53 protein-coding genes and 1 tRNA gene (2 of these 54 only partly in view) are annotated in these 56,741 nt (G+C 74.4%); 39 read left to right on the forward strand and 15 right to left on the reverse strand.

Features of this window, described 5'->3' with window-relative positions:
* The 6 genes from mtrB to secA all read left to right on the forward strand — a co-directional run.
* Window positions 1-339: the end of an MtrAB system histidine kinase MtrB gene (gene mtrB / locus ACFTZA_RS09070; RefSeq protein ID WP_378193044.1), read on the forward strand. Its footprint begins 1,518 nt before the window's first position; 339 of the gene's 1,857 nt are visible here — the last part of the coding sequence; its start codon lies beyond the left edge, outside the window; the stop codon is at window positions 337-339.
* Window positions 336-2,048 (forward strand): LpqB family beta-propeller domain-containing protein, encoded by a 1,713-nt coding sequence (locus tag ACFTZA_RS09075; protein ID WP_378193047.1) that lies wholly within the window; start codon window positions 336-338, stop codon window positions 2,046-2,048. The genes mtrB and ACFTZA_RS09075 overlap by 4 nt, the downstream gene beginning before the upstream one ends.
* Window positions 2,049-2,155: 107 nt before the next feature.
* The gene (locus ACFTZA_RS09080; protein ID WP_378193050.1) at window positions 2,156-2,956 is read left to right on the forward strand and encodes a ComF family protein; all 801 of its coding nucleotides are present in this window, start codon (window positions 2,156-2,158) and stop codon (window positions 2,954-2,956) included.
* Between the two features lie 283 nt (window positions 2,957-3,239).
* Window positions 3,240-3,908: a ribosome hibernation-promoting factor, HPF/YfiA family gene (gene hpf, locus ACFTZA_RS09085; protein WP_378193051.1), complete on the forward strand. Its 669-nt coding sequence runs from the start codon at window positions 3,240-3,242 to the stop codon at window positions 3,906-3,908.
* 101 nt (window positions 3,909-4,009) lie between these two features.
* Window positions 4,010-5,275, forward strand: coding sequence for a winged helix-turn-helix domain-containing protein (locus ACFTZA_RS09090; RefSeq protein ID WP_378193054.1), 1,266 nt, complete (start codon window positions 4,010-4,012; stop codon window positions 5,273-5,275).
* Window positions 5,276-5,468: 193 nt separating this feature from the next.
* On the forward strand, window positions 5,469-8,546 hold the full coding sequence (gene secA, locus ACFTZA_RS09095; RefSeq protein WP_378193057.1) for a preprotein translocase subunit SecA: 3,078 nt from the start codon (window positions 5,469-5,471) through the stop codon (window positions 8,544-8,546).
* A gap of 112 nt (window positions 8,547-8,658) precedes the next feature.
* On the opposite strand, the gene ACFTZA_RS09100 is transcribed toward secA, so the two are convergent.
* Window positions 8,659-9,192 (reverse strand): Rv3235 family protein, encoded by a 534-nt coding sequence (locus ACFTZA_RS09100; protein ID WP_378193060.1) that lies wholly within the window; start codon window positions 9,190-9,192, stop codon window positions 8,659-8,661.
* A 32-nt stretch (window positions 9,193-9,224) separates the two neighbouring features.
* Window positions 9,225-10,286, reverse strand: coding sequence for a LysM peptidoglycan-binding domain-containing protein (locus tag ACFTZA_RS09105; RefSeq protein WP_378193063.1), 1,062 nt, complete (start codon window positions 10,284-10,286; stop codon window positions 9,225-9,227).
* Window positions 10,287-10,526: 240 nt separating this feature from the next.
* Here ACFTZA_RS09105 and ACFTZA_RS09110 point away from each other — a divergent pair, with 240 nt between their 5' ends.
* A complete protein-coding gene (locus ACFTZA_RS09110) occupies window positions 10,527-11,066 on the forward strand; it encodes a hypothetical protein (RefSeq protein WP_378193066.1) in 540 nt (179 codons plus the stop codon).
* A 30-nt stretch (window positions 11,067-11,096) separates the two neighbouring features.
* Here the strand turns inward: ACFTZA_RS09110 and ACFTZA_RS09115 are convergent, their stop codons facing one another.
* Window positions 11,097-11,312, reverse strand: coding sequence for a helix-turn-helix domain-containing protein (locus ACFTZA_RS09115; RefSeq protein WP_378193069.1), 216 nt, complete (start codon window positions 11,310-11,312; stop codon window positions 11,097-11,099).
* Window positions 11,313-11,526: 214 nt separating this feature from the next.
* Between ACFTZA_RS09115 and ACFTZA_RS09120 the strand changes: the two genes are divergently transcribed.
* From ACFTZA_RS09120 to ACFTZA_RS09130, 3 genes are read left to right on the forward strand one after another with little or no spacing between them, the layout of a single operon-like run.
* A complete protein-coding gene (locus ACFTZA_RS09120; RefSeq protein ID WP_378193073.1) occupies window positions 11,527-12,225 on the forward strand; it encodes a hypothetical protein in 699 nt (232 codons plus the stop codon).
* Window positions 12,222-13,601, forward strand: coding sequence for a hypothetical protein (locus tag ACFTZA_RS09125; RefSeq protein ID WP_378193076.1), 1,380 nt, complete (start codon window positions 12,222-12,224; stop codon window positions 13,599-13,601). The genes ACFTZA_RS09120 and ACFTZA_RS09125 overlap by 4 nt, the downstream gene beginning before the upstream one ends.
* A 4-nt stretch (window positions 13,602-13,605) precedes the next feature.
* On the forward strand, window positions 13,606-14,139 hold the full coding sequence (locus tag ACFTZA_RS09130; protein ID WP_378193079.1) for a DUF6912 family protein: 534 nt from the start codon (window positions 13,606-13,608) through the stop codon (window positions 14,137-14,139).
* A 40-nt stretch (window positions 14,140-14,179) separates the two neighbouring features.
* Here the strand turns inward: ACFTZA_RS09130 and hisN are convergent, their stop codons facing one another.
* From hisN to ACFTZA_RS09150, 4 genes are all read right to left on the reverse strand, one after another.
* The gene (gene hisN, locus ACFTZA_RS09135) at window positions 14,180-14,977 is read right to left on the reverse strand and encodes a histidinol-phosphatase (RefSeq protein WP_378193083.1); all 798 of its coding nucleotides are present in this window, start codon (window positions 14,975-14,977) and stop codon (window positions 14,180-14,182) included.
* Between the two features lie 37 nt (window positions 14,978-15,014).
* Entirely contained in the window at window positions 15,015-16,064 is a 1,050-nt protein-coding gene (gene rsgA / locus ACFTZA_RS09140; protein WP_378193087.1) for a ribosome small subunit-dependent GTPase A, read from the reverse strand.
* Window positions 16,064-17,431, reverse strand: a complete 1,368-nt coding sequence (gene aroA, locus ACFTZA_RS09145; protein WP_378193090.1) for a 3-phosphoshikimate 1-carboxyvinyltransferase — start codon at window positions 17,429-17,431, stop codon at window positions 16,064-16,066. The genes rsgA and aroA overlap by 1 nt, the downstream gene beginning before the upstream one ends.
* 69 nt (window positions 17,432-17,500) lie before the next feature.
* Entirely contained in the window at window positions 17,501-18,193 is a 693-nt protein-coding gene (locus tag ACFTZA_RS09150; RefSeq protein ID WP_378193093.1) for a DoxX family protein, read from the reverse strand.
* Window positions 18,194-18,481: 288 nt separating this feature from the next.
* Here ACFTZA_RS09150 and ACFTZA_RS09155 point away from each other — a divergent pair, with 288 nt between their 5' ends.
* Window positions 18,482-19,198, forward strand: a complete 717-nt coding sequence (locus ACFTZA_RS09155) for a sigma-70 family RNA polymerase sigma factor (RefSeq protein WP_378193096.1) — start codon at window positions 18,482-18,484, stop codon at window positions 19,196-19,198.
* Window positions 19,195-19,581, forward strand: a complete 387-nt coding sequence (gene rsrA / locus ACFTZA_RS09160; protein ID WP_378193099.1) for a mycothiol system anti-sigma-R factor — start codon at window positions 19,195-19,197, stop codon at window positions 19,579-19,581. The genes ACFTZA_RS09155 and rsrA overlap by 4 nt, the downstream gene beginning before the upstream one ends.
* A gap of 96 nt (window positions 19,582-19,677) precedes the next feature.
* Here rsrA and ACFTZA_RS09165 read toward each other — a convergent pair whose 3' ends face one another.
* Entirely contained in the window at window positions 19,678-19,752 is a 75-nt protein-coding gene (locus tag ACFTZA_RS09165; protein ID WP_099052597.1) for a 50S ribosomal protein bL37, read from the reverse strand.
* Between the two features lie 254 nt (window positions 19,753-20,006).
* Here ACFTZA_RS09165 and ACFTZA_RS09170 point away from each other — a divergent pair, with 254 nt between their 5' ends.
* Window positions 20,007-20,603, forward strand: coding sequence for a PadR family transcriptional regulator (locus ACFTZA_RS09170; RefSeq protein WP_378193103.1), 597 nt, complete (start codon window positions 20,007-20,009; stop codon window positions 20,601-20,603).
* 29 nt (window positions 20,604-20,632) lie between these two features.
* Entirely contained in the window at window positions 20,633-21,448 is an 816-nt protein-coding gene (locus ACFTZA_RS09175) for a DUF4097 family beta strand repeat-containing protein (protein ID WP_378193107.1), read from the forward strand.
* A gap of 10 nt (window positions 21,449-21,458) precedes the next feature.
* Here the strand turns inward: ACFTZA_RS09175 and ACFTZA_RS09180 are convergent, their stop codons facing one another.
* Both ACFTZA_RS09180 and ACFTZA_RS09185 read right to left on the reverse strand, forming a co-directional pair.
* A complete protein-coding gene (locus ACFTZA_RS09180; RefSeq protein ID WP_378193110.1) occupies window positions 21,459-22,082 on the reverse strand; it encodes a GDSL-type esterase/lipase family protein in 624 nt (207 codons plus the stop codon).
* A gap of 55 nt (window positions 22,083-22,137) precedes the next feature.
* Window positions 22,138-23,058 carry an aldose 1-epimerase family protein gene (locus ACFTZA_RS09185; protein WP_378193114.1) on the reverse strand — a complete coding sequence of 307 codons (921 nt, stop codon included), beginning with the start codon at window positions 23,056-23,058 and terminating at the stop codon, window positions 22,138-22,140.
* Window positions 23,059-23,166: 108 nt separating this feature from the next.
* Here ACFTZA_RS09185 and ACFTZA_RS09190 point away from each other — a divergent pair, with 108 nt between their 5' ends.
* Window positions 23,167-24,162, forward strand: a complete 996-nt coding sequence (locus tag ACFTZA_RS09190) for an aldo/keto reductase (RefSeq protein ID WP_378193117.1) — start codon at window positions 23,167-23,169, stop codon at window positions 24,160-24,162.
* A 65-nt stretch (window positions 24,163-24,227) separates the two neighbouring features.
* On the opposite strand, the gene ACFTZA_RS09195 is transcribed toward ACFTZA_RS09190, so the two are convergent.
* The 3 genes from ACFTZA_RS09195 to ACFTZA_RS09205 all read right to left on the reverse strand — a co-directional run bounded on the left by ACFTZA_RS09195 (window position 24,228) and on the right by ACFTZA_RS09205 (window position 30,312).
* A complete protein-coding gene (locus ACFTZA_RS09195) occupies window positions 24,228-28,052 on the reverse strand; it encodes a multifunctional oxoglutarate decarboxylase/oxoglutarate dehydrogenase thiamine pyrophosphate-binding subunit/dihydrolipoyllysine-residue succinyltransferase subunit (protein WP_378193282.1) in 3,825 nt (1,274 codons plus the stop codon).
* Window positions 28,053-28,381: 329 nt separating this feature from the next.
* The gene (locus tag ACFTZA_RS09200) at window positions 28,382-29,524 is read right to left on the reverse strand and encodes a sensor histidine kinase (RefSeq protein WP_378193120.1); all 1,143 of its coding nucleotides are present in this window, start codon (window positions 29,522-29,524) and stop codon (window positions 28,382-28,384) included.
* The gene (locus tag ACFTZA_RS09205; RefSeq protein WP_378193123.1) at window positions 29,521-30,312 is read right to left on the reverse strand and encodes a response regulator transcription factor; all 792 of its coding nucleotides are present in this window, start codon (window positions 30,310-30,312) and stop codon (window positions 29,521-29,523) included. The genes ACFTZA_RS09200 and ACFTZA_RS09205 overlap by 4 nt, the downstream gene beginning before the upstream one ends.
* Before the next feature lie 128 nt (window positions 30,313-30,440).
* On the opposite strand from ACFTZA_RS09205, the gene ACFTZA_RS09210 reads away from it, so the two are divergent.
* The 3 genes from ACFTZA_RS09210 to ACFTZA_RS09220 all read left to right on the forward strand — a co-directional run bounded on the left by ACFTZA_RS09210 (window position 30,441) and on the right by ACFTZA_RS09220 (window position 33,772).
* Window positions 30,441-31,790: a hemolysin family protein gene (locus tag ACFTZA_RS09210; RefSeq protein WP_378193127.1), complete on the forward strand. Its 1,350-nt coding sequence runs from the start codon at window positions 30,441-30,443 to the stop codon at window positions 31,788-31,790.
* Window positions 31,787-32,827 (forward strand): hemolysin family protein, encoded by a 1,041-nt coding sequence (locus ACFTZA_RS09215; protein ID WP_378193130.1) that lies wholly within the window; start codon window positions 31,787-31,789, stop codon window positions 32,825-32,827. Before ACFTZA_RS09210 ends, ACFTZA_RS09215 begins: the two co-directional genes overlap by 4 nt.
* A gap of 135 nt (window positions 32,828-32,962) precedes the next feature.
* Window positions 32,963-33,772 carry a D-alanyl-D-alanine carboxypeptidase family protein gene (locus ACFTZA_RS09220; protein ID WP_378193133.1) on the forward strand — a complete coding sequence of 270 codons (810 nt, stop codon included), beginning with the start codon at window positions 32,963-32,965 and terminating at the stop codon, window positions 33,770-33,772.
* 47 nt (window positions 33,773-33,819) lie between these two features.
* Here ACFTZA_RS09220 and ACFTZA_RS09225 read toward each other — a convergent pair whose 3' ends face one another.
* Complete coding sequence (locus ACFTZA_RS09225) at window positions 33,820-34,452, reverse strand: hypothetical protein (protein ID WP_378193136.1); 633 nt, start codon at window positions 34,450-34,452, stop codon at window positions 33,820-33,822.
* A 95-nt stretch (window positions 34,453-34,547) separates the two neighbouring features.
* Window positions 34,548-34,620: transfer RNA gene (locus ACFTZA_RS09230), tRNA-Arg, on the reverse strand.
* Between the two features lie 121 nt (window positions 34,621-34,741).
* Between ACFTZA_RS09230 and argS the strand changes: the two genes are divergently transcribed.
* The 21 genes from argS to ACFTZA_RS09335 all read left to right on the forward strand — a co-directional run.
* Complete coding sequence (gene argS / locus ACFTZA_RS09235; RefSeq protein WP_378193139.1) at window positions 34,742-36,427, forward strand: arginine--tRNA ligase; 1,686 nt, start codon at window positions 34,742-34,744, stop codon at window positions 36,425-36,427.
* Window positions 36,424-37,815: a diaminopimelate decarboxylase gene (gene lysA / locus ACFTZA_RS09240; RefSeq protein ID WP_378193143.1), complete on the forward strand. Its 1,392-nt coding sequence runs from the start codon at window positions 36,424-36,426 to the stop codon at window positions 37,813-37,815. The genes argS and lysA overlap by 4 nt, the downstream gene beginning before the upstream one ends.
* 127 nt (window positions 37,816-37,942) lie before the next feature.
* Entirely contained in the window at window positions 37,943-39,298 is a 1,356-nt protein-coding gene (locus ACFTZA_RS09245) for a homoserine dehydrogenase (protein WP_378193146.1), read from the forward strand.
* Between the two features lie 13 nt (window positions 39,299-39,311).
* Complete coding sequence (gene thrC / locus ACFTZA_RS09250) at window positions 39,312-40,415, forward strand: threonine synthase (protein ID WP_378193285.1); 1,104 nt, start codon at window positions 39,312-39,314, stop codon at window positions 40,413-40,415.
* A complete protein-coding gene (gene thrB / locus ACFTZA_RS09255) occupies window positions 40,415-41,353 on the forward strand; it encodes a homoserine kinase (protein ID WP_378193149.1) in 939 nt (312 codons plus the stop codon). Before thrC ends, thrB begins: the two co-directional genes overlap by 1 nt.
* A 266-nt stretch (window positions 41,354-41,619) precedes the next feature.
* Complete coding sequence (gene rho / locus ACFTZA_RS09260) at window positions 41,620-43,686, forward strand: transcription termination factor Rho (RefSeq protein WP_378193153.1); 2,067 nt, start codon at window positions 41,620-41,622, stop codon at window positions 43,684-43,686.
* A gap of 174 nt (window positions 43,687-43,860) precedes the next feature.
* Window positions 43,861-44,079 carry a 50S ribosomal protein L31 gene (gene rpmE, locus ACFTZA_RS09265; RefSeq protein ID WP_378193156.1) on the forward strand — a complete coding sequence of 73 codons (219 nt, stop codon included), beginning with the start codon at window positions 43,861-43,863 and terminating at the stop codon, window positions 44,077-44,079.
* Window positions 44,080-44,235: 156 nt separating this feature from the next.
* Entirely contained in the window at window positions 44,236-45,327 is a 1,092-nt protein-coding gene (prfA, locus tag ACFTZA_RS09270) for a peptide chain release factor 1 (RefSeq protein ID WP_378193159.1), read from the forward strand.
* 151 nt (window positions 45,328-45,478) lie between these two features.
* Entirely contained in the window at window positions 45,479-46,420 is a 942-nt protein-coding gene (prmC, locus tag ACFTZA_RS09275; RefSeq protein WP_378193162.1) for a peptide chain release factor N(5)-glutamine methyltransferase, read from the forward strand.
* Window positions 46,417-47,136 (forward strand): L-threonylcarbamoyladenylate synthase, encoded by a 720-nt coding sequence (locus ACFTZA_RS09280; RefSeq protein WP_378193165.1) that lies wholly within the window; start codon window positions 46,417-46,419, stop codon window positions 47,134-47,136. Before prmC ends, ACFTZA_RS09280 begins: the two co-directional genes overlap by 4 nt.
* On the forward strand, window positions 47,133-48,389 hold the full coding sequence (locus ACFTZA_RS09285) for a glycosyltransferase family 4 protein (RefSeq protein ID WP_378193168.1): 1,257 nt from the start codon (window positions 47,133-47,135) through the stop codon (window positions 48,387-48,389). Before ACFTZA_RS09280 ends, ACFTZA_RS09285 begins: the two co-directional genes overlap by 4 nt.
* A gap of 1 nt (window position 48,390) precedes the next feature.
* Window positions 48,391-48,891, forward strand: a complete 501-nt coding sequence (locus tag ACFTZA_RS09290) for a hypothetical protein (RefSeq protein WP_378193171.1) — start codon at window positions 48,391-48,393, stop codon at window positions 48,889-48,891.
* 219 nt (window positions 48,892-49,110) lie between these two features.
* Entirely contained in the window at window positions 49,111-49,902 is a 792-nt protein-coding gene (gene atpB / locus ACFTZA_RS09295) for a F0F1 ATP synthase subunit A (RefSeq protein ID WP_378193174.1), read from the forward strand.
* A gap of 113 nt (window positions 49,903-50,015) precedes the next feature.
* Entirely contained in the window at window positions 50,016-50,249 is a 234-nt protein-coding gene (locus tag ACFTZA_RS09300; protein ID WP_069386955.1) for an ATP synthase F0 subunit C, read from the forward strand.
* A complete protein-coding gene (locus tag ACFTZA_RS09305; RefSeq protein WP_378193288.1) occupies window positions 50,249-50,854 on the forward strand; it encodes a F0F1 ATP synthase subunit B in 606 nt (201 codons plus the stop codon). The genes ACFTZA_RS09300 and ACFTZA_RS09305 overlap by 1 nt, the downstream gene beginning before the upstream one ends.
* Window positions 50,854-51,669, forward strand: a complete 816-nt coding sequence (locus tag ACFTZA_RS09310; protein ID WP_378193177.1) for a F0F1 ATP synthase subunit delta — start codon at window positions 50,854-50,856, stop codon at window positions 51,667-51,669. Before ACFTZA_RS09305 ends, ACFTZA_RS09310 begins: the two co-directional genes overlap by 1 nt.
* A gap of 123 nt (window positions 51,670-51,792) precedes the next feature.
* A complete protein-coding gene (gene atpA, locus ACFTZA_RS09315; protein WP_378193180.1) occupies window positions 51,793-53,424 on the forward strand; it encodes a F0F1 ATP synthase subunit alpha in 1,632 nt (543 codons plus the stop codon).
* A 2-nt stretch (window positions 53,425-53,426) separates the two neighbouring features.
* The gene (locus ACFTZA_RS09320) at window positions 53,427-54,323 is read left to right on the forward strand and encodes a F0F1 ATP synthase subunit gamma (protein ID WP_378193183.1); all 897 of its coding nucleotides are present in this window, start codon (window positions 53,427-53,429) and stop codon (window positions 54,321-54,323) included.
* 100 nt (window positions 54,324-54,423) lie between these two features.
* Window positions 54,424-55,908 (forward strand): F0F1 ATP synthase subunit beta, encoded by a 1,485-nt coding sequence (atpD, locus tag ACFTZA_RS09325; protein WP_378193186.1) that lies wholly within the window; start codon window positions 54,424-54,426, stop codon window positions 55,906-55,908.
* Between the two features lie 166 nt (window positions 55,909-56,074).
* Complete coding sequence (locus tag ACFTZA_RS09330) at window positions 56,075-56,344, forward strand: F0F1 ATP synthase subunit epsilon (RefSeq protein ID WP_378193190.1); 270 nt, start codon at window positions 56,075-56,077, stop codon at window positions 56,342-56,344.
* A gap of 19 nt (window positions 56,345-56,363) precedes the next feature.
* Window positions 56,364-56,741, forward strand: the 5' portion of a protein-coding gene (locus tag ACFTZA_RS09335; RefSeq protein WP_378193193.1) for a DUF2550 domain-containing protein. 45 nt of this gene lie beyond the right edge of the window; the window shows 378 of its 423 coding nt (coding positions 1-378); its start codon is at window positions 56,364-56,366; its stop codon lies beyond the right edge, outside the window.

Raw genomic sequence — 56,741 nt, forward strand, 5'->3', positions numbered from 1 at the left:
GCCCACCTGCACGGCGGCTGGCTCGAGGCGTGGGGCCGTCCCGCGCGCGGCGCGAGCTTCCGCCTCACGCTGCCGCGCCGTGCCGGGATCCGGCTGCAGTCCTCACCGCTGCCGCTCGTCAGCGACCCGACGCCCGACCGCGGGCTGGGGGAGGCGTGGAGCGCGAGCGCTCCCGTCGTCGAGGACGTGGACGGGACGATCGGTCCCGCCGACCTGCCGTCCGTCACCGGCGGCATCCCCGTCGTGGTGGTGCCGACGGAGAACCTGCCCGCCGGCGGCGCCGGACGCCGCGGGGCCGGACAGGGCGGCACGCGGCTCGGAGCGAGGGAGGCACGATGACCCGGAGCCTGCGCGGCCGTCTCGCGGCGCTCGCGGCGGCGGTCGTCGTCGCGCCGCTCGCCGCGTGCGCGTCCATCCCCACCTCGGGGCCCGTCATGGAGGGCGAGGCCGTCGTGTCGCAGCCCGGACCGGTCTTCGTCCGCGCGGACGCGCCGCGCGAGGGCGCGCCGCCCGACCAGATCGTGCGCGGCTTCCTCGCGGCGCAGGCGCAGGGCGCCTCCAGCTCGTTCGACGTCGCCACGCAGTTCCTCACGACGGCGACCGCGTCGACCTGGCAGCCTCTCGCGCAGGTCGCCGTGCTCGCGGCCGAGCCGGACCTCGTCGTCGACGACACGACGATCGACCAGGGCGCCGTCACCGTGCGCGCCACGGCCGACGTCGTGGGCGTCGTCGACGAGCGCGGCGTCTACACGGAACAGGTCCCCGGTGCGCGGACGGAGCTCGTGTACGGGCTCGTGCGCGACGACGACGGCCAGTGGCGCATCGAGTCGACGGACGACGGTCTCGCCATCTCGGCGACCAACTTCGACCTGACCTACCGCGCGACGAACCTGTACTTCCCGACGGTCGACCGCCGCTACCTCGTCCCCGACCAGCGCTGGTTCCCCAAGCGCAACTGGCAGACCCTCGCGGTCCGCGAGACCCTCGCGGGCCCGGCTCCGTGGCTGAGCGGCGCCGTCACCACGGTCGCGCCAGAGGGCACCGCCCTGAGCATCGACTCGGTCACGGTCGAGAGCGGGTCGAGCCGGCCCGTCGAGGTGCGGCTCACCGAGCCGGCCGCAGAGACGTCGCCCGAGGACCGCGGGATGCTCCTGGCGCAGCTCGAGGCGTCCCTGGGGGACCCGTCGCCGCGCCCGGTGGAGATCTCCGTCGGCGGCACGGTGCTCGCCCCGGGCGACCCGGTGACCGCGCGCGCCGCGGCGACGCCGAACGAGCCCGTCGTGCTGGCCGACGACCAGGTGCTGACCCTCGTCGGCCGCGAGACGCAGCCGGTCGAGCAGGTCGCGCCGCTCACCGGTCTGCAGCCGACGGCGCTCGCGTTCACGGGAGCGTCGGCGGACGCGACGTTCGTCGTGCGCGACGGTTCCGGCCGGCTCGTGACGGCCCCCACCGCCGAGGAGCCGTCCACGACGCTCCTGACGGGCGAGAACCTGCTCGCACCGAGCGTGGACCGGTTCGGCCTCGTGTGGAGCGGTCCGCAGGTGCAGGACGGGTCTCTGCAGGTCACCGACCTCGACGGCACGGTGACGGAGGTGGCGGCGCCGTGGCTCGACGGCCGGACCGTCATGTCGCTGCGCGTCGCGCCCGACGGCGCGCGGATCGCGGTGGTGAGCGCGACGGCGTCCGGCGTGCAGGTGCACGTCTCCGGGATCGTGCGCGGCGAGGGCAACCGCCCCACCGAGCTCTCCGCGCCGCTGCGCGTCGGCCAGCCGCTCGTCGCCGCGACGCAGGTGACGTGGGTCGACGGCACGCTGCTCGGCGTCCTCGGTCGGTCGGCGGGCGACACCGCGCCGATCGTCCACCTCGTGCCCGTCGGCGGACCCACGCGCAAGGCGTCGCTGCTGGAGGGCGCCGTGTCGCTCGCCGCGGGGACGGGCATCGGCTCCATGCTCGTCGGGACCAGCGACGGCAGCCTGTACTCGGCGAGCTCGTCCTCCCTGTGGACCCGTGTCGCGACCGAGGTGCGGCTGCCCACGTACCCGGGCTGAGCGCTCCCGCCTCCACGGGGCGTGCACAGGTCGTACCCGGAGGCCGTGCGTCCACAGGGCGGACCGCGGCCCCGGCGTGCCGTCGGGCGGCCGGGCAGCCTGGGCCGGTGACCGCACGAGCCCCCGGCCCCGCCCCGCGCCCGCAGGCGCCGCCGCCTCCGGCCGTCGCGGTGCGCGCGGTCCTGCGGCGCGCCCTGCGCGACGTCGCGCACCTCGTCCTGCCCGTGGCGTGCCCCGGCTGCAGCGCGCCCGACGTCCGCTGGTGCCCGCGCTGCCTCGGTGTGCTGGACGCGCCGCCCCGGCGGTGCGAGAGCGGCGCGCCGCGCCTCGACCGGCTCGACGACGTGGCCCCGCTGCCCGTGTGGTCCCTCGCCGACTACACGGGCGGTCTGCGGGACGTCGTCGTGGCCTGGAAGGACCGCGGTCGCGCGGACCTCGACGCGCCGCTGGCCGCGGCCGCGCGCACGGCGGGCGCGTCCCTGCGGGCCCGGCTCGTCGGTCCCGGCGGTGCGCCGGGTCTCCTCGTCGCAGGGGCGCCCACGTCACGCGCCGCGCGCCGTGCGCGAGGACGCGATCCCGTGACCGTGCTCGCCGGGGCCTTCGCCGCCGGGCTCGGCGGCGGAGCGCGCACCGCGCCCGTGCTCGTGCAGCGCGGGCGCGCCCGCGACCAGGTCGGCCTCGGCGCGCGGGCCCGCGGTGCCCGGCTCGGTGCGGTCGCCGTCGCGCCGGGACCTCGCACCCGGCGGGCGCTCGCCGGCGGAGCGGGCGTCGTCCTCGTCGACGACGTGCTCACGACCGGCGCGACCCTGGCCGCGTGCGAGACGGCTCTCGCCGGCGCCGGGGTGCCCGTCCTCGGCGCGTTCGTCCTCGCGGCGACCCCGTCGCCCACGTCCGCGGCAGGGCCGTGACGCGGCGGTCCGAGGGCGGGCGGACGGAGGTCCGAGGTCCTCAGGTTCACCTGCCGTTGAGACTGCCTGGACCGGAGGGGCGGGGTTAGTCTGAGGGCCAGTCGCCGCGGACGTCCGGGCCTCCAGGACACCTGTGCCCGTCGCCGCGCGAGCGAACCGAGGCCGCGACGCGGTGGCGCGTCGCAGGGAGGTGGTAGGCCCCGCTGGCACCCTGACGGGTGCCGCTCTGACCCGGAACGGCGCTCGGGCACCGGGCGCCATCGAGACCCTCGTGGAGGCTCACATGGAGATCGTCGTCGTCGGCAGGCACACCGAGGTGGCCGAGCGCTTCCGCCGGCACGCGGAGGACAAGCTCGCCAAGGTCCAGCAGCTCGCACCCACCGTGCAGCGGGTGGACGTCGAGGTCACCCACGAGAACAACCCACGGCTCTCCGAGGTCCGCGAACGTGTCGAGCTCACCGTGCGCGCCAAGGGCCCCGTGGTCCGTGCCGAGGCCGCCGCCGACGACCGGTTCGGTGCGCTCGACCTCGCGATGGACAAGCTCGCGCACCGCCTGCGCCGCGCGCGCGACCGTCGCAAGGACCACCGCAACCACACCGTCGTGCCTCCCGTCGACGTCCGTCCCTTCGACCCCCTGGCCCACGCCGCGCCGGAGCCCGCCGAGCAGGCCCCGCCGACCGCCCCGACCACGCCCGGGGAGGCGGTCGAGACCCCGCTCGGGGACGGCGACTCGCCCGTGGTCATCCGGAAGAAGCTCCACACCGCCGAGCCCATGACGGTGGACGACGCGCTCTACGAGATGGAGATGGTCGGGCACGACTTCTTCCTCTTCGTCGACGTCGAGACCGCCCGCCCGTCGGTCGCCTACCGGCGGCGCGGCTGGACCTACGGTGTCGTGGCGCTCGACACCTCGTGCGCCGGCGCCGAGGCGGTGGTCGAGAAGTCCGCGTAGCGCGCGGCAGGCGTCCCGGCGAGGGCGGGCACGGTCGTCACCGCCCGCCCTCGCCCACGCCGCACGTCAGCCGTGTGGGCGGCTCGAGACAGGATCCGGGTATGGCAGCCGTCGAGTCGATGTCCCGCCCGCAGGCCCGCCGCGTCGCGCTCGCCGCCCAGGGTCTGCACCGGCCCCGACCGTTCGGCGGGGCAGGCGGCGCCGGGCGGTCCGGTGCGCCGACCATGCGGCACGTGCAGGGCGTGATCGACCGGCTCGGTCTCCTGCAGATCGACTCGGTGAACGTGCTCGCCAGGGCCCACCTCATGCCGTTGTACGCACGGCTGGGCCCCTACGACACCGCGCTGCTCGACCGCGCCGCCGGCCGGGCACCGCGGCGGCTCGTCGAGACGTGGGCGCACGTCGCGTCCTACGTGCCGCCGAGCACCTGGCCCCTGCTCGAGTGGCGGCGACGCCGCTACCGGACGGAGGCGTGGGGCACCATCAGCGCGGTCGAGATGACGCACTCCGAGGCGGTCGAGGACGTGCGGCGCCTCGTCACGGAGCGGGGACCGATCACCGCCAGCGAGGTGCACGCCCTCCTCGAGGCACAGGGGCGGGCCCACCCGCGCGACCGGTCGGAGTGGGGGTGGAACTGGACCGTCGCCAAGCGTGCGCTCGAGTTCCTGTTCTTCACGGGCGAGATCACCTCCGCCCGCCGCAACGCCGCGTTCGAGCGCTGCTACGACCTCACCGAGCGGGTCCTGCCGTCCTCGGTGCTCGCCGCGCCGCCCGTCACCGACGCCGACGCCGTGCGCGCCCTGCTCGAGATCGGGGCGCGCGCCCACGGCGTCGGGACCCTGCGGTGCTTCAAGGACTACTTCCGCCTCGCCGGGCCGGCGGTCACCACGGCGCTGGCGGAGCTCGTCGAGGCGGGGACGCTGCGACCCGTGACGGTGCGCGGCTGGGAGGAGACCACCTACCTGCACGCCGACGCGGCCCTGCCGCGGCGCGCGACGGCGGCGACGCTGCTCAACCCGTTCGACCCGCTCGTCTTCGAGCGCACGCGCCTCGAACGGCTCTTCGACGTGCGCTACCGCATCGAGATCTACGTCCCGGCGTCCAAGCGCGTCCACGGGTACTACGTGCTGCCGTTCCTCGAGGGGGAGGACCTCACGGCGCGCGTCGACCTCAAGGCGGACCGGCGCGCGGGGGTGCTGCGCGTGCTCTCGGCGCACCGGGAGCAGGCCGCCGGGCCGCAGACGGCGGCACGCCTCGCCGCGGAGCTCCGCGTGCTGGGCGGCTGGCTCGGCGTGCCGGACGTCGACGTCGCGCCGGCGGGGGACCTCGCGCCGGCGCTGTCCGCGGAGGTCGCGGCCGCGGCCTGAGCGCGGCCCCGCCCGGGTCCGCCGCCGGGTTCGTCGTCGGCGAAACGGGCACGGGTCCGTGAGCGCCCCGACTCGCCTACGATGTTGTACGACGTCGCCGTCGTCCGCCGCCGCGCGCCAGCCGCGCGGAGGAGGGCGGTGGCCCTTCTCCCGGGCCGTCCGGCCCGGGACGCGATCGATACGGGAGTCCTGCGTGCCTGCGATCCTCGATAAGGTCCTGCGCTTCGGCGAGGGCCGGATCCTCAAGAAGCTGTCCGGCCTGGCCGACCAGATCAACAAGCTGGAGCCGAGCTTCGAGGACCTCACCGACGAGGAGCTCCGCGAGGAGACCGACCGCTTCAAGGCGCGGCTCGAGGGCGGCGCCACGCTCGACGAGCTGCTGCCCGAGGCGTTCGCCGCCGTGCGCGAGGCGGCGCGGCGCACGCTCGGTCAGCGGCACTTCGACGTCCAGCTCATGGGCGGCGCGGCGCTGCACCTCGGGAACATCGCCGAGATGAAGACCGGTGAGGGCAAGACGCTCGTCGCGACGACGGCCGCCTACCTCAACGCGCTCGAGGGCAAGGGCGTGCACGTCGTCACGGTCAACGACTACCTGGCGAAGTACCAGAGCGAGCTCATGGGACGCGTGTACCGCTTCCTCGGGCTGACGACGGGCGTGATCCTCTCGGGCCAGACGCCCGCGCAGCGCCGCCAGGAGTACGCCGCGGACATCACGTACGGCACGAACAACGAGTTCGGCTTCGACTACCTGCGCGACAACATGGCGTGGTCCACGGACGACCTCGTCCAGCGCGGCCACCACTTCGCCATCGTCGACGAGGTCGACTCGATCCTCATCGACGAGGCGCGCACGCCGCTCATCATCTCCGGCCCGGCCTCCGGCGACGCGAACCGCTGGTACGGCGAGTTCGCGAAGGTCGTGCGACGCCTGAACGACGGCTCCGACTACGAGGTCGACGAGAAGAAGCGCACCGTCGGCGTGCTCGAGCCCGGCATCGAGAAGATCGAGGACTACCTCGGCATCGACAACCTCTACGAGTCGCTCAACACGCCGCTCATCGGGTTCCTCAACAACGCCATCAAGGCCAAGGAGCTCTTCAAGCGCGACAAGGACTACGTCGTGCTCAACGGCGAGGTCATGATCGTCGACGAGCACACCGGCCGCATCCTTCCCGGTCGCCGCTACAACGAGGGCATGCACCAGGCCATCGAGGCGAAGGAGGGCGTGCAGATCAAGGCGGAGAACCAGACGCTCGCCACGATCACGCTCCAGAACTACTTCCGCCTGTACTCCAAGCTCTCGGGCATGACCGGTACGGCCGACACCGAGGCCGCGGAGTTCCAGGGCACGTACACGCTCGGCGTGGTGCCGATCCCGACGAACCGCCCGATGCAGCGCATCGACCAGCCGGACCTCGTCTACAAGAACGAGGACGGCAAGTTCGACGCCGTCGTCGCCGACATCGTCGAGCGCCACGCCAAGGGCCAGCCCGTCCTCGTCGGCACGACGAGCGTCGAGAAGTCGGAGCTGCTCTCCTCCAAGCTCAAGAAGCAGGGCGTCCCGCACGAGGTGCTCAACGCGAAGCAGCACGCGCGCGAGGCGGCGATCGTCGCGCAGGCGGGCCGCAAGGGTGCCGTCACGGTCGCGACGAACATGGCCGGTCGCGGTACCGACATCATGCTCGGCGGCAACGCGGAGTTCATGGCCGTCGCGGACCTGGCGGCGCGCGGGCTCGACGCCGCGGAGAACGCGGAGGAGTACGAGGCCGCGTGGCCGGACGCGCTGGAGAAGGCGAAGTCCGCCGTCGCCGCAGAGCACGACGAGGTCAAGGAGCTCGGCGGGCTGTACGTGCTCGGGACCGAGCGCCACGAGTCGCGGCGCATCGACAACCAGCTGCGCGGGCGCTCCGGTCGTCAGGGCGACCCGGGGGAGTCCCGGTTCTACCTGTCGATGCAGGACGACCTCATGCGCCTGTTCAACTCGGGCCTCGCCGAGTCGATGATGAACCGCGCGGGCTTCCCGGACGACGTGCCGCTCGAGTCGAAGATGGTCACGCGCGGCATCGCCAGCGCGCAGGGCCAGGTCGAGTCGCGCAACTTCGAGATCCGCAAGAACGTGCTCAAGTACGACGACGTGCTCTCGCGCCAGCGCACCGTCATCTACGACGAGCGCCGTCGCGTGCTCGAGGGCGAGGACCTGCACGAGCAGGTGCAGCACTTCCTCGGCGACGTGATCCGCGCGTACGTCGAGGGCGCGACGGCCGAGGGCAACCCGGAGCACTGGGACCTCGACGCGCTCTGGACGGCGCTCAAGGCCGTCTACCCGGTCTCGATCGAGGTCGACGAGGTCGTCGAGCAGGCGGGCGGTGTCACGCGCCTGTCCCACGAGCTCCTGCTCGAGGAGATCCTCTCCGACGCGCGCATCGCATACCAGAACCGTGAGGAGCAGCTCGGCTCGGCGAACATGCGCCAGCTCGAGCGCCGGGTCACGCTCTCCGTGCTGGACCGCAAGTGGCGCGAGCACCTCTACGAGATGGACTACCTCAAGGAGGGCATCGGCCTGCGGGCGATGGCCCAGCGCGACCCGCTCGTCGAGTACCAGCGCGAGGGCTACCAGCTCTTCCAGGCGATGACCGAGGCGATCAAGGAGGAGACCGTCGGGTTCCTCTTCAACCTCGAGGTCAAGGTCGCCGAGCCCGACGCCGCCCAGGCCGGCTCGCCCGCCGTCGTCGACGCCGCCCAGGCGGCGCGCGCTGCGCAGTCCGCGGCCGGGCAGGCCCTCGGTGGCGCCTCGGGCGCGGTGACGGCGGGTACCACGCCGGCCGTCGCGGACGCCGCGGCGCAGGCGGCCACGGGCAGCGCGCCCGTCGAGGACGCGCCGGTGGACGACGTGGAGGACGCGCCCGCCGAGGAGCCGACGGTCGAGAAGTCGTCGGTGGAGCAGACGCCCGTCGAGGCGGCCGCGGCGGAAGGGGCTCCGGTCGCCGCCGCGCCGGCAGGAGCGGGCGAGCGCGTCGGGACGCTCGTGGCGAAGGGTCTGGACGGCCCGGACCAGCAGGTGCCGCTGTCGTACAGCGCGCCGAGCGAGGACGGGACCGGCCGTGCCGTCGTCTCCGGCGACGCGAGCCGCCGTGCTCGTCGCGCGCTGCACGGCGAGGCGACCGCCGCGGACGCCGACGGGCGGACGTTCCCGGGCACCCCCCGCAACGCGCAGTGCCCGTGCGGCTCGGGCAAGAAGTACAAGGTGTGCCACGGCAAGAACGAGGAGTGACCGCGGGCGGGTCCGGCCCGCCGCGGTGCGAGGGGCGGTCGACGGTGTCGGCCGCCCCTCGGCGTCTCCCGGGGGAGGGTCCCGATGCGACGCCACGGACGAGGCGGGGACGTCACCCGATCTCGAGCGCGACGACCCGCCACGCCCCGCGCCGCGCCTCGAGGCGGGCGGCGGCCGCGCGGACCCGTCCACCGTCGTCCACGACGACCGTCGCCTCGGCCACCTCCGCGCCGAGCCGCATCACCCGCGCGCGACGGATCGTCACCGGGCGGGCCGCCGTCTCCGCGGGTCCAGGTGCCTCGAGGACGAGCCGCGCGCGGCGCGCGAGCGCGTCGTAGATCTGCGGCGTGACCCAGCGGGTGAGCTGCTGGACCGTGCGCTCGCCACGCAGCACCTCGATCGCGGCACGCACCACGGCGCAGCACAGCGACGTCGGGTCGGGGAGCGGCACCGGGGCGGCAGGGCTGAGCGGCCGGGCCCCGGCGAGGTGGCGCGGCACGCGCGGACGAGCGTCCCTGTCGCGCACGTCGACCGCGGTCACGGGGCGTTCGCCGACGCAGCGCAGCAGCCGGCCCGTGGGGGCGGCGGGGACGCTCGTGGAGCGCAGGGCGGTAGGGGCGGGGGCCGTGAGGCTGGTGGTTGCCATCGTGTGTTCCTTCGTGCGTCTCGGTCGGTGGCTCACGCCGACGGTGCGACCAGAACCTGGCCGGGGCGGATGAGGTCGGGGTCGGCGCCGATCACGTCGACGTTCGCGGCGTGCCAGCGCTCCACGGCGGCGGCGACGTCGGCGTCGGAGGCGTCGGCGGGCAGGGCCCGTGCGGCGATCGCCCACAGGGTGTCGCCGCGCAGCACGACGACCTCTCCCGTCGACGTGGGGGCGTCCCGTGTCACCGTGAGGGCGGCGTCCCGCTCGACGGCGGACGACGGGTCCGTGGCGCCACGGGCGACGGCGCCCCGGGCCCCAGCGGCCGCGCCCTCGGTGTCGACGCCGGGTGCGGCCACCACGGCCGGTGCCGCAGGCTGCGCGGTCGGTGCCGTGGCCGGTGCCGCAGGCTGCGCGGCCGGTGCCGTGGTCGGTGCCTCCGTGGTGGAGCCGGGGGCCGGGTCCTCGTCGTGGGACGCCGCGCCGGTCGACGTCTGCCAGGCGGGCGGCACGCCGGTGGGCACGCCGCTGGCGCTGGTGTCGCCGACGGGATCGTCGGTGCCCGGCTCCTCGGTGCCCGGCTCCTCGGTGTCGAGGTCGTCCGTGCCCAGGTCGTCCGTGCCGGGGCTGCCGGCCGTCCCGAGCGCGCCGTCGGCGGCCGGTGCGGTCGTCGGCATGCCCGCGGGCACCGGGGCGGACGGTCGCCACCCGAGGTCGACCACCACCGCGGTGGACGGCGTGTCCGTGGCGTCGGGTTCCGCGGCGTAGGCCGTGCCGCCGCCGAGCACGAGCCCGGTGCCGACGGAGACGCTCACGCCGATGCGCGCCGCGCGCCGCACCAGGGCGGGGGCGTGGTGCGCGACGAGCCGCTCGCCCCGCGACCACGTGCGGCCGACGGACCTGGCGGCGAGGCAGAGGAGGGCGACGAGCGCGCTGAGCCCGACCCAGGCGGCGGCGAGGACGCCGCCCGCGAGGACGACGAGCTCGAGGTAGCTCTCGACGCGCGCCGCACGCAGGGTCGTGGAGACCTCGACGCCGCGAGCCACCAGCGCCCCGGCCGCGCAGACCATCGCGACGGCGAGCAGCACGAGCAGCACGACGCCTCCGGCGCGTCCGGCAGGCGCTCCGCCACCGGAGCGTGTCCGGTCCGTCCGTCGGTGCATCCCCGCGTCTCCTGTCCGGTGCCGGCGGTCGCCGGTTCACCTCGTTGATGTCGTTTGATGCTGTTTGATGCACGTAGGAGCATTCAAGACGTCCGAGGTGTCGTTTGTCCAGACGGTGACGCACCTGTGGACGAACCGGACCTCGCGACCGTCGCCACCCGGTACCGTGTGCGCGTGCGATGGGATGCGTTGTTCGACGACCTCGCGGCCCAGCTCGCCGCCGCCGAGCAGGCCGAGGTGACGGACGCCGTCGCCGACCTGACGCGCGCCGAGCTCGCGACCACCACGCTGGTCGAGCGCCTGCGCAGCACCGCGGGGGTCGTCACGCTGGAGCTGCACGACGGCTCGCGCGTCACGGGGCAGCTGCGCGAGGTGGCCCCGGAGTGGTCGCTCGTCGTGGAGCAGGGCCGCCAGCACCTCGTGCCCGCCACCGCCGTCGCGACCCTGACCGGGGTGAGCCGGTTCGCGCGCCCCGACGTCACGGCACGCCCCAGGGGTCTCGGTCTCGGTCACGTGCTCCGCGCCCTCATGCGCGACCGGCTGCCGGTCCAGGTCCGCACGACGGCGGCCGTCCTCCCGGGGTGGATCGCGCGCGTCGGCAAGGACCACCTGGACGTCGAGGCGGGGCCCGGAGCGCACGACGGCGCGCGCGTGGTGCCCTGGTCGGCGCTGCTGTGCGTCAGCGACACCGCGTCCGGCGCGGTGTTCCGATGACGCCGGGGCGTGCCGGGACGCCGGCGGTCCTCAGCTCTCGAGCTCCCCGGCCTCGATGCGCTGACGCGTCTGGGCGTACATGCGCTGGATGTACGCCTCGAGCTCGCTCGCCTCGACGCGCCACTGCCCACGGCCCCCGACCTGGATGGCCGGCAGCTCGCCCGACCGGACGAGCGCGTACGCCTGCGCGGCGGAGATGTTGAGCTCCTCCGTGACGTCGGCGAGGGTGAGGAAGCGCTGAGCCATGGCGCCAGTGTGGCACGCACGCGACCTCTCGCAGCGGTTGTCCACACCCCCTCCCGCGCGGCGCGTCGAGCCGCCACGATGAACCCTGTCGCCACGCCCGGACCCAGCCCGGCCGCGCCTCGGAGCCACCTCGGCGCGCGCCCCGACGGCGCCTCGCCCCGAACCGGGCACCACGCCCCGAACCCATCCCGACACCGACCCCGGAGACACCTCGATGACGACCACCCTGGACCGTTCCCACCGGGACGTGCCCGCCGCCGCCGCGCCGCCCGCCGCGGCCCGACTGCGCCGACCGACCTGGCGGGACCCGCGGCTCCTCGTCGGCGTGGTCGTCGTCGCGCTCTCGGTGGCGCTCGGCTCGTGGGCGGTGAGCGCGGCGGGACGGACCGAAGCCGTGTACGCGGCCGCGGGCGTGCTCACGCCGGGCGACGTGCTCGGCGAGGACGACCTGCGCACCGTCGAGGTCCGCCTCGGGGGCGGGACGCAGGGCTACCTCCTCGTGAGCGACGGGTTCCCGCAGGACGCGGTCGTGCTCCGGACCGTGCACCCGGGTGAGCTCGTGCCCGCGACCGCCCTCGGCGCGGGGGAGGACCTCGCGGTCCGCGCGGTGGCGGTGCCGGTCGCGAGCGGGCTGTCGGACCGGATCGTGGCGGGGGCCGACGTCGACCTGTGGCACGTGCCGCCGGCGCCGGCCGGGACGACGGGGGCCCAGCCGGACGCCGCGGCGGGCGAGCCCGTCCCGCTCGTGCAGGGCGTGACGGTCGCGCAGGTCGACGAGGAGGCCGGGACGTTCGTCGCGGGCGGGCCCGTGACGGTCCACGTCCTCGTCGCCGAGGAGGACCTGCCGGCAGTCCTCGCGGCGGTCGCGGGCGAGGGCTCGATCGCGGTCGTGCCCGTGGGCGGCGCGCGATGAGCGGCGCCACGACCGTCGCGACCGTCCTGTGCGCGGTCCGCGGCCCGCTCGAGGCGGAGGTCGTGACCGCCCTCGACTCGCCGGGGCTGCAGGTCACGCGCCGCTGCGCGGACGTCGTCGAGCTGCGTGCGGCCGCGGCGGCCGGCGCCGGACGCGTCGCGCTCGTGTCGGCCGACTTCCCCGCGCTGGACCGCGAGGCGGTCGGCGACCTGCACGCGCACGGCCTCGCCGTGGTGGCGCTCGCCGCGCCGGGCACCTGGGAGGAGGACCGGGTGCGGGCGCTGGGGGCCGACGTCGTGGTCGACGTCGTGGCGCCGCCCGACGTGCTGTGCGAGACCGTGCGCCGCGCCGTCGTGCGCACAGGGTCGGACGGTGCCGCGCCGCCGGAGCCGGCCGCGCCGGCCGGCACGGCCGCGACGCCCGCCGCGCCGGAGCGTCGTGAGGGCCGGGTCGTGGCGGTGTGGGGGCCGACGGGTGCGCCGGGCCGTACGACGCTGGCGGTCAACCTCGCGGCGGAGCTGGCCGGACCGCCGTCGCCTGCGCGGCGTCGCCCGGCGCGGCGCGACCGACGTACGGCCGAGGTCGACGTCCCGGCCGTCGCGCCCACGGGACCGGAGGCCGCCGTGCTGCTGGTCGACGCCGACACGTACGGCGGTGCGGTCGCCCAGCACCTGGGCATGCTCGACGAGTCCCCGGGCCTCGCGGCGGCCGCGCGCAGCGCCGGCCAGGGCGCGCTCGACGCCACGGGCCTCGTCGCGCTCGCGCCCGAGGTGCTGCCCCGGGTGCAGGTCCTCACCGGCGTGGCCCGCGCGGCACGCTGGCCCGAGCTGCCGGGCACGTCGCTCGACGTCGTGTGGGAGGTGGCGCGCACCGTCGCCGACTGGACGGTCGTCGACTGCGGCTTCGGCATCGAGCGCGACGAGCTGCTCACCTACGACACCCGTGCGCCGCAGCGCAACGGCGCGACGCTCAGCGCGCTCGCGGCCGCGGACGCCGTCGTGGTCGTCGGCGGTGCCGACCCGGTCTCGCTGCAGCGCCTCGTCCGGGCGCTCGACGACCTCGCCGAGACGGGCGCCGCGGCGGGCGCGCTCCGCGTGGTCGTCGTCAACCGCGTCCGCTCGACCGTGGTGGGGCCCCGCCCGGAACGCGCGGTGCGCGAGGCGCTCGCGCGCTACGCCGGCGTCGTGGACGTGCACGCGGTGCCCGAGGACCGCGCGCTCGACACCGCCCTGCGCGAGGGGCGCGCCCTCCACGAGGTCTCGCCCGCAGGGGCGGCGCGCCGGGCGGTCGCCGGTCTCGCCGCGCGCCTGCGCGAGACGGCCCCGGCCCCGCTGGGCGCGGGGGTCGGCGACGCGTCGCCGCAGGCGGCACACTGAGCGCATGCGCATCTACCTGCCTGCCACGCTCGACGAGCTCGACGCCGTCTCCGTCACCGCCGGAGCGGCGCGCTGGACGGTCGCGCCGCGCGCCGCGCACGCGGTGACGACCGCACTCGGCCGCGCGCTGCCCGACGAGGACGAGGAGGGCCTGGAGTACGCGGCGGCCCTCGAGGCGGCCGACGACTCGCTCGCGCTCGTCGCCGCGCGACCGGACGCCCCGCGCCAGCGGCTCGTCGTCACGCTCGAGGTGCCCGACGGCGCGGTGCAGGTCGTCGAGCCGCAGCCCGGTGCCGACGACGAGGACGCGCCCGCCCCGAGCGCCGTGGAGGTCGTGCGGACCGTCCCGGACGTCGCGATCGTGTGCGTGCACGTCGACGAGCCCGCAGCGGCGCCCGACGTCGAGGCCGTGCTCGCCGCGGCCGACGGCGACGGGCCGGAGGCGGACGCGGCGCTCGACGCGGCGCTCGAGCGCGTCACCGAGCGGGACCTGCTCTGGTACGACTGGTCCGAGCTCGGGGACGTGCCGCGCGGCTGAGGGACGGCACGCCGGTCGGCGCGGCATGACGCCGGGCCGGTCAGCCCCCGATGCGGCCCAGCACCTCGTCGTGCAGGTGCCCGTTGGTCGCGACGGCGTTCCCGCCCCACGGCCCGTCGGCGCCGTCGAGCGACGTGAACCGGCCACCGGCCTCGGTGACGATCGGCACGAGCGCCGCCATGTCGTAGAGCTCCAGCTCGGGCTCGGCGGCCGCGTCGACCGCGCCCTCCGCGACGAGCATGTACGACCAGAAGTCGCCGTACCCGCGCGTGCGCCACGCGCCGCGCATCAGGTCGAGGAACGGCTCGAGCCGGCCGAGCTCCTCCCAGCCGTCGAGCGAGGCGTACGCGAACGACGCGTCGCCCCAGTCCGACACGCCGGAGACGTGCAGGCGCGTCGCCGCGGCGAGCGACTTGCCCGTCCACGCGCCGGTTCCCCGCGCCGCCCACCACCGTCGGCCCAGCGCGGGCGCCGAGACCAGCCCCACCACGACCTCGTCGCCGTCGGCGAGCGCGATGAGCGTCGCCCACACGGGGACGCCGCGCACGAAGTTCTTCGTCCCGTCGATCGGGTCGACGATCCAGCGCCGCGAGCCGTGGCCGGTCTCGCCGTACTCCTCGCCGACGATCGCGTCCCGGCCGCGCGCCCGGCCCAGCTGGGCGCGGATGATCTCCTCCGCCGCGCGGTCGGCGTCGCTCACGGGCGTCGCGTCCGGCTTGGTCTCGACGTGCAGGTCGAGGGCCTTGAACCGAGACATGGTGTGCGCGTCGACCTGGTCGGCGATCACGTGGGCGAGGCGCAGGTCGTCGTCGTAGCTCCGCGTCGAGGGGGGCGTCATGGCTCACACCGTAGCGGTGCGGCCGGTCCCGCCCGGCTCAGGCCGCGCCCGTGCGCGACGACAGCACGCGGCGGAAAGACTCCACGCGCGCGGCACGCGCGGCGCGCTCCGTCTCGTCCGACGACGCGGCGACCCAGTCGTCGAGCGCGCAGTCGGGCGCGTCGTCGAGGTGGGTGCACCCGCGCGGGCAGTCCGCCGCCACGGCGTCGAGGTCGTCGAACGCGTGCAGCAGGTGGCCGACCTCGACGTGCGCGAGACCGAACGACCGCACGCCCGGGGTGTCGATGACCCAGCCGCCGCCGGGCAGGCGCAGCGCCACGGCCGACGTCGAGGTGTGGCGGCCACGGCCCGTGACGTCGTTGACGACGCCGGTGGCGCGACCGGCGTCGGGCACGAGGGCGTTGACGAGCGTCGACTTCCCGACCCCCGAGTGGCCGACCAGCACCGACGTGCGGTCGGCCAGCGCGTCGCGCACCGCGTCGACCGGCTCGATCGCCCAGCCGCCCCGCGCGTGCTCGTCCGGCGCCCTGCGCGTCACGACGACCGACACCCCCAGCGGCTCGTACAGCGCGCGCAGGGGAGCGGGGTCCGCGAGGTCGGCCTTGGTGAGGCACAGGAGGACGTCCATGCCGGCGTCGTACGCCGCGACGACGCACCGGTCGATCATGCGCGTGCGCGGCTCCGGCTCCGCGAGCGCCGTGACGACGACCAGCTGGTCCGCGTTCGCCACGATGACGCGCTCGTACGGGTCGGTGTCGTCCGCGGTGCGGCGCAGGACGGAGGAGCGCTCCTGGATGCGCACGATGCGTCCAAGCGTCCCCGCGTCCCCCGTCGCGTCCCCGACGACGTCGACGCGGTCCCCGCACACCACGCGCGTGCGGCCGAGCTCGCGCGCCTTCATCGCGACGACGGTGCGCTCGTCCCCGGTGCCGTCGTCGACCAGCAGCGTGTAGCGACCCCGGTCCACACCGGTCACGAAGCCCGTGACCGCGTCCGCGTGCTCGGGCCGCTGCTTGGTGCGCGGCCGGCTCCCTCGCTTGCCCGGGCGGGCGCGGAAGTCCGACTCGTCGGGCACGCGGCGCGCCATCAGCGGGTCGCCGCCCCCTCGGCCGGCCCGGCGGGTGCCGGGGAGGCCTGCGCGCCGAGCATGCGCGCCCACATCCCGTCGAAGCCGGGCAGCGTCTTCGCGGTGGTCCCCACGTTCTCGACGACGACGCCCGGCACGCGCAGCCCGAGCAGCGCCGCCGAGGTGGCCATGCGGTGGTCGTGGTACGTGCGGAACGTCGCGCCGTGCAGCGGTCGCGGCGTGATGACGAGCCCGTCGCGCGTCTCCTCCGCCCGGCCTCCCAGGCGCGTGATCTCCGCGGCGAGCGCCGCGAGCCGGTCGGTCTCGTGGCCGCGCAGGTGCGCGATGCCGCGCAGCCGGCTGGGGGAGTCGGCGAGGGCGGCGAGCGCGGCGATCGTCGGGGCGAGCTCGCCGGCGGCGTGCAGGTCGACGTCGACGCCGCGGACCTCGCCGGTCCCCGTGACCGTCATGACGCCGTCCTCGAGGTGCGCCGTGCCGCCCATCGCGGTGAGCAGGTCGCCGAGCATCGCACCGGGCTGCGTCGTCGTCGTGGGCCACCCCGGGACGCGCACCGTGCCGCCCGCGACGAGCGCGGCGGCGAGGAACGGCCCGGCGTTGGACAGGTCCGGCTCGACCTGGACGTCGCGCGCGGCGATCGGCCCCGGCTCCACGCGCCAGATGGCGGGACGGGAGTCGTCGACCTCGACGCCGACCTCGCGCAGCACCTCGACCGTCATGTCGATGTGGGGCATGCTCGGCAGCGTCGTGCCGACGTGCCGCAGGGTCAGGCCCTGGTCGTACCGCGCGGCGGCGAGGAGCAGCCCGGAGACGAACTGGCTCGAGGCGGACGCGTCGACGTCGACGGAGCCGCCCCGCACGCGGCCGCGCCCGCGGACCGTGAACGGGAGGGTCGTGGGCGTGCCCGGCCCGTCGCCGGCGACGCCCACGCCGAGCGCGCCGAGGGCGGCGAGCACGGGACCCATGGGGCGCACGCGTGCGCCGGGGTCGCCGTCGAACCGCACGGCGCCGTCCGCGAGCGCGGCCACGGGCGGCAGGAACCGCATCACGGTGCCCGCGAGCCCGCAGTCGACCTCGGCGGGCCCGCGCAGCGGCCCGGGCGCGACGCGCAGCTCGCTCGGCGACGTGCCCTCGGCGACGTCGACGCCGAGGGCACGCAGGCCGGCCGCCATGAGGTCGGCGTCACGGCTGCGCAGCGCGCCGCGCAGGACGCCGGGCCCGTCGGCGAGCGCCGCGAGCACGAGCAGGCGGTTGGTGAGCGACTTCGACCCCGGCACCTCGACCGTCGCGTCGAGCGGTCCGTCCGCCACCGGCGCGGCCCACCCCTCGGGCTCGACGGGGGCGGGGGCGGAGGGGCGCGCGTCGGTCATGGTGCCCAGGCTAGTGGAGCCGTCGCGCGCGGCGACGGGCCACCCGGCCGGCGGACGCGCGCCGTGGGGTCAGGCCGCCTTCGCGCCCGCCGCACGCCTCGCCGCCTTGCCGGCGCCCTTCCCGAGACCCTTCGCGGTGCGCTGGAACCCCTTGGTGGCGCTCTTGGCGCCCTTGGTCCTCCCGGTGACGGTGCCCTTCGCGCCCTTGGCCGCTCCCTTGGCGGTGCCCGCGACGCCCTTGGCGGTCCCCGCCACGCCGTGGGCCGCGCCCTTGGTGCCGGCCACCACCGCGTCCTGCTTCGCGTGGGCGGTGACGGCCAGGTCGTGACGCGCCTTCGCGAGCCGCCACTGCACGCCCGGGCGTCCCTCGTAGTCGGCGCCCGCGATGAGCGCCGCGCCGATGGCGCCGAGGTTCGTGACGAACTTCCGTGTGCGCTCCTGGCGCTCGGGGCCGCGCGTGGTGAACGGCTGGTTCACGACGGCGAGGGGGAGGGTCAGCACGGCGAGCGCGAGCGCCGCGGTGCGCGGCGCCTTGCCGAGCCCGAGGCACAGGCCGGCGACGGCGGTCGCGGCGCCGTGCGCCCGCACGAGGGTGGTGACCTGGGACTCGCTCAGGGACGCGTCGACGCCCGCGGTGCGCTCGACCAGCTCGACGCCGTCACGCGCGGCTCGCACGTGCTCGGTGGGCTTCCGCGCGGTCTGGACGCCCTCGTAGACGAACCAGGAGGCGAGCATGGGCCTCGCGACGTGACGCAGCAGCATCGGATCACTCCTTCGGTAGCGGAAGACTCTCAGCCTGCCGCGACCCCGGCGGCCGCGCCACCCACGGGCACCCGGCGTCGCGACCGGTGCCCTCACGGCGGGAATGGGTGGCGGCAGGTCGTCGTTGCACCACGCGTGACCCTCCTGCTCGACGCCCTGCGAACCGCCGCCCCGGCGGCCCGTCCGGCCACCCCGGACGAGGCCTTCGCCGCGGCCTGGTCCACCCGTCCGTCCCACCGTGGCGCTCCAGCGAACGAGCGGCCCCACGGAGGGCTAGGCTCGTGGACGATGACTGAGCGAACCTCCGAGGGCCCCGACGAGGCGTCGTCGCCGACGCCCGGTGCCGCGCTGCCCGGGCGGAGCGACGGCGCGGCCCCGGCCGACGACGACACGGACACCCACCGCGCGCCCGAGGCGGAGGACGACGCCGCACGCGCCGCGCGGTTCGAGCGCGACGCGCTGCAGTACCTCGACCAGCTCTACTCCGCGGCGCTGCGCATGACGCGCAACCCGTCGGACGCCGAGGACCTCGTGCAGGAGACGTTCGCCAAGGCCTTCGCGGCCTTCCACCAGTACCGGCCGGGCACGAACCTCAAGGCCTGGCTGTACCGGATCCTGACGAACACGTTCATCAACACGTACCGCAAGAAGCAGCGCGAGCCGCAGCAGGCCCAGACGGACGACGTCGAGGACTGGCAGATCGCGCGCGCGGCGTCGCACACGTCGCAGGGGCTGCGCTCCGCCGAGGCGGAGGCCCTCGACCGGCTGCCCGACACGGACGTCAAGCGCGCGCTGCAGGAGCTGCCCGAGGACCGGCGCATGGTCGTGTACTACGCCGACGTCGAGGGCTTCCCGTACAAGGAGATCGCGGAGATCATGGGGACACCGATCGGTACGGTCATGTCCCGCCTGCACCGGGGCAGGCGCCAGCTGCGCGAGCTGCTGGCGGACTACGCCGCGAGACGAGGACTGGTAGGGGCCAAGGCTCCTGGAGGTGAGTCGTGAGCACGTCGGAGCGCTGGGCGCAGGACGCGGGGACCCTGCAGCCGGGAGCGGCGGGGGAGCCGGTGACGCCGATCCCGCACGCCACCGGGGGCGAGTCGGAGTGCGAGCACGCGCTCACGCACCTCTACGAGTACCTGGACTCGGAGATGACGCCGGAGGACGAGCTGCGCATGCGCGCGCACGTCGCCCACTGCTCGCCGTGCCTGGCCGAGCTGAGCATCGAGGAGCTCGTCAAGCGCCTGGTGCGTCGCTCCTGCCACGAGCAGGCGCCGGTGGGCCTGCGCGAGCGCATCCACGCGCAGCTGACGATCATGTCGACGACGACCACGTCCGTCTCGACGACCACCGTCGTGTCGACCACCACGGTCACCGAGCACCGCTGAGCCACCGCGGGCGACCGCCGGCCGACGGCCGAGGCGCCCCCAGCGACGAAGGGCCCGGACCGACGACGTCGGTCCGGGCCCTTCGTGCTGCTCGCCTCAGGCGTTGGGGCGCTTGCCGTGGTTCGCGGCGTTGCCCTTGCGGCTGCGACGCTTGCGTCCGCGCTTGCTCATGGTGATCTCCTAGGTGCTCGGGAGTCGTCGGCGGTGCTGCCGTTCTCGGGCCGGCCGTGCTCGGCGTGCTCGGCGTGCCCGGTCCGCCGACCATCGTCCCACACGCGACCCCTTGCCCGTCCGCAGGACGCGATATATCGTGTCTGACCTGACGCGGTGCGTCGCGAGCGGGCGACGCCCGAGCGCCGGTGACGAGGAGGCGGAGAGCCGATGACCGCTGCCACGCCGCCGCCGGCGGGACGACGAGACTGCTGATGGCCTCCGTCTTCGCGCACGGCCAGCTGCGCCTGTACCTCCTCGCGCTGCTCGCCGCCGGCCCCCGGCACGGCTACGAGCTCATCACCGAGCTCTCGGCGCGGTTCGGCGGCACGTACCGGCCGAGCGCCGGGACGATCTACCCGCGCCTCGCGCGGCTCGAGGCGGACGGGCTCGTGCGCCGCACCGACACCGGGCGCACGGCGACGTACACGCTGACGCCCGCCGGACGTGCCGAGGTCGAGGCCCGGCGTGCCGACCTCGCCGCCCTCGAGCGGGACGTCGCCGCGACCGTGCGACGGCACGCGGAGGCGCTGCGTGCCGACGTGCACGGCACGCTCGACGGGCTGCGGGCCGAGCTCGCGGCGGCCGCGCAGGGCGTGCGCGCCCGCCCGCGCGGCGACGGCACGGCGTCCGGCACCGGCTCGGCCGACCGCCGCGCCGAGGCCGACGTCCTCCTGCGCCGGTTCCGGGACGACCTGCGCTCCGACCTGCGTCGTGCGGCCTCCGCGGACGCGCTCACCGACCTCACGCTCGACACCCTGCGCGCCGTCCTCGACGGCGCACGCCGCGCGGTCCGGGCGACCCTGCCGTGAACCCGCCACCCCACCGAAGGAGACACCGCATGAGCACCGAGTCGTGGACCATCACCGCCCCGCAGGACGTCGACGTCGCCGAGGCGCGCCGCGTCGTCGTCCAGCTGACCGACGGGTCGGTGGACGTCGTCGCCGACCCCGGCCGGGACACCGGCGCGCACGTCGAGGTCACGGAGGTGTCCGGCCGACCGCTGCTCGTCAGCGCGCACGACGGCGAGCTGCACGTCGGCTACGACTTCGCCGGGGTCGAGGGCCTCGTCGACCGCGCCAAGGGCGTGCGCGACAAGGACCGCGCGGTCGTGCGGCTCGTCGTCCCGGCCGGCGTGCCCGTGAAGGTCGGCACCGTCCGCGCCGCGACGGCCGTGACCGGCGCCGCGGGAGACCTGACCGTGACGACGGCGACCGGTCCCGTGCGGGTCCAGGGCAGCACGGGACCGGTCGCCGTCCGGTCGGCGTCCGCCGCGGTCGAGGTCGCCGAGCACGTCGGTGACGCGCGCGTCAGCACCGCGTCGGGCGCGGTCACGATCACCGGGTCGCTCGGCCGCGTGTCGGTGAGCACCGTGACGGGCGCCGTCGAGGTGGTCGCCCGCGAGAGCACCCCCCTCGTCGACGCGCGCACCGTCTCCGGCGACGTCGGCGTGCGCCTCGGCGCGGCCACGCCCGTGAACGTCCGGGCGCGCAGCGTCACCGGGACCGTCTCGCTCGACGGGGTGCGCCTGCAGAGCTCGGCCCGGCGCACGACGACGGTCGACCACGCCGACCGGCCCGCCGAGCAGCCCGGGGTCGGCGCGGCGTACGTGTCCACGAGCACCGTGTCCGGGGACCTCGCGGTCTCGCGCGCCTGACAGGGCCCCGTCAGGCGGTGTCGTCGGGCAGGCCCAGCCACGCGTGCCAGCCCGTGTGCAGCACGAGCCAGGCCATGAGGCCGTAGCCCGCCTGCCCGGGGTAGCCGTCGCCGCTCTGCGCGAGGTCCGCGAGCCACTGCTCGTGCGTGACGAGCGGGCTGAACGTGTCGACGTAGGGCACGCGCCGCCGGTTCGCGACGTCCGCGAACGCGTTCGACAGCTCGGCGAGCCGGTCCGCGTCCTGGGGACGCCCCGGCGGCGGCCCGACGACGAACACGGGCAGCCGCCGGGACTCGGCCACGTCGAGCACGTTGGCGAGGTTGAGGCGCGAGCGTGCGACCGAGAGGCCGGCGTCGAGGTCGTGGCGGCCGAGACCGATGACGAGGCGGTTGTCCGCGTCCGGCTCGGGCGAGAAGCGCCGCGCCGTCTCGACCTCCCAGCGCTGGCTCAGCGCGGTGGTCGTCTCGCCGGGGATCGCGAGCGGGAAGACGTGCGCCGGCCGCGGGAAGCGGGTGCGCGCGACGACGCGCCCCGCCCACCCCAGGGCCTTGGCGTCCCCGACGCCGGCGCTCAGCTCGTCGCCGACGACGCAGATCCGAACTTCTCGCTGTGCCGCGTCCTCCACACGCGCCATTGTCCCCGACGCCGCGAGCGGCAGGCCAACCCGTCCGGTTCGTCCGGCGTGTCGGTCAGGACCGCAGGAGCGTGGCGCCCCACGTGACCTCGTGCGTGTCGCCGGGCGCGAGGCGCACGAGCCGGTCGCCGGTGCGGAACGCGTCGGCGATGCAGCTCATGGGCTCCGCCGCGACGCCGGAGCGCCGGAACGCCACGTCGCCCACGTGGTCGCCCGTGCAGATCTGCCACGTGTCCATCGAGCGGTCCATCCAGACGGCGGCCGTGCTGCCGTCGGGAGCGCCCAGACGGATCCACGACAGGCCCGCGTCGTCGCGGGTCACGTCCACGTACGCGTCGTCGAGGTCGACGCCGCGCAGCGAGCGCGTCTCGCGCAGGTCGTACGCTCCCGCGACCGGCTCGGTGCCGGTGGGCAGCAGCCGGTCGTCCGTCGTGACGCGTGACGTCGCGTCGAGGCGGATCGTGCAGTCGTCGAGGTCGGCGCCGTCGGGCGAGAGCCACGGGTGGAAGCCCACCCCGTACGGCGCGGTGCCGCGGCCGGCGTTGGTCGTGCGCACGTGCACGCGCAGCCCGTCGTCGTCGAGCGAGTACGTGACGCGGGAGACGAGCGCGAACGGGTAGCCGGGCGTGGGGACGAGCCGCAGCTCGAGGGAGACCGTCGCGGCCTCGTGCTCGACGACCTGCCAGCGCTGCCAGCACGCGAGGCCGTGCAGGGCGGTGCTGCGTCGGAACTCGGTCACGGGCACCTGGTAGGACGTGCCGTCGATCTCGTACTGCCCGTCGCGCAGGCGGTTCGGCCACGGCAGGAGGACGGCTCCGTTGAAGGCGGGGGAGACCTCGTCCTCGGCGAACGGCACGAAGACGGGACGACCCGCGACGGCGTACTCGCGCACCGCCGCCCCGACCTCGGTGATCGTGGCGACGTGGTCGCCGTGGACGATGCGCAGCTGGGCGCCGGAGGGAGCGTCGGTGTTCACGCCCACATACGCTACTCGGCGTTGCGGGGTGCACGTCCGGCGTCCGCCCGTCAGACTCGGGGCCGGGGCGCGTGCACCATCGCGTCCGTGGCAGCACGAGGAGGAACGATGGAACGACGGGTGCTCGGACGCACGGGACGTCTCGTCTCGGTGGTGGGGCTGGGGACGTGGCAGCTCGGCGCCGACTGGGGAGACGTCGACGAGGACGACGCCCGTGCGGTGCTCGACGCGTCGGTCGAGGCGGGCGTCACGTTCTTCGACACCGCGGACGTCTACGGGGACGGCCGCAGCGAGCAGGTCATCGGCGCCTACCTCGCCGACAACCCGGGGCACCCGGTGACGGTCGCCACGAAGATGGGCCGGCGCGGACCGCAGGACCCGGAGAGCTTCACGCTCGCGGCGTTCCGCGAGTGGACCGACCGCTCGCGCCGCAACCTGCGCACCGAGCGTCTCGACCTCGTGCAGCTGCACACGCCGCCGACGGCGGTCTTCTCGCGCGACGAGGTCTACGACGCCCTGGACACCCTCGTCGCCGAGGGCGCGATCGCGTCCTACGGCGTGAGCGTCGAGACGGTCGACGAGGCGCTCACCGCGATCGCCCGGCCGAACGTCGCGAGCGTCCAGATCATCCTCAACGCGTTCCGGCTGAAGCCTCTCGACGCGGTGCTCCCGGCCGCGTCCGACGCCGGGGTGGGCATCATCGCCCGGGTCCCGCTCGCCTCCGGCCTGCTCTCCGGCCGGTACACGCGCGAGACGACGTTCGCCGAGGACGACCACCGCACCTACAACCGCGACGGCAGCGCGTTCGACGTCGGGGAGACGTTCTCGGGGGTCGACTACGAGACGGGCGTGCGGGCCGCCGAGGACTTCACGGCCCTCGTGCACGACACCCTGGGAGAGACCCTCACCCCCGCCCAGGCCGCGATCGCGTGGGTGTGGCAGCAGCCCGGCGTGTCCACGGTCATCCCCGGGGCGCGCAACGCCGACCAGGCGCGTGCCAACGCGGGCGCGGGCTCGGCCGACGTGCTCGGCCCGCTGTTCGCGTCCGGCGTGCGCGAGATCTACGACACCTACCTGCGCGAGAAGATCCACGACCGCTGGTGAGCCGCTGACGACGAAGGCCTCCTCCCGGACGGGAGGAGGCCTTCGTCGTGCTCAGGGAGCCGCGGTCAGCGCGTGAACGCCTGCTCGAGGAGCACCGCCTGCTCGGCCTGGTGCTTCTTCGCCGTACCGGCGGCCGTGGAGGCCGACGCGGGGCGGGAGACGACGCGCACGCGCGGCAGGTCGTCCGGCAGGTTGATGTGGATGAAGGACCACGCCCCCTGGTTCTCGGGCTCGTCCTGCACCCACACGACCTCGGCGTCGCCGTACCGCGCGATCTCGGCACGGATCGCCTCGACGTCGAGCGGGTAGAGCTGCTCGAGCCGCACGATCGCCGTGGCGTCGTCACCGCGCTTGGTGCGCTCGGCGAGCAGGTCGTAGTAGACGCGGCCCGTGCAGAGCAGCACGCGGTCCACCTTCGCCGGGTCCGTCGACGCGTCCCCGATCACCGGCCGGAACGTGCCCTGCGTGAACTCCTCCACGGGCGAGGCGGCCGCCTTGAGGCGCAGCAGCTGCTTCGGCGTGAAGACGACGAGGGGACGGCGCGGGCGGTCGTACGCCTGGCGGCGCAGCAGGTGGAAGTACGACGCGGGGGTCGACGGCTGGGCGACCGTCACGTTCTCCTCGGCGGCGAGCTGGAGGAACCGCTCGATGCGTGCCGACGAGTGGTCCGGTCCCTGCCCCTCGTACCCGTGCGGCAGGAGCATGACGACGGACGAGTACTGGCCCCACTTCTGCTCGGCCGACGAGATGAACTCGTCGATGACCGTCTGGGCGCCGTTGACGAAGTCGCCGAACTGGGCCTCCCAGAGGACGAGCGCGTCCGGGCGCTCGACGGAGTACCCGTACTCGAACCCGAGCGCCGCGTACTCCGAGAGCGAGGAGTCGTAGACCCAGAACTTCGCCTGGTCCGCCGAGAGGTAGAGCAGCGGCGTCCACTCGGCGCCCGTCTCGCGGTCGTGCAGCACCGCGTGGCGCTGCACGAACGTGCCGCGGCGCGAGTCCTGGCCGGCGAGGCGCACCGGGGTGCCCTCCATGAGCAGGGAGCCGAAGGCGACGAGCTCGCCGAAGCCCCAGTCGATGCCGCCCTCGACGGCCATCTGCCGGCGCTTCTCGAGGAGCTGCGCGAGCTTGGGGTGCACGGTGAAGCCCTCGGGCGGCGCGACGTGCACCTGTCCGATGCGCTCGACGACGGACGCGTCGACAGCGGTGCGCCAGCCGACCATCGTGCCGGCGTCCTCACGCTGGGACTCCGGACGCTCCAGGCCGGCGACGGGCTCGGACGAGGCGGGAGGCGTCCAGCCGCCCTCCTTCGTCTCGGTGAACACCCGCTCGAGCTGGGCCTGGTAGTCCTGCAGGACGTGCTCGGCCTCCTCGAGCGTGATGTCCCCGCGGGCGACGAGGTTCTCCGTGTAGAGCTTGCGGACGGAGCGCTTCGCCTCGATGAGGTTGTACATGAGCGGCTGCGTCATCGACGGGTCGTCGCCCTCGTTGTGCCCGCGGCGGCGGTAGCAGATGAGGTCGATGATGACGTCGCGGTCGAACTGCTCGCGGAACGCGAACGCCAGCTCGGCCACGCGCACGCAGGCTTCCGGGTCGTCGCCGTTCACGTGGAAGATCGGGACCTGGTAGCCCTTGGCCACGTCGGTCGCGTACGTCGTCGAGCGCGACGACGAGGGCCCGGTGGTGAAGCCGACCTGGTTGTTGACGACCAGGTGGACCGTGCCGCCCGTGCGGTACCCGCGCAGCTGCGCGAGGTTGAGCACCTCGGGGACGACACCCTGACCGGCGAACGCCGCGTCGCCGTGGATGAGGATGGGCAGCACCGAGAAGCCGTCGCCGCCGAGGTCGATGCGGTCCTGCTTCGCGCGCACGATGCCCTCGAGCACGGGATCGACCGCCTCGAGGTGCGACGGGTTCGCCGCGAGGTACACCTTGGTCGTGGCACCCGACTCGGCGGTGAACGTGCCCTCCGTGCCGAGGTGGTACTTCACGTCGCCCGAGCCCTGCACGCTCTTGGGGTCGAGGTTGCCCTCGAACTCCGCGAAGATCTGCGCGTAGCTCTTGCCCGCGATGTTCGCGAGCACGTTCAGGCGCCCGCGGTGCGCCATGCCGATGCCGACCTCGTCCAGCCCGTTCTCGGCGGCCTTCGACAGGATCGCGTCGAGCAGCGGGATGAGGGACTCGCCGCCCTCGAGCGAGAAGCGCTTCTGCCCGACGAACTTCGTTTGGAGGAACGTCTCGAACGCCTCGGCGGAGTTCAGGCGGCGCAGGATGCGCAGCTGGTCCTCGCGCGGGGTGCGGGCGTAGCCGGACTCGAGGCGCTCCTGCAGCCACTTGCGCTGCGCGCGGTCCGCGAGGTGCATGTACTCGACGCCGACCGTGCGGCAGTACGAGTCGCGCAGCAGGCCGAGCACGTCGCGCAGCGACGACTTCTGCTTGCCGCCGAACCCGCCCGTCGGGAAGGTGCGGTCCAGGTCCCACAGCGTGAGGCCGTGGTTCTGGATGTCGAGGTCGCCGTGCTTGCGCTGGCGGTACGCGAGCGGGTCGGTGTCCGCCATGAGGTGCCCGCGCGAGCGGTAGGAGTGGATCAGCTCGGCGATCTTCGCCGGCTTCGCCGCCTCGATCTCCGCGTCCGTCGTGTTGTCGCGGACCCAGCGCACCGGCTCGTACGGGATGCGCAGCGCCGCGAACACGCGGTCGTAGAAGCCGTCCTCGCCGATGAGCTTGTTCGACAGGATGCGCAGGAACTCGCCCGACTGCGCGCCCTGGATGATCCGGTGGTCGTAGGTCGACGTGATCGTCAGGACCTTCGAGATGCCGAGGCGGGCGAGGCGCTCGGTCGAGGCCCCGGCGAACTCCGCCGGGTAGTCCATCGCGCCGACGCCGATGATCGTGCCCTGGCCCTGCATGAGGCGCGGCACGGAGTGGACGGTGCCGATGCCGCCGGGGTTGGTCAGCGAGATCGTGGTGCCCGCGAAGTCGTCGACGCCGAGCTTGTTCCCGCGCGCGCGGCGCACGAGGTCCTCGTACCCTGACCAGAACTGCGCGAAGTCCATCGTCTCGGCCTTCTTGATGCTCGGGACGAGGAGCTGGCGCGAGCCGTCGGGCTTGGCGAGGTCGATCGCGAGGCCGAAGTTCACGTGCGCGGGCTGGTTGACGGCCGGCTTGCCGTCGAGCTCGGTGTAGCTCGCGTTCATCACCGGCATGTCGGCGAGCGCCTCCACCAGCGCGAAGCCGATGAGGTGCGTGAAGGAGATCTTGCCGCCGCGGCCGCGCGCGAGGTGGTTGTTGATGACGATCCGGTTGTCGACCATGAGCTTGGCCGGCACGGCGCGCACGGACGTCGCCGTCGGCACCTGCAGGCTCGACTCCATGTTCGTCACGACGCGCGCCGCGGGGCCGCGGAGCTTCTGCACGTCGTCGACGGGCTCGCCCTCGTCGCTCGCCGCGCCCGGGACCTTGCGCGCGGGGACCTGCGCGTAGGGGGCGGTCGCGGGCTGCGCCGTCGCGACCGGCTCGGCGGCGCGCACGGCCTCGGCCGCCGCGTTCACCTCGGGGTCCGCGGGCAGCGTCCTCGGCCGGACGGGCTGGGTGGCCTCGGCGGCCGCGGAGCCGTCGGTCACCGCGGCCTGGCGGGCCGGCTGGGCCTTCCGACCGGCGTCCTCCTGCGGGGGAGCGGCCGGAGCGCTCGCGCGCGCGGCGCCGTTCGTCGGGGACCCGGGACGGTCCGACGCGGTCGCCGCGTCGTCCTCCCCGTCCTCCGCCGGCCGGTAGTCCTCGAAGAAGTCCCACCACGCGGGGTCCACCGCGTGCTTGTCCTGGAGGTACTGCTCGTAGAGCTCGTCGACGAGCCACTCGTTCGCTCCGAACACGGAGCTTGCGTCGCTGATCGCCTCTGACTCAGCCTTCGGGGACACGCGCGGATCGCCCACTTTCACCACAGGTCGCTGTCGGTCGCAGTCGTGTCGGCACGTGTCGACGAGACGGCGGCGCGCCCCGGCACAGACTCGTCCGGTAGTCCTCCGGACCTCTCCAGCGTATGCCCTCGGGCGCCCGCTCGACCGTCGCCACGAGGGTCGTCCGGGGTGAGGTCTGCTCCGACGTCTGGCCGAGGCAAACGGGGTGCAACGACCGTGCTGTCTGCGAGCAAGATCCCGGATTCCCAGGCCATCGCCGGGTATCTCGGCACCTCGGTGTGACGGATATCACTGCGGGTCGGTCAGGTGCCGCCGTCCGGGTCGGCGTCCTCGCCAGCGGGCACCACGTGCGGTCGCGCGGGCAGCGTCACACGCATCGTCGCGCCGTGCCGCGAGTCCGCCACCTCGACGCGACCCCCGTGCAGGTCCACCGCCCAGCGGACGATCGCGAGGCCGATGCCGGTCCCGCCCGTCGTGGAACCGGGCACCGCGTGCGACCCCGTCGCGCTCGCGCGCGCGAAGCGCTCGAAGATGCGCTCGCGGTCCTCCTTCGCGATGCCCGGGCCGTCGTCCACGACCTCGAGGACGACGTCGTCGTCGACCGGGTAGGCCTCGAGCCGGATCTCCCCGCCGTGGGGGGAGTGCCGGATCGCGTTCTGCAGGAGGTTCACCACGACCTGGTGCAGGCGCTCCCGGTCCGCCTCGAGGACGAGGTCGGGCGGGGTCACGTCGACGACGTACCGCAGCCCCTTCGCGGCGTCGACCATCGACACGGCCTCGGCGTTCTCCTCGAGGAAGTCGCCGACGTCGATCTCGGTGATGTTGAGGTCGGCCGCACCGGCCTCGAGGCGCGAGAGGTCGAGCAGGTACGCGACCAGGCGGGTCAGGCGCTCCGTCTGGGCGAGGGCCATCTCCATCGTCGCCGGCGTGGGCTCCGTGACGCCGTCGACGACGTTCTCCAGCTGCGCCTGGAGCGCCGCCACGGGCGTGCGCAGCTCGTGCGACACGTTCGCGATGAGCTCCCGCCGCACCTGGTCGCTCGTCGCGAGGTCCTCGGCCATGACGTTGAAGGCGACGGCGAGCTGGCCCACCTCGTCCCGGCTCGTGGCGCGCACGCGGCGGCTGTAGTCGCCGTCGGCCATCGCGCGCGCGGCGGCCGTCATGTCGCGCAGCGGTGACGTCATGCCGCGCGCGAGGACCTGCGTCAGCAGGAGCGACAGGACGATCGCGAGCGGGAACGTGCGCGACGGCCCCAGCTGGTTCTGCAGCCCGATCCACGTGATGAGCACCGCGAGCGTGACCGTCGCGGCGACGAGCACCCCGAGCTTGATCTTGAGCGACCGCAGCGAGTCGAGCGGGCGCACGTCCGGCAGGTGCGGTCGCCGGGCGTACGTGCGGTGGGTCGGGGTGCCGGCCCGGTCCGGACCGTCGGGGGACGACGTCATCCTGCGGGCGGCTCGAACGCGTAGCCCACGCCGTGCACGGTGCGGATGAGGTCCGCCCCGAGCTTGCGGCGCAGCGCCTTGATGTGCGAGTCGACGGTGCGGGTCCCGCTGGCGTCGGCCCAGTCCCAGACCTCGGCGAGCAGGCGCTCCCGGGTGAGCACCGTCCTCGGGGAGCTCGCGAGCATGACGAGCAGCTCGAACTCCGTCGGCGTCAGGTGCACCTCCTCGCCGGAGCGGTGGACGCGGCGCTGCGCCTTGTCGATCGTCACGTCGCCCACGACCATCGGCGGCTCGGTCGGCGTCGCGTTCACGGCCTGGGCGGCGCGGTCCACGCGGCGCAGCAGCGCCTTGAGCCGCGCGACGAGCTCGCGCATCGAGAACGGCTTCGTCATGTAGTCGTCCGCGCCCACGCCGAGCCCGATGAGCATGTCGGTCTCGTCGTCGCGCGCCGTGAGCATGAGGATCGGCACGGGCTGCTCGGCCTGGATGCGCCGCGTCACCTCGAGCCCGTCGATGCCCGGGAGCATGACGTCGAGCACGATGACGTCCGGCCGCAGGCGGTGCGCGGCGTCCACGCCCGACAGTCCGTCGCGCGCGACCTCGACGCGCCAGCCCTCCGCGCTGAGCCGCTGGGCGATGGCCGTGGCGATCGCCGGCTCGTCCTCGACGACGAGGACCGTGGCGGTCTGCTGGCCCGGCTGACCTGCGGGCGGGGCGGGGGTCCGGCTCGCCGCCGTGCCTGCACCCGCACCGGTGGGGTATGCGCTCGCTGACCTCGGATCTGCCATGGGATACAGCCTGGCACACGTCGGCCCAGGTCGGACGGATATCCGCAGGGCCCCCGTGCGGACCCGCCCACGGTCGCTAGCATCGTGCGCACGATGAGCAGCAGCGGTCGATATCGGTGGAGCACCTCGTGCTAGGCGACTGGGTGATGGTCGCGCTCGGGGTGCTCCTCACAGCAGGTACCGCCGTCTTCGTGGCGAGCGAGTTCTCCCTGGTCACGCTCGACCCCGGCGTGGTGGGTGCGGGCGACGACGAGGAGGGGGACAGACCCGGGCGCGGCGGCGACCGGCGCGACCGCAGCGTCCGTGCAGGCCTGCGCCACCTGTCGACCGAGCTGAGCTCGGCGCAGGTCGGGATCACCATCACCACGATCCTCCTCGGCTACACCGCCCAGCCGGCGCTGCTGTCGCTGGTCGGCGGCGCGCTCGGCCGCACGGCGCTGGGCGAGACGGTCGCCGCCGTGCTGGCCGGGGTCCTCGCGCTCGTCCTGGTGAACCTGTTCTCCATGCTGTTCGGCGAGCTGATCCCGAAGAACTACGCGCTCAGCGCGCCGTACGCGACCGCGCGCCAGGTGGTGCCGCTCCAGCGGCAGTTCACGCGGCTGTTCCGCCCCGTGGTCGTGGTGCTCAACGGGTCCGCGAACGCGATCCTGCGCCGCGTCGGGGTCGAGCCGCGCGAGGAGCTGTCGGGCGCCCGGTCCGCGTCGGAGCTCGCGTCCCTCGTGCGCCGCTCGGCCGCGGAGGGCACGCTCGACGTCTCCGTCGCGACCCTGCTGACGAACTCGATCGAGCTCGAGCAGCTCTCCGCGGTCGACGTCATGACCGACCGCATGCGCATGGTCGTCGTCGGGCGCGACGCGACCGCGGCCGACGTCGTCGACGCCGCGCGCCGGACGGGTCACTCCCGCTTCCCGGTCATCGGCGACGACCGCGACGACGTCGTGGGGCTCGTGCACCTGCGACGCGCCGTGGCGGTGCCGCACGACCGCCGCGACGAGGTCCCTGCCGCCGCGCTCATGGTCGACGCACCTCGCGTCCCCGAGACCGTCCGGCTCGGGCCGCTGCTCGTCGAGCTGCGCGGCCTCGGGCTGCAGATGGCGGTCGTCGTCGACGAGTACGGCGGCACGTCGGGCGTCGTGACGCTCGAGGACGTCGTCGAGGAGCTCGTGGGCGACGTCGCCGACGAGCACGACCCGCGGCGCGCGGGGGCCGCCCGGCGCGCCGACGGCTCCTGGCTCGTGCCCGGCGTCATGCGCCCCGACGAGCTCACCGAGGTGACGGGCCTGCACGTCCCGGACGACGGCGCGTACGAGACGCTCGGGGGCCTCGTCATGTCCCGGCTCGGGCGGGTGCCCGAGCCCGGCGACGAGGTCCGCGTCGGGCGGGGCGGGGACCGGGTGGCCGTGCGCGTCGAGGCCATGGAGGGCCGGCGCGTCGAGCGGGTCGGGGTGCGCGCGGTCCCCGAGGAGGCGGCGCGATGAGCTCGACGACGGCCCTGCTCGTGGGCCTGCTGCTGCTCGCCGGGAACGCGTTCTTCGTCGGCGCCGAGTTCGCGGTCATCTCGGCCCGCCGCTCCGCGATCGAGCCGCGGGCCGCGCAGGGGGACCGGCGCGCGCAGACGGTGCTGTGGGCCATGGAGCACGTGTCGCTCATGCTCGCGTGCGCGCAGCTCGGCGTGACGGTCTGCTCGACCGGGCTCGGGATCGTCGCCGAGCCGGCTCTCGCGCACCTCGTCGAGGAGCCGCTGCACGCGCTCGGCGTGAGCACCGCCCTCGCGCACCCGATCGCCTTCGTCCTCGCGCTCTCGGTCGTCGTGTACCTGCACGTCGTGCTCGGCGAGATGGTGCCGAAGAACCTCGCGGTCGCGGGGCCGGACGCGGCGGTGATGTGGTTCGGCCCGCCGCTCGTGTGGATCGGCCGGGCCCTGCGGCCCGTGATCGGCGCGCTCAACTGGCTCGCCAACCACGTGGTGCGCGCGACGGGCGTCGAGCCGCGCGACGAGGTGGCGTCCGCGTTCACCGCCGAGGAGGTGCAGTCCATCGTCGAGCGGTCGCAGGCCGAGGGGGTGCTGCGCGACGAGCAGGGGCTGCTCTCGGGGGCGATCGAGTTCTCCGAGCGGACGGCGGCGGACGTCATGGTCCCCGTGGCGCGGCTCGTCACGCTCGCCGAGGGCTGCACGCCCGACGACGTGGAGCGCCTCGTCGCCCGGACGGGCTTCTCCCGGTTCCCGGTCGTGGACGCGGACGGAGCGCTGGCGGGCTACCTGCACGTCAAGGACGTCCTCTACGCGGACGAGGCGACGCGGGGGCGCCCGGTGCCGGGATGGCGGGTGCGCGCGCTCGCGGTGGCGGCGCCCGGCGACGAGGTCGAGGACGCGCTGCGCGCGATGCAGCGCTCCGGGGCGCACCTCGCGCGCGTCGACGGCGCGGACGGCACGCGTGGCGTGGTCTTCCTCGAGGACATCCTGGAGGAGCTCGTGGGCGAGGTGCGCGACGCGATGCAGCGCCGCCCGTACTGACCGCCGGGCGACGTCTTACACGGCTGTGAGCAGCGGACTTGGAAACGTCCGAGTGCTTCGTTACTGTTCCGTGATTGATCGGCCCGTGAGGGCTGGTCCCAGGGGCGGTCAGGAACGTGGAGAGGCAGGTGGCGGGTGGAGTCGCAGGAGTCCGGCACCCCCGTCCTCGAGTCCCGTCGGGCCCGTCGCGAGGCCGAGCAGGGCACGCGTCGTTCGCGCCGCACCCCGGCCCAGGTCACGGGCGCGCACCGCTGGGCCCCGCGCATGGCGGTCCTGAGCACGCTCGCCGTCGCGACGATCGCGATGCCCCTGTCCGCGGGCGCGGACGACGGCTCCGGCGGCGCGACGCCGTTCGACGCCGAGCGCGGGCCCGCCGGTCCGAGCGCGCTCGACCTGGCCACGGCGGCGTCGACCGCACCGGCCGTGTCGGAGAGCGTCGCCGCCGCCCCGCGCGTCGAGCGGACATCCGCCGCGTCCCGGTCGTTCGACCGTGAGCCGCTCCCCGGGTGCGACCCCACCGTCCGACCCTCGGGCTCGAACGGCAACCTCGACCCGCACGGGCTGTGCGAGCTGTGGCAGCCGGGCGACTTCCTGCGGCCCGACGCCGCGGTCGCGCTGTCGGCGCTCAACGAGGCGTTCCGCGCGAACTTCGGCCGCGACCTGTGCCTCGTCTCCTCCTACCGCACGCTGTCCACCCAGGTGTCGCTCAAGGGCACCCGTGGCGCGTTCGCCGCACGGCCGGGCACCTCGATGCACGGCTGGGGGCTCGCCATCGACCTGTGCTCGATCGAGACCGGGTCGCGCGAGGTGTACGCGTGGCTGAACGAGAACGGCACCACGTACGGCTGGGCGAACCCGCCGTGGGCCAAGCGAGGCGGCGGTGGCGCCTACGAGCCGTGGCACTTCGAGTTCACGCAGGGTGTCGAGGAGATGGGCGGGGCCTGAGGCCCGTCGCCCGTTCTCGGGCCCTGCGCGCCGGACCCTGAGCCGTCCTACGGTCCCTGGAGCCGCTCGTTGCGGCCGAAGCCCTGGAGGAACCGCGGGCCGGACGCGGCGAGCTCGGCCTCGTAGCCGGCACGCCAGCGGGAGTACGGCCGGTTCGCGAGCGCGTCGTTGGAGAACCGCGCGTCGTCGGTGAGCTCGGTGACGCAGAACGTCGGGATCTGCAGGTCCGTGACCGGCCCCGACCGCTCGCACTCCGCCACGACCAGCGGGTGGTTCGCCCCGCCGAAGACGTCGACGACCCAGCCGTCGTCGCCCAGCCACACGGACCACCGGGTCTTGGCGATGCGTGCACCCCCGCGGCGGATCGTCTGCAGTCCCACGCCGGTGTCGACGACCCGTTCGGCCTCGTACCGCGTGCCTCCCGCCATGGGGCCCTTGACCGTCAGGGTGCACAGGTCGACCGCGGACGCGTACCGCTCGAGGAGGGCGGCCGGGTCGGTCCCGGCGTCCATGGGTGCGTCCACCCCGGGGGCGGTGGCGCGCAGGCGAAGCGCGTAGCCCTCGTCGGCGAGGAAGTAGCTCTGGACGACGAGCGCCGGTGCGTCGCGCAGCGTGGCGGGAAGGTCGCGCACGAGGAACCGGCGCTCGAACTCGAAGTCGCCGTAGCCGCCGTCGGTCATGAGGCCACCGTAGCGAAGGTGGCGAGGGCGCGGGTGCCCAGCGCTGGCGCGCGGAGGCCGCCTCCACCGCAGGAGGCGGCGTGTGCCGGGAGAGGTGCCCTCGATAGGATTCGAACCTACGACCTTCTGCTCCGGAGGCAGACGCTCTATCCACTGAGCTACGAGGGCGTGCGCACCGCTGCGTCGCGTCGGCGAGACGCGACCGCTGGGCGCGAGGCACGAGACTACCAGCACGCCGCGGGTGCTCCGAGCACGACGGCTCGTGCGCGCGCCTCGGTAGGATCGCCTGGTGACCCCCGACGAGCTCTCCCGCGCGCTGAGCGCTGCCCTGGCCTCCGCCGTCGCCGACGGCACCCTCGCCCTGCCCGCCGAGTCGGTCCCGGACTCCGTGCACGTCGAGCGACCCCGCCAGCGCGAGCACGGCGACTGGGCCACGAACGTCGCGCTGCAGCTCGCGAAGAAGGCCGGCACCACGCCTCGCGCGCTCGCGGAGGACCTCGCGGGGCGTCTGGCCGCGACGCCCGGCGTCAAGGCCGTCGACGTCGCCGGCCCCGGGTTCCTCAACATCACCCTGGACGCCGCCGCGGCGGGCGAGCTCGCGCGCACGGTCGTCGAGGCGGGCACGGCCTACGGCCGCGGAGACTCCGAGGCGGGCACGCGCGTCAACCTCGAGTTCGTCTCGGCGAACCCGACGGGCCCCATCCACATCGGGGGCGTGCGCTGGGCCGCGGTGGGCGACTCGCTCGCGCGCGTGCTGGAGGCGAGCGGGGCCGAGGTGGCCCGCGAGTACTACTTCAACGACCACGGCGCCCAGATCGACCGGTTCGCCCGGTCGCTGCTCGCGCGGGCACGGGGCGAGGCGGCGCCCGAGGACGGGTACGGCGGCGAGTACATCACCGAGATCGCCGACGCCGTCGTCGCCGAGGCGCTCGCGGCCGGCGAGCCCGACCCGCGCACGCTGCCCGACGCCGAGGCTCAGGAGGCGTTCCGCGCACGCGGCGTCGAGCGCATGTTCGGCGAGATCAAGGCGTCGCTGCACGAGTTCGGGGTCGACTTCGACGTCTACTTCCACGAGGACTCGCTCCACGGGTCGGGCGCCGTCGAGCGCGCCGTCGCACGCCTGCGCGAGGGCGGCCACGTCTACGAGAAGGACGGCGCGACGTGGCTGCGCACGACCGACTTCGGCGACGACAAGGACCGTGTCGTCATCAAGTCGGACGGGCACGCCGCGTACATCGCGGGCGACATCGCCTACTACCTCGACAAGCGCGAGCGCGGCTTCGACGACGTGATCATCATGCTCGGCGCGGACCACCACGGGTACGTCGGCCGCATGATGGCCGTGTGCGCGGCGTTCGGCGACGAGCCGGGCAAGAACCTGCAGATCCTCATCGGCCAGCTCGTCAACCTCGTCAAGGACGGCGCACCCGTGCGCATGTCCAAGCGCGCCGGGACCGTGCTGACGATCGACGACCTCGTCGGCGCCGTGGGCGTCGACGCCGCGCGGTACTCGCTCGCGCGCTCGTCGGCGGACTCGAGCATCGACCTGGACCTCGACCTCCTCGCCCGGGCGACGAACGAGAACCCCGTCTACTACGTGCAGTACGCGCACTCGCGGACCGCGGCCGTCGACCGCAACGCGGCCGACCGCGGCGTGGCGCGCGCCGACGGGTTCGACCCGGCGCTGCTCGACCACCCGTCGGAGGCGGCGCTGATCGGACGCCTCACCGAGTTCCCGCGCATCGTGGCCCAGGCGGCCGAGCTGCGCGAGCCGCACCGCGTCGCGCGCTACCTCGAGGCGCTCGCGGGCGACTACCACACGTGGTACCAGCAGAAGGACCGCCGCGTGCTGCCGTACCCGGACGAGGAGGTCACGGACACCCACCGGACCCGGCTGTGGCTCAACGACGCCGTGCGCCAGGTCCTGGCCAACGGCCTCGGGCTCCTCGGCGTCTCCGCGCCGGAGCGCATGTGAGCGCCGCGCTGCCGGGCCACCCGGGCGAGCCGTGGTCGCAGGGCGTGCGGCGCCGCGCCGACGGCGAGCTCGAGGTCGCGGGCGTCGGCGTGCACGACCTCGCGGCCGAGCACGGCACGCCCGCGTACGTGCTCGACGAGGCGGACTTCCGCACCCGCGCACGCGCCTACCGGACGGCGTTCGAGGCGGCGTTCCGCGCCGTCGGCACGGACGTCGACGTCTACTACGCGGGCAAGGCGCTGCTCACGGTCGCGGTCGCGCGGTGGGCGCGCGAGGAAGGGCTGCGCGTCGACACGGCGTCGGGCGGCGAGCTTGCGGTCGCGCTGCGCGCCGGCGTGCCCGGGTCCGAGATCGGCCTGCACGGGAACAACAAGTCCGACGCCGAGATCGAGCGGGCGCTCGAGGCCGGGGTCGGGCGGATCATCGTCGACTCGCTCGCCGAGGTCGAGCGCGTCGCCGCGGCCGCCGCGGCGCGCGGGACGGTCGCGCCCGTCATGGTGCGCGTGACGACCGGCGTGCACGCCGGCGGGCACGAGTACATCTCCACCGCGCACGAGGACCAGAAGTTCGGCCTGTCGGTTGTGGCGCCCGCCAGCGCCGACGGTCGCGGCGTCGCGGCGCCCTCGCCCGCGATGGCGGCGCTCCTGGCCGTCGTGGCCCGGCCCGAGCTGCGGCTGCTCGGCATCCACTCCCACATCGGGTCCCAGATCCTCGACCCGACCGGCTTCCAGGTGGCGGCGCGCACCGTGCTCGAGCTGCGGGCCGACCTCGCGGTACGCACCGGCGTGCTCGTCGACGAGGTCGACGTCGGCGGCGGGTACGGCATCGCCTACCTGCCGGGCGAGACGGCGCTCGACCCGGAGCACGTCGCGACCGACGTCGCCCGCGCCGTGGCCGACGCCGCGGCCGACCTGGGGACGCCGCTGCCGCGGTTCTCCATCGAGCCGGGGCGCGCGGTCGCCGGTCCGGCCGGCCTCACGCTGTACACGGTCGGCACGGTCAAGCCCGTCACCCTCGCCGACGGCCGCGTGCGCACGTACGTCTCCGTGGACGGCGGGATGAGCGACAACATCCGGCCGGCGCTGTACGACGCGCAGTACCACGCCGAGGTCGTCGGCCGGCGGTCCGGCGCCGAGCCCGCGCTCGCCCGCGTCGTCGGCAAGCACTGCGAGAGCGGCGACATCGTCGTCCACGAGGTGATGCTCCCCGGGGACGTGCGTGCGGGCGACCTGCTCGCGGTGCCCGCGACCGGCGCCTACGGGCGGTCGATGGCCTCGAACTACAACCTGCTGACCCGTCCGCCCGTGGTGGCGGTGGCCGACGGCGCGAGCCGCGTGCTCGTGCGCCGCGAGACGGTCGACGACCTGCTGGCGCTCGACCTCGGCTGACCGCTCCGCGACCGTCCCGTGGGCGGCGTCGTCGACCGGGTCCGGCGGCCCCGTATCCTGTCCGCGGCGGTGCCCGCGCCGGTCGCGGCACGGGCCCGCGCCCCCCGATCCCCGAGGAAGGTCCGTCGTGCCGTCTGCCGAGTCCCACCCGCCCCTGCGCGTCGCCCTGCTGGGCTGCGGCGTCGTCGGCACGCAGGTCGCACGGCTGCTCACGCAGCAGGCGGACGACCTCGCGTCGCGCGTCGGGGCGCGTCTCGAGCTCGTCGGGATCGCGGTGCGGGACGCGTCGGCACCGCGCGACCCGGTCGTCGACCGCTCCCTGCTCACCGAGGACGCCGAGGGCCTGGTCCGGCGTGCCGACATCGTCGTCGAGGTCATGGGCGGCATCGAGCCGGCGCGCGGGCTGCTCCTGCAGGCGATCGAGGCGCGGGCGGCGGTCGTGACCGCGAACAAGGCGCTCCTCGCCGAGGACGGGCCCACCCTGTACAAGGCCGCGGACGACGCCGGCGTGGACATCTACTTCGAGGCCGCGGTCGCGGGCGCGATCCCCATCGTGCGTCCCGTGCGCGAGTCGCTCGCGGGGGACCACGTGCGCCGCGTGCTCGGGATCGTCAACGGCACGACCAACTACGTGCTCGACCAGATGACGACGACGGGCGCGGACCTCGCCGACGCCGTGCGCGAGGCCCAGGACCTCGGGTTCGCCGAGGCGGACCCGACGGCCGACGTCGAGGGCTACGACGCGGCGGCCAAGGCCGCGATCCTCGCGAGCCTCGCGTTCCACGTGCGGGTCTCGATCGACGACGTCGCGCGCGAGGGCATCATGGCCGTGACCGCGGACGACGTGGCGTGGGCCGCCCACACCGGCCACGTGATCAAGCTCCTGGCGATCGCCGAGCTGCGCGACGCGGACCGCGGCACCGGTCGTGGCGCCGGCGTGTCGGTGCGCGTCCACCCGGCGCTCCTGCCGACGACCCACCCCCTCGCGAACGTCCGCGGGTCGTTCAACGCGGTGTTCGTCGAGGCGGAGTCCGCGGGCGAGCTCATGTTCTACGGCCGGGGCGCGGGCGGCGCGCCCACCGCGTCCGCCGTCCTGGGCGACGTCGTCTCGGCCGCCCGCCACCGCGTGCTCGGCGGCAAGGGCCCGCAGGAGTCCACGTACGCGGACCTGGCGATCCTGCCGGCGTCGGCCGCGGTGACGCGCTACCAGGTGCGGCTCGACGTGGACGACCGCCCCGGCGTGCTCGCGCAGGTGGCGCAGGCCCTGGCCGCCCACGGCGTCTCGATCGAGGCGGTCCGCCAGCCGAGCGCCCCGGAGGCGGTCGCCGCCGAAGGGATGCAGACGCCCGCGGCGGGCGCCGCCCAGCTCGTCATCACCACCCACGCGGCCCCGGAGTCGGCCCTCGCGGCGACGGTGGAGGCCGTCGCGGCGCTCGACCCCGTCCGTACGATCACGTCCGTCCTGAGAGTCGAGGGAGCCTGATATGACCGGCCGGATGGCCCACCAGTGGCGCGGCATCATCACCGAGTACGCGGACCGGCTGCCCGCGCACGTCTCGGAGCGCGTCGTGACGCTCGGCGAGGGCGGCACGCCGCTCGTCGAGGCGCCGGTGCTCTCGGAGCGCACGGGCGCGCAGGTCTTCGTCAAGGTCGAGGGCATGAACCCGACGGGCTCGTTCAAGGACCGCGGCATGACGACGGCGATCTCCGCGGCGGCCGCACGCGGTGCGCAGGCGGTCGTGTGCGCGTCGACGGGCAACACCTCCGCGTCGGCGGCGGCGTACGCGACCCGCGCCGGGATGCTGTGCGCGGTGCTGGTACCGGACGGCAAGATCGCGATGGGCAAGCTCAGTCAGGCGATCGCGCACGGCGCGCGCCTGCTGCAGGTCGACGGGAACTTCGACGACTGCCTCGTGGTCGCGCGCAAGCTCGCCGAGACGCACCCCATCGAGCTCGTGAACTCGGTCAACCCCGACCGCATCGAGGGGCAGAAGACGGGCGCGTTCGAGATCGTCGACGCGCTCGGCGACGCGCCCGACATCCACGCGCTCCCGGTCGGCAACGCCGGCAACATCACCGCGTACTGGAAGGGCTTCCGCGAGTACGCGGGCCAGGGCACGCCGGGGCACCCGGGGGAGGGCCTGCCCGCGGTCGCGACGCGCGTCCCGCAGATGTGGGGCTTCCAGGCCGCGGGCGCGGCACCCATCGTGGCCGGCCACCCGATCACCGAGCCGGAGACGATCGCGACCGCGATCCGCATCGGCAACCCGGCGTCGTGGGAGCTCGCCGAGACCGCGCGCGACGACTCGGGCGGCGTCATCGAGGCCGTGACGGACGAGCAGATCCTCGCCGCGCACCGCGTCCTGTCGAGCGAGGTCGGCGTCTTCGTGGAGCCGGCGTCGGCGGCGGGCGTCGCCGGTGTCCTGGCGCGGGCCGAGCGCGGCCTCGTGCCCGCGGGGGCCAGGATCGTCGTCACGGTCACGGGGCACGGGCTCAAGGACCCGCAGTGGGCCCTGCGGACGGCGGACGGGAGCGAGGTCGTGCCCACGCGCGTGGGCGCCGACGTCGTGTCGATCGCCGACGCGCTCGGGCTCGGCTGATGCAGCTCGGCGCCGACCACGTCCGGGTCCGCGTCCCCGCGACGAGCGCCAACCTCGGCCCGGGCTTCGACGCCCTCGGGCTCGCGCTCGCCCGGCACGACGTGGTCGAGGTGCGCGCGCTCGCCAGCGACGAGGTCGTGGTGGAGGTCGAGGGCGAGGGCGCCGGCGAGGTGCCGGGTGACGAGACGCACCTCGTCGTGCGGGCGCTGCGCGAGGCGCTCGACGTGGCGGGCGCGCCGCAGACGGGCCTGCACCTGCGGTGCGTGAACCGCATCCCGCACGGTCGCGGCCTCGGGTCGTCGGCGGCGGCGGTCGTGGCGGGGATCGTCGCGGCGCGCGCGCTCGTCGCGGACCCGGCGGTGCTCGACGACGCGACGGCGCTGCGGCTGGCGAGCACGATCGAGGGCCACCCCGACAACGCGGCCCCGGCGCTGCTCGGCGGCGCGACCGTGGCCTGGGTCGCGGGAGGGCCGGTGCGCGGCGCCCGCGCGGTGCGCCTCGACGTGCACCCGGACCTGCGAGCCACCGTCCTCGTGCCCTCGGCGCGGCTGGCGACGAGCCGGGCGCGCGGCGTCCTGCCCGCGACGGTCCCGCACGCCGACGCGGCGTTCAACGCCGGGCGCGCCGCGCTCCTCGTCGAGGCGCTCACGCGCCGGCCCGACCTCCTGCTCGAGGCCACCGAGGACCGGCTCCACCAGGACTACCGCGCCGACGTCATGGCGGCGTCGGCCGAGGTCGTCGGCGCCCTGCGCGCCGAGGGGCTCGCGGCGACCGTCTCCGGCGCCGGGCCGACCGTGCTCGTCCTGTCGGACGCCGCGGAGGCCGAGCGCGTGGCCCGGGTCGCGGCCGCGCTGCTCGCCGGGCTGCCGGAGTGGGACGTGCTCGGCGTGGAGGTCGACGCGCGGGGGGTCGTCGCGGAGCGGCTCGGATCGCTCTGATCCCTGCCGGAGACCTGTTTCCGTGGTGCTAGGATGGCCGCAGCCTTCGGTCATGCTCTCCCGTTCCGTCGGACCTCGTCCTGCTCGACGTCCAGCTCGATCGAGCCGAGAGCCATCCGTGAGAAGGCCATCCAGCCCACGTCAGATGACGTCGTCGTACCACTGACGCGTGGTAAAACCTGCGCTCCGGCCGTCACGCGCCGAGCGTCGACCACCCGCGGCCCACCCTCTGAGAGGTGGGCGCAGACGAGGGGGAAGGGTCCTTCGTGACTGACACCATCGACACCGCCACGAGCAGCGCGACAGGTGCGTCCGCTGCCGGCGGGAACGCCCGGAGCGGCGCGCTGAGCACGCTGCGCCTCCCGGAGCTGCAGGCGCTCGCGTCGCAGCTCGGGGTCAAGGGCACGTCCAAGATGCGCAAGAGCGACCTCGTGGACGTCATCCGCGCCCGGACCGGTGAGCAGAGCGCGCCCTCGCGCCCCGCCGGGGAGGCGGCGCAGCAGGAACCCGGTACGCACGCGAGCTCCGGTCGTGGCCGCAGCCGCCGCGCCGACCGGCCGGCGAGCGCCGCGGCCGACGCGACGAGCGGGACGGCGACCGCAGCGACCCGCGAGGAGCGTGGCACGACGCCCGTCCTCGACCTCCCGGTCCGCGCCGAGGCGACCGACGGCGGTCGCCGGGACGGTCGCTCCCGCGACGCGCGCTCCGAGGCGGCGGCCGCCGTCGCCGAGGCCCTCGGCGAGGGAGTGCGGTCCCGCGACGGCGGCGAGTCCCAGGACGAGCGCGCCGCGCGCGCCGCAGCGGCGGTCGGTCTCGTGGCGGTCGAGCGCGGCTCGCGTCGTGCGGGTCGCGGCGCCGGTGCGGCGCAGCAGGGCGACGTCGACGCCCACCGCGCCGGGGAGCGCCCGTCGCAGCGCCAGGCCGAGGGGCAGCCGGAGCGCCCGGCGGACGTGCCGGGCGAGCGTGCTCCGGCCCCGCGCCAGGGCGAGCGTCAGGCCGACCGCCAGGGTGACCGGCAGGCCGAGCGCGAGGAGGAGCGGGGCGGCCGTCGCCGCCGGGGTCGCGAGCGCGGCCGCGACCGCGACCGCAAGCGCGGCCGCACCCGCCAGGGCCCGGACGTCGCCGGCCTCGACGACGTCGAGGTGGGCGACGACGACGTCCTGCTCCCCGTCGCCGGCATCCTCGACATCCTCGACAACTACGCGTTCGTCCGCACGAGCGGGTACCTGCCGGGGGCGAACGACGTGTACGTCTCGCTCGGCCAGGTGAAGAAGTCGGGCCTGCGGCGCGGCGACGCGATCGTCGGCGCCGTGCGCCAGCCGCGCGAGGGCGAGGCGCAGGGCGGCAACGCCCGCCAGAAGTTCAACGCGCTCGTGCGCCTGGACTCGGTGAACGGCATGGCGCCCGACGAGGCGCGCGACCGGGCCGAGTTCTCGAAGCTCACGCCGCTGTACCCGCAGGAGCGCCTGCGCCTGGAGAACCCGGAGGCCACGCGTCTGACGCCGCGCGTGATCGACATCGTGGCGCCGATCGGGAAGGGGCAGCGCGGCCTCATCGTCGCGCCGCCCAAGGCCGGCAAGACGATCATCATGCAGCAGATCGCCAACGCGATCACGACCAACAACCCCGAGGTCCACCTCATGGTCGTGCTCGTGGACGAGCGGCCCGAAGAGGTCACCGACATGGAGCGGACGGTCAAGGGCGAGGTCATCGCCTCGACGTTCGACCGCCCCGCGTCCGACCACACGATCGTCGCCGAGCTCGCCATCGAGCGTGCCAAGCGCCTCGTGGAGCTGGGGCAGGACGTCGTCGTGCTGCTCGACTCGCTCACGCGCCTGTCGCGCGCCTACAACCTCGCCGCCCCGGCGTCGGGCCGCATCCTGTCCGGCGGCGTGGACGCGTCCGCGCTCTACCCGCCCAAGCGCTTCTTCGGCGCGGCGCGCAACATCGAGAACGGCGGCTCCCTGACGATCCTCGCGTCGGCACTCGTGGAGACCGGCTCCAAGATGGACGAGGTCATCTTCGAGGAGTTCAAGGGCACGGGGAACATGGAGCTCCGCCTGTCCCGCAACCTCGCCGACAAGCGCATCTTCCCGGCCGTGGACGTCAACGCGTCCGGCACGCGCCGCGAGGAGATCCTCATGGCGCAGGACGAGCTGAAGATCATCTACAAGCTCCGCCGCGTCATGGGCGCTCTCGACCAGCAGCAGGCCATCGAGCTGCTGCTGGGCAAGCTCAAGGACACCCGCTCGAACGTCGAGTTCCTCCTGCAGGTCCAGAAGACCACGCCGGGGAGCTTCGCGGACGACGAGAACGTGGGCCGCACCATCTGACGCGACCGCCAGGACGCCGCCCTCCGCGCTCCCGGCGCCGCCGGGATGATTTCTGGGCCGGGCGGCGTTCTGGCACAATGGCTCGTCGGCCTGCGCCCGTCGCAGGTCCGTCTGCGGTTCACAGGTCCGGGGTCTCCCGGCCTGACCCGGAGACATCGCACCCAAGGAGAAACCGTGAAGTCTGGTATCCACCCCGAGTACGTCGCCACCGAGGTCACCTGCACCTGTGGCAGCACCTTCGTGACGCGCAGCACGGAGACGTCCGGCAAGATCAGCGCCGACGTGTGCAGCGCCTGCCACCCGTTCTACACGGGCAAGCAGAAGATCCTCGACACCGGTGGCCGCGTGGCCCGCTTCGAGGCCCGCTACGGCAAGAAGGCCTCCGAGAAGTAGCACTCCCGCAGCGCCGGCGGTCCTCGCCCGACAACCTCTCCAGGGGCAGTCGGTGCGCTCGGACCGCCGGCGCTGTCGCTGTCTCCGGGGGGTTTCCCGGCCCGCCCGGTGCCGCACACCTGCGCCCGTGCCGTGCCACCCGCTGAGGAGCCACCCGTGACCGACCCGTTCGACGCCGCCCGGCCGCTGCTGGCCGAGCACGCGGACATCGAGGCGCAGCTCGCCGACCCGTCGGTCCACGCCGACGCGGCCCGGGCCCGGACCCTCGGGCGCCGGTACGCCGAGCTCAACCAGGTGGTCGGCGCGTACCGCGCGTGGCGAGAGGCCACGGAGGACGCGGGCGCCGCCGAGGAGCTCGCGCACGAGGACGAGGCGTTCGCCGCGGAGCTCCCGGCGCTGCGCGAGGCCGCTCAGTCCGCTTCCGAGCGGCTGCGGCGCGTGCTCGTGCCGCGCGACCCCGACGACGGGCGCGACGTCATCCTCGAGATCAAGGCGGGGGAGGGCGGCGAGGAGTCGGCCCTGTTCGCGGGCGACCTCCTGCGGATGTACCTGCGCTACGCCGAGCGGCGCGGCTGGAGGACCGAGGTCCTCGAGGCCACCGAGTCCGACCTCGGCGGCTACAAGGATGTCCAGGTCGCGGTGAAGGCGCGGTCGACGCCGTCGGACCCCGCCGACGGCGTCTGGGCGAACCTCAAGTACGAGGGCGGGGTCCACCGCGTCCAGCGGGTGCCCGTCACCGAGTCGCAGGGCCGCATCCACACGTCCGCGGCAGGAGTCCTCGTCTTCCCCGAGGTCGAGGACCCCGGCGAGGTGGAGATCGACCCCAACGACCTGCGCATCGACGTCTACCGCTCGTCCGGGCCCGGCGGGCAGTCGGTCAACACCACCGATTCCGCGGTCCGCATCACGCACGTGCCCACCGGGATCGTCGTGTCCATGCAGAACGAGAAGTCGCAGCTGCAGAACCGCGAGCAGGCGATGCGCGTCCTGCGCGCACGGCTGCTCGCCGCGCAGCAGGAGGCCGCGGCCGCCGAGGCGGCCGACCTGCGTCGTTCGCAGGTGCGCACCGTCGACCGGTCCGAGCGGATCCGCACCTACAACTTCCCCGAGAACCGCATCGCCGACCACCGCACCGGCTACAAGGCGTACAACCTCGACCACGTGCTCGACGGCGACCTCGACCCGGTCGTGCGTTCTGCGATCGACGCGGACGAGGCGGCGCGGCTCGCCGCGGCGGGCGATGCCTGAGGTCGCCGGCCGACCGGGGTCCGATCGACTTGCCGGTGCCGGTGGGCGGGGGGCCGACGGCGGCGGCTCGCCTCGCTCACGCTCGCTGCGCTCGCTCCGCTACGGCTCGACGGCTTCGCCTCCGCCGTCGGACCCCCGTCCATCTCTCTGGGTGCGCTGGGCCGTCGGCCTGCTCGACGAGAGCGGTGTCGCGACCCCGCGGGCCGACGCCGAGATGCTGCTCGCCCATGCGCTCGGCGTGCCTCGCGGAGAGCTGCGGCGGCTGGCCGTGCTGGACCGGGCGCTCCGCGACGACGCGGTGCGGGAGTTCGCGGAGCTCGTCGCGCGGCGGGCGGAGCGGGTGCCGCTGCAGCACCTCACCGGGACGGCGCCGTTCCGGCACCTCGAGCTCGCCGTCGGGCCGGGCGTGTTCGTGCCGCGGCCGGAGACCGAGCAGGTCGCGCAGGTCGCGGTCGACGCAGCGCGCGCGGTCGTCGAGGCCACCGGCCGGGCGGTCGTCGTCGACCTGTGCACCGGGTCGGGCGCGATCGCGCTCGCCGTCGCGAGCGAGGTGCCGGGCGCGGTGGTGCACGCCGTCGAGCTGGACGCCGACGCGCACTCCTGGGCCGCGCGCAACGTGGCGGCCGTCCGGGGGGCGACGGGCGCCGTCGTGCACCTGGTGCGCGGGGACGCGCGCCGCGCGTGGGCCGGTCCCGCGGACGCGGGCGGCCTCGACGGCGCGTGCGACGTGGTCGTGTCGAACCCGCCGTACGTGCCCCCGGGCGCGGTCCCGCGCGACCCGGAGGTCGCGGAGCACGACCCGGAGGTCGCGCTCTACGGGCTCGGCGCCGACGGCCTGGAGGTGCCGCGCGGGGTCACCGCTGCGGCGGCCCGCTTGCTGCGGCGCGGGGGTGTGTACGTGATGGAGCACGCCGAGGTGCAGGCCGGGGCCGCGCGGGAGATGGTCGCCGCGACGGGCGCGTTCACGGACGTGCGGACCGTCGCCGACCTCACCGGCCGCGACCGCATGGTCGTCGCACGCCGCACGGTCGACGGTTCTGTCGGCCCTGCCGGCCCGGAGCGGACCGACGGGCGTGGAACACTGGACTCGTGAGCTCCGTCCACCCCGTGACCGACCCGAACACCTGGGGCGCCGGGATCGACGAGGCGGTGAACGCCGTGTCCCGCGGCGGCCTCGTGGTCCTGCCCACCGACACCGTCTACGGCATCGGCGCCGACGCGTTCGCGCCCGACGCCGTCGCCGCGCTCCTGGCCGCGAAGGGCCGAGGGCGGCAGATGCCGCCGCCCGTGCTGGTGCCCGACGCCCGCACGCTCGACGGTCTCGCCACCGACGTGCCGGACGACGCGCGCCGCCTCGTCGAGGCGCTGTGGCCGGGCGGGTTCACCATCATCCTGCGGGCCCAGCCGTCGCTCGCGTGGGACCTCGGCGAGACGCACGGCACCGTCGCGCTGCGCATGCCCGACCACGAGGCCGCGCTCGCGCTGCTGCGCCGCACCGGCCCGCTGGCCGTGTCGTCGGCGAACGCGACCGGACGCCCGGCCGCGCTCGACGTCGAGGACGCGCGCGCGCAGCTCGGCGACGCCGTGTCGGTGTACCTCGACGGCGGGACGGCGCCCGGGGGAGTGGCGTCCACGATCGTCGACGCGACCTCCGGCACGCTGCGCGTGGTGCGGGCGGGCGCCGTCCCGCTCGAGCGCCTGCGCGCGATCGCACCCGTCGACGGGCCTGACGACCGCCCGGCGCGGTCCGCCGAGCAGCCCGCCGAGGAGCCCACCGGGACGGGAGAGCCGGGGGCGAGCGGCGGGTGAGGGTCTACCTGCTCGTCATGCTCGTCGCCGCCGCGGTGACGTTCCTGACGACGCCGTTCGCCCGGTGGCTCGCCACGCGCACCGGCGCGATCACCGCCGTGCGCGACCGGGACGTGCACACGATCCCGACGCCGCGGCTCGGGGGCGTCGCGATGCTGCTCGGCCTCGTCGTCGCCGTCGTGCTCGCCTCGCAGATGCCGTTCCTCGAGGGCGTGTTCGTCAGCGACGTCGACGGGGTGCCGATCGCCGACACGCGCGCGTGGGGCATCGTCGGCGCCGCCGCGATCGTCTGCGTGCTCGGCGTCGCGGACGACATCTGGGACCTCGACTGGATGACGAAGCTCGCCGGTCAGGTGCTCGCCGCCGGCCTCATGGCGTCCCAGGGCGTGGTGCTCTTCACGCTGCCCGTCGGCGGGTTCCAGGCGCTGCCCTCGTCGCGCGTGCAGCTCGCGGTGACGATCCTCGTCGTCGTCGTGGCGATGAACGCGGTGAACTTCGTCGACGGGCTCGACGGCCTGGCCGCGGGGCTCGTGGCCATCGGCGGGACCGCCTTCTTCCTCTACTCCTACGCGCTGACGCTGCGCACGACCCCCGACGACTACTCGAGCCTCGCGACGCTCGTCGTGGCCGCGCTGGTGGGGGTGTGCGTCGGCTTCCTCCCGTACAACTTCAACCCCGCGCGCATCTTCATGGGCGACTCCGGCTCGATGGTGCTGGGCCTCGTCATCTCGGGCGCGGCGATCGTCGTGACGGGCAACATCGACCCGGGCGAGACGTCCGGCGCCGAACGGCTCCCGGCGTTCATCCCGCTGCTGCTGCCGCTCGCCGTGATCCTCCTGCCCCTGCTCGACATGGGGATGGCCGTGGCGCGGCGCCTGCTCGCGGGGAAGTCCCCGTTCCACCCCGACCGCATGCACCTGCACCACCGCATGCTCGCCCTCGGGCACTCCCACCGCCGCGCGGTCCTCATCCTCTACGTGTGGACCGCTGTGTTCGCGTTCGGCGCCGTCGCGCTCGTGCGCTGGGACGCGCGCACCGTCGCCGTCGGCCTCGGGGTCGCCTCCGTGGTCGCGCTCGTCCTCACGCTCGGTCCGCTGCGCACCCGCGGCAGGTTCCTCGACGACCAGGACCTCGCCGCGGCGCCGCCCGTCGCCGTCGTCAGCGCGCCCCGTCCTGCGCCCGGCGCCGGCGCGGTGCCCGACGCCCGCGTCACGAACCCGCCCACGACCACCAGCCCCTCGAAGGAAGCCTGAGATGTCCTCGAACCAGCCCGAGCCCGCGCGCCCCCACGACCCCGCGACCGTCGGCCCCGACGCCCCGGCCGGGGCTGCGGGCACCGAGCACGGCCACGCGGTGCGCGCGGTCTTCCGGACGGCGCTGCGCGACGTGCTCGTGCTCCTGGGCTCCCTGGCGGTCGTCGGGGTCGCCGTGGGGGCGCTGGTCGCCGGGCTGCCCGGCGTGTGGGGCGCCCTGCTCGGCGTGGCCGTGGCCGTCGTCTTCTCGGCCACCACGGTGTGGGCGATGCTGCGCACGGTCGACTCGACGCCGACCACCACCGCGGCGGTCGTCATGGGCAGCTGGCTGGCGAAGATGGTCGTGCTCATCGTCGTGCTCGTGGTGCTGCGGGGCATGAACTTCTACGACCGCTGGGTCTTCGCCGGGGTCCTGCTCGTCGGGGTGATCGGCTCCGCCGTGCTGGACTACCGCGCCGTGAGCCGCGGGCGCATCCCCTACGTCGAGCCGGGCTCGCGCTGACGACCGCGGCGGCGTCCTCGCCCCGACCCGGACGCTCGTCCGGGTGGCGTCCGGCACGACGGCACGAGCGGTCCGGGAGCGGCGTGGGCACGCCGTTCCATACGTTAGGCTAGCGGCGAATCCATGACGGCCAGGTCCGACGGCGTGCCCACGATCACGTGGTGAGTGCCGGGGCCACACGACCATTGGGAGTCCACCCTGTCCACGCTTGCGACCCCCGTGCTCCATGCTGCCTCCGAGGGTGAAGGCTTCCACGCGCCGTCGATCACGGACTTCTTCCCGCCGGCGATCCTCTTCGAGGGCACGATCTTCCAGATCGACCGCATCTGGATCGTGCGCGTCATCGCGGTCGTCGTGCTGCTGACGATCATGGTGCTGGCCGCGCGCCGCGCCCGGCTCGTCCCCGGCCGTTTCCAGAACGCGATCGAGCTGCTGCTGGACTTCGTCCGCGTGCAGATCGTCGAGGAGATCATGGGGAAGGAGAACGCGCGGCGCTTCGTGCCGATGATCACCACGATCTTCTTCGCGGTGCTCGCGTTCAACCTCACCGGCCTGATCCCCGGCCTCAACATGGCGGGCACCGCGCGCGTCGGCATCCCGCTCGTGCTCGCGCTGTGGGTCCTCGTGACCTACTGGGCCGTCGGCATCAAGCAGCACGGCTTCGGCGGGTACCTGAAGAACAGCCTCTTCCCGCCCGGGATCCCCGCGCCGATCTACCTCATCGTCACGCCGATCGAGCTGCTGCAGGTGCTGATCATCCGGCCCGCGTCGCTCGCCATCCGTCTCGTCGCGAACATGGTCGCGGGCCACATCATGCTCGTGCTCTGCTTCGCGGCCACGCAGTACTTCGTCTTCGAGGCGGTTCCCGCGATGAAGGCGTTCGGCGTCCTCACCCTCGCGGGCGGGCTCGTCTTCACGCTCTTCGAGCTCCTCGTGGCGGCCCTGCAGGCCTACATCTTCGCCCTCCTCGCCTCGGTGTACATCAACATCGCGCTCGAGGAGGAGCACTGACCCCGCGGGGTCGACCCCTGCCGCCCGTCGGCTCCTGACACACATCCACCAAGCACCACCCACGCGACGCTCGTCCGGCCGGACGAGCGCCCACAGGAAGGAAACGAGCAATCGTGGACGTCACCACCCTCGCCGAGGTCTCCGGCAACATCAACACGATCGGCTACGGCATCGCGGCGATCGGCCCCGGCATCGGTCTGGGCATCCTCATCGGCAAGACCGTCGAGGGCATGGCTCGTCAGCCCGAGGTCGCCGGCCAGCTGCGCGCCACCATGTTCCTCGGTGTCGCGTTCGTCGAGCTGCTCGCCCTGCTCGGTCTCGTCGCCGGCTTCCTGTTCACCGCGTGATGTCGGCGCCGGCGAACGCCGCGCTGACGCTGGCGGCGGAGACGGGCGGGGAGCCGCAGGGCATCGACCTGTTCCTCCCCGCGGGGTACGACATCCTGTGGTCGGCCGTCGTCCTGGCGATCATCGCGTTCGTGTTCTACAAGGCGGTCCTGCCGAAGTTCCAGGCGGTCCTCGACGAGCGCACGGCGAAGATCGAGGGCGGCCTCGCCAAGGCCGAGTCCGCACAGGCGGAGGCCGCGGCGGCGCTGGCGGAGTACCACCAGCAGCTGCAGGAGGCACGCACGGAGGCCGCGAAGATCCGCGAGGAGGCGCGCGCCGAGGGCGGTGCCATCGTGGCCGACCTCCGCGCGAAGGCGTCGGACGACGCGGCGCGGATCCTCGAGACCGCGCACCGGCAGATCGAGGCCGAGCGGCAGCAGGCGGCCGTCTCGCTCCGCAACGACGTCGGCCTGCTCGCGACCGAGCTCGCGTCGAAGATCGTCGGCGAGTCGCTCGCGGACTCGGCGCGGCAGAGCCGCGTCGTGGACCGGTTCCTCGACGACCTCGAGGCCGCGGGCCCGGCGGCGGCGACCGCCGCGGGCGGTCGGGCCGCCGAGGAGCGCTGATGCGAGGTACGAGCGGAGAGTCCCTGACGCAGGCGCAGGAGCGGTTCGAGCCGGTCCTGCGCGCTGCGGGCGCGGACGCCCTCACGCTGGGGGAGCAGCTGTTCACCGTGACGGCGGCGCTCGACGCGTCGGCGCCGCTGCGGCGCTCGCTCGCGGACCCGGCGCGCTCGGGCGACGACAAGGCGGGGCTCGCGACCGCCGTCCTGGGCACGGGCTTCGACGGGAGTGTCGTCGACCTCGTGGCGGGCGTGGTGCGCTCGCGCTGGTCGAACGACCGTGACCTCGCGGACGCCGTCGAGCGCCTCGGCCTCGACGCCGTCCTGGCCTCGGCGGAGTCCCGCGGCGACCTCGAGAAGGTCGAGGACGAGCTCTTCCGCGTGTCGCGCTCGCTCGTCGGCCAGCGCGAGGCACGTCAGCTCCTGTCCGACGCCACGCTCGACCCGGACCGCCGCGCGGCGTTCGTCGCCACGCTGCTCGAGGGCAAGGTCGACCGCGTGACGGCGGTCCTCGCGACGCACGCGACCCGCGAGCTGCGCGGGCGGCGGTTCGTCGCCACGCTCGGCTGGTTCGGGGACGTCGCCGCGGAGCGTCGCCAGCGGCTCGTCGCGTCGGTCACGTCGGCCGTCGTGCTCGACCAGGCGCAGCTCGACCGCCTCGGTGCGCTGCTCGAGCGGGCCTACGGGCGCGCGGTGCAGCTCAACGTGACGGTCGACCCGGCCGTGCTCGGGGGGCTGCGGATCCAGGTGGGCGCCGACGTCGTGGACTCGACGGTCCTGTCCCGCCTCGCGGACGCCCGCCGACGGCTCGTGAGCTGACGCGGCGTCCCGCACCCCACCGACGACGGAGACGGCTGACCGACTCCCGGCCACCGGCCGCACAACCGACAACCGTTCGACCGCACCCGACCCACGAGGTGCGGCCACGACAGGAGAAGAGCAATGGCTGAGCTGACGATCCGGCCGGAGGAGATCCGGGCCGCTCTGGACAGCTTCGTGAAGTCCTACGAGCCCGAGGGCGCCGTGTCCGAGGAGGTGGGCCGGGTCACCCTGGCCGCCGACGGCATCGCCCAGGTCGAGGGTCTCCCGGGCGCGATGGCCAACGAGCTGCTGCGCTTCGAGGACGGGACCCTCGGTCTCGCCCTCAACCTCGACGTCCGCGAGATCGGTGTCGTCGTCCTCGGCGAGTTCACCGGCATCGAGGAGGGCCAGGAGGTCCGCCGTACCGGCGAGGTCCTCTCGGTGCCCGTCGGCGAGGGGTACCTCGGCCGCGTGGTCGACCCGCTCGGCAACCCGATCGACGGCCTCGGCGCCGTCGAGACGGACGCTCGCCGCGCCCTCGAGCTGCAGGCCCCCGGCGTCATGGCCCGCAAGTCGGTCCACGAGCCGCTGCAGACCGGCCTCAAGGCGATCGACTCGATGATCCCGATCGGCCGCGGCCAGCGTCAGCTCATCATCGGCGACCGCCAGACGGGCAAGACGGCGATCGCGATCGACACGATCATCAACCAGAAGGCGAACTGGGAGTCGGGCGACCCGAGCAAGCAGGTCCGCTGCATCTACGTCGCGGTGGGCCAGAAGGGCTCCACCATCGCGTCCGTGCGCGGCGCGCTCGAGGACGCGGGCGCGCTCGAGTACACGACGATCGTCGCGGCCCCGGCCTCCGACCCCGCGGGCTTCAAGTACCTCGCCCCGTACACCGGCTCGGCGATCGGCCAGCACTGGATGTACGACGGCAAGCACGTCCTCATCATCTTCGACGACCTGTCGAAGCAGGCCGAGGCGTACCGCGCCGTGTCGCTGCTCCTGCGTCGCCCGCCGGGCCGCGAGGCGTACCCGGGTGACGTCTTCTACCTGCACTCCCGCCTGCTCGAGCGCTGCGCGAAGCTCTCCGACGAGCTCGGCGCCGGGTCGATGACCGGCTTGCCGATCATCGAGACGAAGGCGAACGACGTGTCGGCCTACATCCCGACGAACGTCATCTCCATCACCGACGGCCAGATCTTCCTCCAGTCGGACCTCTTCAACGCCGACCAGCGTCCCGCGGTGGACGTCGGCATCTCGGTCTCCCGCGTGGGTGGCGACGCCCAGGTCAAGGCCATGAAGAAGGTCTCGGGCACGCTGAAGCTCGAGCTGGCGCAGTACCGCTCGCTCGAGGCGTTCGCGATGTTCGCGTCCGACCTCGACGCGGCCTCGCGCGGCCAGCTGCAGCGCGGCGCGGTGCTCATGGAGCTGCTCAAGCAGGGCCAGTACTCGCCGTTCCCCGTCGAGGAGCAGGTCGCCTCGATCTGGGCCGGCACGAAGGGCAAGATCGACGACGTCCCGGTCGAGGACGTGCGTCGCTTCGAGTCCGAGATGCTCGAGCACCTGCGTCGCAACACGGGCGTGCTCTCCGCGATCGCCGAGACGGGCAAGCTCGAGGAGGCGACCGAGTCCGAGCTCGCGTCCGCCGTCGACGCGTTCCGCAACGGCTTCCTCAAGGGCGACGGCTCGCCGCTGGTCGGCGGCGACGACGTCGAGGACGAGGGCGCGGACGTGGAGCAGGAGCAGATCGTCCGGCAGAAGAGGGCCTGAGCATGGCCGGGTCCCAGCGCGTCTACAAGCAGCGGATCAAGTCGACGCAGTCGCTCAAGAAGATGTTCCGCGCGCAGGAGCTCATCGCCGCGTCCCGGATCGGGAAGGCGCGAGCCCGCACCGCGGCCGCGACGCCGTACGCGCGCGCCATCACGCGCGCGGTCTCGGCGGTGGCGACGCACTCGTCGACGCAGCACCCGCTGACGAGCGAGCGCACGGACACCAACCGTGTCGCGGTGCTCGTCGTCGCCTCCGACCGCGGGATGGCCGGCTCCTACTCGGCGTCGATCCTGCGCGAGGCCGAGCGCCTCGTGGAGCGTCTGACGGCCGAGGGCAAGGAGGTCGCGCTCTACGCGTCCGGCCGCCGGGCGATCTCGTACTACACGTTCCGCGGGCGCGAGCTCGCGGGCACGTGGTCGTACGGGTCCGACGCCCCGGACGCGGACGTGGCGGGCGAGATCGCCGAGACTCTCCTCGGGGCGTTCCTCGCCCCGGTCGCGGAGGGCGGAGTGAGCGAGCTGCACATCGTCCACACGCAGTTCGTCAACATGGTCACGCAGCGCCCGCGCGTGGTGCGGATGCTGCCGCTCGAGGTCGTGGAAGGCGTCGCGCCCGCCGGGAAGCACGACGTGCTGCCGCTCTACGAGTTCGAGCCGTCGCCGGAGGCCGTGCTGGACGCGCTGCTGCCGCGCTACGTGCGCAGCCGCATCTTCAGCTGCCTCCTCGAGGCCGCGGCGTCCGAGCTGGCGGCACGCCAGCGCGCGATGCACACGGCCACGGACAACGCCGAGGACCTCATCCGCACCTACACCCGGCTCGCGAACCAGGCCCGGCAGGCGGACATCACCCAGGAGATCAGCGAGATCGTCTCGGGTGCCGACGCGCTGGCGGCCTCATGACGCCCCGCCGGGTGGTCCGGGCCGCCGCGCCCGCCACCATCACCGACATCCTGACCGAACCCGCCGGGCAGCGTTCCGGCACTGCGAAGCGAGGCAAGCAATGACCGCCACCACCGTGGAAGCAGCACGCGGCGCGGCCCCGTCCGGGCCGGGAACCGGCCGAGTCGCTCGTGTGATCGGCCCCGTCGTGGACATCGAGTTCCCGGCGGACGCGATCCCCGACATCTACAACGCGCTCAAGGTCGACATCGACCTGTCCTCGCAGGGCGAGGGCGAGAAGAGCTTCACGCTCATGCTCGAGGTCGCGCAGCACCTCGGCGACTCGCTCGTGCGCGCCATCGCGCTCAAGCCGACCGACGGCCTGGTCCGCGGCGCGCAGGTCACCGACACGGGCGCGCCGATCAGCGTCCCGGTCGGCGACGTGACCAAGGGTCGCGTCTTCAACGTGACCGGCGACGTCCTCAACGCCGACGAGGGCGAGCGCATCGAGATCACCGAGCGCTGGCCCATCCACCGCAAGCCCCCGGCGTTCGACCAGCTCGAGTCCAAGACGCAGATGTTCGAGACCGGCATCAAGGTCATCGACCTGCTCACCCCGTACGTGCAGGGTGGGAAGATCGGCCTCTTCGGCGGCGCGGGCGTCGGCAAGACGGTCCTCATCCAGGAGATGATCCAGCGCGTCGCGCAGGACCACGGCGGTGTCTCCGTGTTCGCCGGCGTCGGCGAGCGCACGCGTGAGGGCAACGACCTGATCCACGAGATGGAGGACGCGGGCGTCTTCGACAAGACGGCGCTCGTGTTCGGCCAGATGGACGAGCCGCCGGGCACGCGCCTCCGCGTGGCCCTGTCCGCGCTGACGATGGCGGAGTACTTCCGCGACGTCAAGAAGCAGGACGTGCTGCTGTTCATCGACAACATCTTCCGCTTCACGCAGGCGGGCTCCGAGGTGTCGACGTTGCTCGGCCGCATGCCGTCCGCGGTGGGCTACCAGCCGAACCTCGCCGACGAGATGGGCCTCCTCCAGGAGCGCATCACCTCGACGCGCGGTCACTCCATCACGTCGCTCCAGGCGATCTACGTCCCGGCCGACGACTACACGGACCCGGCGCCGGCGACGACGTTCGCCCACCTCGACGCGACGACGGAGCTCTCCCGCGAGATCGCCTCGCGCGGTCTGTACCCCGCGGTGGACCCGCTCGCGTCGACGTCCCGCATCCTCGACCCGCGCTACGTGGGCCAGGAGCACTACGACGTCGCCACGCGCGTGAAGTCGATCCTGCAGCGCAACAAGGAGCTCCAGGACATCATCGCGATCCTCGGCGTGGACGAGCTGTCGGAGGAGGACAAGACGGTCGTCGCGCGTGCGCGCCGCATCCAGCAGTTCCTCTCCCAGAACACGTACATGGCCGAGAAGTTCACGGGCGTCGTCGGCTCGACCGTGCCGCTCAGCGAGACGATCGAGGCGTTCAAGAAGATCGCGGACGGCGAGTTCGACCACATCGCCGAGCAGGCCTTCTACAACATCGGCGGTCTCGAGGACCTCGAGCGCAACTGGGCCCGCATCCAGGAGGAGTACGGCTCCTGACGCACCGACCGCGCGGGGCCGGGCCGTCCGGCACGGCCCCGCGCGCCGTCGTGGTCCGCGGTCCGGTGACGGGCCGCACGAGAACGTCCGCCGGACGAGGTCCACGTGAGCCGGGACCACGGTCCGGCCCCGAGCCGGGCCGAGCACCGGGAATGAAGGAGTTGCAGTGGCTGAGCTGAACGTCGACCTCGTGGCGGCGGACCGCAAGATCTGGTCGGGAGTGGCGTCGCGCGTGAGCGCCCCGGCGGCGGACGGCGAGATCGGCATCCTCGCCGGGCACTCGCCGCTGCTGTCCGTGCTCCAGGAGGGCACGGTGCGGATCGCGGTCGCGACGGGCGCACCGGTCGAGGTGCGCGTCACCGGCGGGTTCCTGTCGGTCGACGCGGACCAGGTGACGATCGTCGCGGACTCGGCCGAGCCCGCGTCCGGCCGCTGACCACCAGGACCGCACCACGATGACGCTCCCCGCCTGGATCGCGCTCGGGCTGCTCCTCGCAGCCCTGGTCGTGGTCGGGCTGGGCGCGCTGCGCCTGCGGGCGCTCTCGCACCGTGTCGGGTCGTTCGAGTGCGGGGCCCGGCCCGCGGGCGTCGAGAACGCCTCGTGGACCCTGGGCATCGCGCACTACGGGGTGGGGCGCATCGACTGGTGGCGTTCCTGGTCCCTGTCCTGGCGGCCCGCACGCACGTGGGCGCGCCACGACCTCTCGATCATCGGCCGGGAGCCGTTCACCGGGGCGGACGCACGTCCCGACACGTACCTCGTGCGGTGCCGGTACCACGGGCAGGAGTTCCAGCTCACGATGGCGCGCGCCGCGTACGAAGGACTCGCCTCG

The organism is Cellulosimicrobium sp. NPDC057127 (assembly GCF_042670945.1).
GTDB lineage: Bacteria > Actinomycetota > Actinomycetes > Actinomycetales > Cellulomonadaceae > Cellulosimicrobium.

Bases quoted from the DNA above. Each gene is read 5' to 3' on its own strand.
- ACFTZA_RS09075 (WP_378193047.1), top strand. From the start codon at position 336: ATGACCCGGAGCCTGCGCGGCCGTCTCGCGGCGCTCGCGGCGGCGGTC.
- hpf (WP_378193051.1), top strand. From the start codon at position 3,240: ATGGAGATCGTCGTCGTCGGCAGGCACACCGAGGTGGCCGAGCGCTTC.
- ACFTZA_RS09090 (WP_378193054.1), top strand. From the start codon at position 4,010: ATGGCAGCCGTCGAGTCGATGTCCCGCCCGCAGGCCCGCCGCGTCGCG.
- ACFTZA_RS09100 (WP_378193060.1), bottom strand. From the start codon at position 9,192: ATGGCAACCACCAGCCTCACGGCCCCCGCCCCTACCGCCCTGCGCTCC.
- ACFTZA_RS09115 (WP_378193069.1), bottom strand. From the start codon at position 11,312: ATGGCTCAGCGCTTCCTCACCCTCGCCGACGTCACGGAGGAGCTCAAC.
- ACFTZA_RS09120 (WP_378193073.1), top strand. From the start codon at position 11,527: ATGACGACCACCCTGGACCGTTCCCACCGGGACGTGCCCGCCGCCGCC.
- ACFTZA_RS09125 (WP_378193076.1), top strand. From the start codon at position 12,222: ATGAGCGGCGCCACGACCGTCGCGACCGTCCTGTGCGCGGTCCGCGGC.
- ACFTZA_RS09130 (WP_378193079.1), top strand. From the start codon at position 13,606: ATGCGCATCTACCTGCCTGCCACGCTCGACGAGCTCGACGCCGTCTCC.
- hisN (WP_378193083.1), bottom strand. From the start codon at position 14,977: ATGACGCCCCCCTCGACGCGGAGCTACGACGACGACCTGCGCCTCGCC.
- rsgA (WP_378193087.1), bottom strand. From the start codon at position 16,064: ATGGCGCGCCGCGTGCCCGACGAGTCGGACTTCCGCGCCCGCCCGGGC.
- aroA (WP_378193090.1), bottom strand. From the start codon at position 17,431: ATGACCGACGCGCGCCCCTCCGCCCCCGCCCCCGTCGAGCCCGAGGGG.
- ACFTZA_RS09150 (WP_378193093.1), bottom strand. From the start codon at position 18,193: ATGCTGCTGCGTCACGTCGCGAGGCCCATGCTCGCCTCCTGGTTCGTC.
- ACFTZA_RS09155 (WP_378193096.1), top strand. From the start codon at position 18,482: ATGACTGAGCGAACCTCCGAGGGCCCCGACGAGGCGTCGTCGCCGACG.
- ACFTZA_RS09170 (WP_378193103.1), top strand. From the start codon at position 20,007: ATGGCCTCCGTCTTCGCGCACGGCCAGCTGCGCCTGTACCTCCTCGCG.
- ACFTZA_RS09175 (WP_378193107.1), top strand. From the start codon at position 20,633: ATGAGCACCGAGTCGTGGACCATCACCGCCCCGCAGGACGTCGACGTC.
- ACFTZA_RS09180 (WP_378193110.1), bottom strand. From the start codon at position 22,082: ATGGCGCGTGTGGAGGACGCGGCACAGCGAGAAGTTCGGATCTGCGTC.
- ACFTZA_RS09190 (WP_378193117.1), top strand. From the start codon at position 23,167: ATGGAACGACGGGTGCTCGGACGCACGGGACGTCTCGTCTCGGTGGTG.
- ACFTZA_RS09200 (WP_378193120.1), bottom strand. From the start codon at position 29,524: ATGACGTCGTCCCCCGACGGTCCGGACCGGGCCGGCACCCCGACCCAC.
- ACFTZA_RS09205 (WP_378193123.1), bottom strand. From the start codon at position 30,312: ATGGCAGATCCGAGGTCAGCGAGCGCATACCCCACCGGTGCGGGTGCA.
- ACFTZA_RS09215 (WP_378193130.1), top strand. From the start codon at position 31,787: ATGAGCTCGACGACGGCCCTGCTCGTGGGCCTGCTGCTGCTCGCCGGG.
- ACFTZA_RS09225 (WP_378193136.1), bottom strand. From the start codon at position 34,452: ATGACCGACGGCGGCTACGGCGACTTCGAGTTCGAGCGCCGGTTCCTC.
- thrC (WP_378193285.1), top strand. From the start codon at position 39,312: ATGGCCCACCAGTGGCGCGGCATCATCACCGAGTACGCGGACCGGCTG.
- thrB (WP_378193149.1), top strand. From the start codon at position 40,415: ATGCAGCTCGGCGCCGACCACGTCCGGGTCCGCGTCCCCGCGACGAGC.
- ACFTZA_RS09290 (WP_378193171.1), top strand. From the start codon at position 48,391: ATGTCCTCGAACCAGCCCGAGCCCGCGCGCCCCCACGACCCCGCGACC.
- ACFTZA_RS09305 (WP_378193288.1), top strand. From the start codon at position 50,249: ATGTCGGCGCCGGCGAACGCCGCGCTGACGCTGGCGGCGGAGACGGGC.
- ACFTZA_RS09310 (WP_378193177.1), top strand. From the start codon at position 50,854: ATGCGAGGTACGAGCGGAGAGTCCCTGACGCAGGCGCAGGAGCGGTTC.
- atpA (WP_378193180.1), top strand. From the start codon at position 51,793: ATGGCTGAGCTGACGATCCGGCCGGAGGAGATCCGGGCCGCTCTGGAC.
- ACFTZA_RS09320 (WP_378193183.1), top strand. From the start codon at position 53,427: ATGGCCGGGTCCCAGCGCGTCTACAAGCAGCGGATCAAGTCGACGCAG.
- atpD (WP_378193186.1), top strand. From the start codon at position 54,424: ATGACCGCCACCACCGTGGAAGCAGCACGCGGCGCGGCCCCGTCCGGG.